This is a genomic window from Plantibacter sp. CFBP 8775, from assembly GCF_014839505.1.
Taxonomy (GTDB): domain Bacteria; phylum Actinomycetota; class Actinomycetes; order Actinomycetales; family Microbacteriaceae; genus Plantibacter; species Plantibacter auratus.
The window spans coordinates 741,163-798,833 of the sequence record NZ_JACYNV010000002.1; the positions used below are offsets into that span (position 1 = coordinate 741,163).

General features: G+C 64.1%; 51 protein-coding genes (1 of these 51 running past the window's edge). 32 read left to right on the top strand and 19 right to left on the bottom strand.

Going from position 1 to position 57,671, the window contains the following annotated elements:
• A protein-coding gene (locus IFR14_RS15975; protein ID WP_161578643.1) for a carbohydrate ABC transporter permease crosses the window boundary here: on the top strand, positions 1-324 show its final stretch. The gene continues 474 nt to the left of window position 1, outside the view; 324 of the gene's 798 nt are visible here — the last part of the coding sequence; the start codon falls outside the window, past its left edge; it ends in the stop codon at positions 322-324.
• A 131-nt stretch (positions 325-455) separates the two neighbouring features.
• Positions 456-1,253, top strand: a complete 798-nt coding sequence (locus IFR14_RS15980; protein ID WP_161578644.1) for a carbohydrate ABC transporter permease — start codon at positions 456-458, stop codon at positions 1,251-1,253.
• Between the two features lie 25 nt (positions 1,254-1,278).
• On the opposite strand, the gene IFR14_RS15985 is transcribed toward IFR14_RS15980, so the two are convergent.
• Positions 1,279-1,746, bottom strand: a complete 468-nt coding sequence (locus IFR14_RS15985) for a winged helix-turn-helix transcriptional regulator (protein ID WP_137243656.1) — start codon at positions 1,744-1,746, stop codon at positions 1,279-1,281.
• Between the two features lie 65 nt (positions 1,747-1,811).
• Here IFR14_RS15985 and IFR14_RS15990 point away from each other — a divergent pair, with 65 nt between their 5' ends.
• The 3 genes from IFR14_RS15990 to IFR14_RS16000 all read left to right on the top strand — a co-directional run bounded on the left by IFR14_RS15990 (position 1,812) and on the right by IFR14_RS16000 (position 6,064).
• A complete protein-coding gene (locus tag IFR14_RS15990) occupies positions 1,812-2,660 on the top strand; it encodes an SDR family oxidoreductase (RefSeq protein WP_137243657.1) in 849 nt (282 codons plus the stop codon).
• A gap of 163 nt (positions 2,661-2,823) precedes the next feature.
• Positions 2,824-3,429, top strand: coding sequence for a TetR/AcrR family transcriptional regulator (locus tag IFR14_RS15995; protein ID WP_137243658.1), 606 nt, complete (start codon positions 2,824-2,826; stop codon positions 3,427-3,429).
• Between the two features lie 22 nt (positions 3,430-3,451).
• Positions 3,452-6,064, top strand: coding sequence for an excinuclease ABC subunit UvrA (locus IFR14_RS16000; RefSeq protein ID WP_342365720.1), 2,613 nt, complete (start codon positions 3,452-3,454; stop codon positions 6,062-6,064).
• A gap of 28 nt (positions 6,065-6,092) precedes the next feature.
• On the opposite strand, the gene IFR14_RS16005 is transcribed toward IFR14_RS16000, so the two are convergent.
• The 6 genes from IFR14_RS16005 to IFR14_RS16025 form a co-directional block, all read right to left on the bottom strand.
• Entirely contained in the window at positions 6,093-6,857 is a 765-nt protein-coding gene (locus IFR14_RS16005; protein ID WP_124769860.1) for an ABC transporter ATP-binding protein, read from the bottom strand.
• On the bottom strand, positions 6,854-7,933 hold the full coding sequence (locus tag IFR14_RS16010) for a FecCD family ABC transporter permease (RefSeq protein ID WP_342365721.1): 1,080 nt from the start codon (positions 7,931-7,933) through the stop codon (positions 6,854-6,856). The genes IFR14_RS16005 and IFR14_RS16010 overlap by 4 nt, the downstream gene beginning before the upstream one ends.
• On the bottom strand, positions 7,908-8,996 hold the full coding sequence (locus IFR14_RS20990; RefSeq protein ID WP_137243660.1) for an ABC transporter substrate-binding protein: 1,089 nt from the start codon (positions 8,994-8,996) through the stop codon (positions 7,908-7,910). The genes IFR14_RS16010 and IFR14_RS20990 overlap by 26 nt, the downstream gene beginning before the upstream one ends.
• Positions 8,997-9,347: 351 nt before the next feature.
• The gene (locus tag IFR14_RS16015; protein ID WP_137243661.1) at positions 9,348-10,229 is read right to left on the bottom strand and encodes an SDR family oxidoreductase; all 882 of its coding nucleotides are present in this window, start codon (positions 10,227-10,229) and stop codon (positions 9,348-9,350) included.
• A 25-nt stretch (positions 10,230-10,254) separates the two neighbouring features.
• Positions 10,255-10,836 carry a DUF5134 domain-containing protein gene (locus IFR14_RS16020; RefSeq protein ID WP_137243662.1) on the bottom strand — a complete coding sequence of 194 codons (582 nt, stop codon included), beginning with the start codon at positions 10,834-10,836 and terminating at the stop codon, positions 10,255-10,257.
• A 104-nt stretch (positions 10,837-10,940) separates the two neighbouring features.
• Positions 10,941-12,425, bottom strand: coding sequence for a PepSY-associated TM helix domain-containing protein (locus tag IFR14_RS16025; RefSeq protein WP_137243663.1), 1,485 nt, complete (start codon positions 12,423-12,425; stop codon positions 10,941-10,943).
• Between the two features lie 174 nt (positions 12,426-12,599).
• Here IFR14_RS16025 and IFR14_RS16030 point away from each other — a divergent pair, with 174 nt between their 5' ends.
• Genes IFR14_RS16030 through IFR14_RS16055 form a run of 6 tightly spaced genes read left to right on the top strand, consistent with a single transcriptional unit; the run spans position 12,600 to position 18,741 of the window.
• Entirely contained in the window at positions 12,600-12,824 is a 225-nt protein-coding gene (locus IFR14_RS16030; protein ID WP_124769866.1) for a heavy-metal-associated domain-containing protein, read from the top strand.
• Between the two features lie 9 nt (positions 12,825-12,833).
• Positions 12,834-14,885, top strand: a complete 2,052-nt coding sequence (locus IFR14_RS21470; RefSeq protein WP_137243664.1) for a cytochrome c oxidase assembly protein — start codon at positions 12,834-12,836, stop codon at positions 14,883-14,885.
• Positions 14,882-17,170, top strand: a complete 2,289-nt coding sequence (locus IFR14_RS16040; protein ID WP_275068422.1) for a heavy metal translocating P-type ATPase — start codon at positions 14,882-14,884, stop codon at positions 17,168-17,170. The genes IFR14_RS21470 and IFR14_RS16040 overlap by 4 nt, the downstream gene beginning before the upstream one ends.
• 48 nt (positions 17,171-17,218) lie before the next feature.
• Positions 17,219-17,638: a BlaI/MecI/CopY family transcriptional regulator gene (locus IFR14_RS16045; RefSeq protein WP_191941604.1), complete on the top strand. Its 420-nt coding sequence runs from the start codon at positions 17,219-17,221 to the stop codon at positions 17,636-17,638.
• A gap of 3 nt (positions 17,639-17,641) precedes the next feature.
• Complete coding sequence (locus IFR14_RS16050) at positions 17,642-18,475, top strand: M56 family metallopeptidase (RefSeq protein WP_137243666.1); 834 nt, start codon at positions 17,642-17,644, stop codon at positions 18,473-18,475.
• A gap of 44 nt (positions 18,476-18,519) precedes the next feature.
• A complete protein-coding gene (locus IFR14_RS16055) occupies positions 18,520-18,741 on the top strand; it encodes a hypothetical protein (RefSeq protein ID WP_137243667.1) in 222 nt (73 codons plus the stop codon).
• Positions 18,742-18,860: 119 nt separating this feature from the next.
• Here the strand turns inward: IFR14_RS16055 and IFR14_RS21475 are convergent, their stop codons facing one another.
• The 3 genes from IFR14_RS21475 to IFR14_RS16070 all read right to left on the bottom strand — a co-directional run bounded on the left by IFR14_RS21475 (position 18,861) and on the right by IFR14_RS16070 (position 23,842).
• Positions 18,861-20,210, bottom strand: coding sequence for an AbfB domain-containing protein (locus IFR14_RS21475; protein ID WP_198425063.1), 1,350 nt, complete (start codon positions 20,208-20,210; stop codon positions 18,861-18,863).
• 196 nt (positions 20,211-20,406) lie between these two features.
• The gene (locus IFR14_RS16065) at positions 20,407-21,894 is read right to left on the bottom strand and encodes a family 43 glycosylhydrolase (RefSeq protein WP_197977583.1); all 1,488 of its coding nucleotides are present in this window, start codon (positions 21,892-21,894) and stop codon (positions 20,407-20,409) included.
• A 43-nt stretch (positions 21,895-21,937) separates the two neighbouring features.
• On the bottom strand, positions 21,938-23,842 hold the full coding sequence (locus IFR14_RS16070) for an RICIN domain-containing protein (RefSeq protein WP_197977584.1): 1,905 nt from the start codon (positions 23,840-23,842) through the stop codon (positions 21,938-21,940).
• Positions 23,843-24,311: 469 nt separating this feature from the next.
• Between IFR14_RS16070 and arfA the strand changes: the two genes are divergently transcribed.
• The 3 genes from arfA to IFR14_RS16085 all read left to right on the top strand — a co-directional run bounded on the left by arfA (position 24,312) and on the right by IFR14_RS16085 (position 27,934).
• Positions 24,312-25,832, top strand: a complete 1,521-nt coding sequence (arfA, locus tag IFR14_RS16075; protein ID WP_137243670.1) for an arabinosylfuranosidase ArfA — start codon at positions 24,312-24,314, stop codon at positions 25,830-25,832.
• Positions 25,833-25,869: 37 nt separating this feature from the next.
• Complete coding sequence (locus IFR14_RS16080; protein ID WP_137243671.1) at positions 25,870-26,793, top strand: sugar-binding transcriptional regulator; 924 nt, start codon at positions 25,870-25,872, stop codon at positions 26,791-26,793.
• Between the two features lie 82 nt (positions 26,794-26,875).
• A complete protein-coding gene (locus IFR14_RS16085) occupies positions 26,876-27,934 on the top strand; it encodes an NAD(P)-dependent alcohol dehydrogenase (protein WP_137243672.1) in 1,059 nt (352 codons plus the stop codon).
• 48 nt (positions 27,935-27,982) lie between these two features.
• Here the strand turns inward: IFR14_RS16085 and IFR14_RS16090 are convergent, their stop codons facing one another.
• Positions 27,983-29,056, bottom strand: coding sequence for a LacI family DNA-binding transcriptional regulator (locus IFR14_RS16090; protein ID WP_161578646.1), 1,074 nt, complete (start codon positions 29,054-29,056; stop codon positions 27,983-27,985).
• Here IFR14_RS16090 and IFR14_RS16095 point away from each other — a divergent pair.
• From IFR14_RS16095 to IFR14_RS16115, 5 genes are all read left to right on the top strand, one after another.
• On the top strand, positions 29,055-30,782 hold the full coding sequence (locus IFR14_RS16095) for an alpha-L-arabinofuranosidase C-terminal domain-containing protein (RefSeq protein WP_197977585.1): 1,728 nt from the start codon (positions 29,055-29,057) through the stop codon (positions 30,780-30,782). The two genes, IFR14_RS16090 and IFR14_RS16095, sit on opposite strands and share 2 nt — an antisense overlap.
• Complete coding sequence (locus IFR14_RS16100) at positions 30,697-32,142, top strand: ABC transporter substrate-binding protein (RefSeq protein WP_197977586.1); 1,446 nt, start codon at positions 30,697-30,699, stop codon at positions 32,140-32,142. Before IFR14_RS16095 ends, IFR14_RS16100 begins: the two co-directional genes overlap by 86 nt.
• A 104-nt stretch (positions 32,143-32,246) precedes the next feature.
• Positions 32,247-33,074, top strand: a complete 828-nt coding sequence (locus IFR14_RS16105; protein WP_137243674.1) for a carbohydrate ABC transporter permease — start codon at positions 32,247-32,249, stop codon at positions 33,072-33,074.
• A gap of 140 nt (positions 33,075-33,214) precedes the next feature.
• Positions 33,215-33,979 carry a carbohydrate ABC transporter permease gene (locus IFR14_RS16110; RefSeq protein ID WP_197977588.1) on the top strand — a complete coding sequence of 255 codons (765 nt, stop codon included), beginning with the start codon at positions 33,215-33,217 and terminating at the stop codon, positions 33,977-33,979.
• Positions 33,976-34,617 (top strand): hypothetical protein, encoded by a 642-nt coding sequence (locus tag IFR14_RS16115; protein ID WP_137243676.1) that lies wholly within the window; start codon positions 33,976-33,978, stop codon positions 34,615-34,617. Before IFR14_RS16110 ends, IFR14_RS16115 begins: the two co-directional genes overlap by 4 nt.
• Here the strand turns inward: IFR14_RS16115 and IFR14_RS16120 are convergent.
• A complete protein-coding gene (locus IFR14_RS16120) occupies positions 34,607-35,533 on the bottom strand; it encodes an AEC family transporter (RefSeq protein ID WP_137243677.1) in 927 nt (308 codons plus the stop codon). The two genes, IFR14_RS16115 and IFR14_RS16120, sit on opposite strands and share 11 nt — an antisense overlap.
• Before the next feature lie 27 nt (positions 35,534-35,560).
• Between IFR14_RS16120 and IFR14_RS16125 the strand changes: the two genes are divergently transcribed.
• Both IFR14_RS16125 and IFR14_RS16130 read left to right on the top strand, forming a co-directional pair.
• Complete coding sequence (locus IFR14_RS16125; RefSeq protein WP_137243678.1) at positions 35,561-36,148, top strand: CGNR zinc finger domain-containing protein; 588 nt, start codon at positions 35,561-35,563, stop codon at positions 36,146-36,148.
• Between the two features lie 256 nt (positions 36,149-36,404).
• The gene (locus IFR14_RS16130; protein WP_137243679.1) at positions 36,405-38,267 is read left to right on the top strand and encodes an RICIN domain-containing protein; all 1,863 of its coding nucleotides are present in this window, start codon (positions 36,405-36,407) and stop codon (positions 38,265-38,267) included.
• Between the two features lie 265 nt (positions 38,268-38,532).
• Here the strand turns inward: IFR14_RS16130 and IFR14_RS16135 are convergent, their stop codons facing one another.
• Together IFR14_RS16135 and IFR14_RS16140 are read right to left on the bottom strand one after the other, a co-directional pair.
• Positions 38,533-41,739, bottom strand: a complete 3,207-nt coding sequence (locus tag IFR14_RS16135) for a right-handed parallel beta-helix repeat-containing protein (RefSeq protein ID WP_191941605.1) — start codon at positions 41,737-41,739, stop codon at positions 38,533-38,535.
• Between the two features lie 553 nt (positions 41,740-42,292).
• Entirely contained in the window at positions 42,293-42,919 is a 627-nt protein-coding gene (locus tag IFR14_RS16140; protein WP_137243680.1) for an isochorismatase family protein, read from the bottom strand.
• A 124-nt stretch (positions 42,920-43,043) separates the two neighbouring features.
• Here IFR14_RS16140 and IFR14_RS21480 point away from each other — a divergent pair, with 124 nt between their 5' ends.
• From IFR14_RS21480 to IFR14_RS16165, 5 genes are all read left to right on the top strand, one after another.
• On the top strand, positions 43,044-44,000 hold the full coding sequence (locus IFR14_RS21480) for a GlxA family transcriptional regulator (protein WP_137243681.1): 957 nt from the start codon (positions 43,044-43,046) through the stop codon (positions 43,998-44,000).
• Positions 44,001-44,300: 300 nt separating this feature from the next.
• A complete protein-coding gene (locus IFR14_RS16150) occupies positions 44,301-45,614 on the top strand; it encodes an MFS transporter (protein ID WP_137243682.1) in 1,314 nt (437 codons plus the stop codon).
• Between the two features lie 60 nt (positions 45,615-45,674).
• On the top strand, positions 45,675-48,101 hold the full coding sequence (locus IFR14_RS16155) for a glycoside hydrolase family 3 protein (protein ID WP_240044064.1): 2,427 nt from the start codon (positions 45,675-45,677) through the stop codon (positions 48,099-48,101).
• 4 nt (positions 48,102-48,105) lie between these two features.
• Positions 48,106-48,744, top strand: a complete 639-nt coding sequence (locus IFR14_RS16160; RefSeq protein ID WP_137243683.1) for a TetR/AcrR family transcriptional regulator — start codon at positions 48,106-48,108, stop codon at positions 48,742-48,744.
• A 95-nt stretch (positions 48,745-48,839) separates the two neighbouring features.
• On the top strand, positions 48,840-49,586 hold the full coding sequence (locus tag IFR14_RS16165) for a sulfite exporter TauE/SafE family protein (RefSeq protein WP_137243684.1): 747 nt from the start codon (positions 48,840-48,842) through the stop codon (positions 49,584-49,586).
• A gap of 187 nt (positions 49,587-49,773) precedes the next feature.
• Here the strand turns inward: IFR14_RS16165 and IFR14_RS16170 are convergent, their stop codons facing one another.
• Positions 49,774-50,847, bottom strand: a complete 1,074-nt coding sequence (locus IFR14_RS16170; RefSeq protein WP_240044065.1) for an LLM class flavin-dependent oxidoreductase — start codon at positions 50,845-50,847, stop codon at positions 49,774-49,776.
• Positions 50,848-50,939: 92 nt separating this feature from the next.
• Between IFR14_RS16170 and IFR14_RS16175 the strand changes: the two genes are divergently transcribed.
• Both IFR14_RS16175 and IFR14_RS16180 read left to right on the top strand, forming a co-directional pair.
• The gene (locus tag IFR14_RS16175) at positions 50,940-51,530 is read left to right on the top strand and encodes a CGNR zinc finger domain-containing protein (RefSeq protein WP_137243685.1); all 591 of its coding nucleotides are present in this window, start codon (positions 50,940-50,942) and stop codon (positions 51,528-51,530) included.
• 324 nt (positions 51,531-51,854) lie between these two features.
• Positions 51,855-52,037 (top strand): putative glycolipid-binding domain-containing protein, encoded by a 183-nt coding sequence (locus IFR14_RS16180; protein ID WP_137243686.1) that lies wholly within the window; start codon positions 51,855-51,857, stop codon positions 52,035-52,037.
• Positions 52,038-52,275: 238 nt separating this feature from the next.
• Here IFR14_RS16180 and IFR14_RS16185 read toward each other — a convergent pair whose 3' ends face one another.
• Both IFR14_RS16185 and IFR14_RS16190 read right to left on the bottom strand, forming a co-directional pair.
• Positions 52,276-52,506 (bottom strand): hypothetical protein, encoded by a 231-nt coding sequence (locus IFR14_RS16185; protein ID WP_137243687.1) that lies wholly within the window; start codon positions 52,504-52,506, stop codon positions 52,276-52,278.
• A 140-nt stretch (positions 52,507-52,646) separates the two neighbouring features.
• On the bottom strand, positions 52,647-52,991 hold the full coding sequence (locus IFR14_RS16190) for a hypothetical protein (RefSeq protein ID WP_137243688.1): 345 nt from the start codon (positions 52,989-52,991) through the stop codon (positions 52,647-52,649).
• A 166-nt stretch (positions 52,992-53,157) separates the two neighbouring features.
• On the opposite strand from IFR14_RS16190, the gene IFR14_RS16195 reads away from it, so the two are divergent.
• Together IFR14_RS16195 and IFR14_RS16200 are read left to right on the top strand one after the other, a co-directional pair.
• A complete protein-coding gene (locus IFR14_RS16195) occupies positions 53,158-53,787 on the top strand; it encodes a response regulator (RefSeq protein WP_205125870.1) in 630 nt (209 codons plus the stop codon).
• Positions 53,787-54,866, top strand: coding sequence for a sensor histidine kinase (locus tag IFR14_RS16200; protein WP_137243690.1), 1,080 nt, complete (start codon positions 53,787-53,789; stop codon positions 54,864-54,866). Before IFR14_RS16195 ends, IFR14_RS16200 begins: the two co-directional genes overlap by 1 nt.
• Positions 54,867-54,931: 65 nt before the next feature.
• On the opposite strand, the gene IFR14_RS16205 is transcribed toward IFR14_RS16200, so the two are convergent.
• Entirely contained in the window at positions 54,932-55,081 is a 150-nt protein-coding gene (locus tag IFR14_RS16205; RefSeq protein ID WP_161578648.1) for a hypothetical protein, read from the bottom strand.
• A gap of 87 nt (positions 55,082-55,168) precedes the next feature.
• Positions 55,169-55,477, bottom strand: coding sequence for a hypothetical protein (locus tag IFR14_RS16210; RefSeq protein ID WP_137243691.1), 309 nt, complete (start codon positions 55,475-55,477; stop codon positions 55,169-55,171).
• Positions 55,478-55,605: 128 nt separating this feature from the next.
• Between IFR14_RS16210 and IFR14_RS16215 the strand changes: the two genes are divergently transcribed.
• Positions 55,606-56,802 carry a hypothetical protein gene (locus tag IFR14_RS16215; RefSeq protein ID WP_137243692.1) on the top strand — a complete coding sequence of 399 codons (1,197 nt, stop codon included), beginning with the start codon at positions 55,606-55,608 and terminating at the stop codon, positions 56,800-56,802.
• 63 nt (positions 56,803-56,865) lie between these two features.
• Positions 56,866-57,264: a hypothetical protein gene (locus tag IFR14_RS16220; protein WP_191941606.1), complete on the top strand. Its 399-nt coding sequence runs from the start codon at positions 56,866-56,868 to the stop codon at positions 57,262-57,264.
• Positions 57,265-57,671 lie beyond the last annotated feature (407 nt).

The window sequence follows — 57,671 nt, forward strand, 5'->3', positions numbered from 1 at the left end:
GAATACGACGAAGCAGCGAGCGTCGATGGCGCCGGATCAGCACGACGGTTCTTCAGCATCACCCTGCCTCTCCTGCGTCCGACCATCCTGGTCGTTCTGGTCATTCGAACCATGGACGCATTACGGGTGTTCGACATCATCTACATCATGACTCGTGGCGGTCCGGGAACGAGTACCGCCACCCTCATGCTGTACGACTACAAATTCGCATTCAATCACTACGACATGGGACGAGCGTCCGCGCTCTCTCTCGTTTTCCTCATCGTCATAGCGTTTGTAACTCTCGGGTTCATTCGGCTGCTACGCCGACAGGAGGCATCATGAGTTCGGTTCCCTCAGAGGCAGAGGCAACGGAAAGTAGGGAGATCGGGCGGGCGGCGGGGCCAGGAGACCAGGCCGTGCGAGGCCGCCGTCACCTGCAGGTAAATCGACGTTTCATGAATTCAGTCGGCGGAGTGCTCGGCACGATCCTGTTGTTGGCATGGACACTCGTTCCGCTGCTGTGGATGCTCAGCTTGGCGTTCAAAACAAAGGGACAGCAACTCGCATCGCCGCCTCAGTACATCCCGAGCCCGGCGACGTGGGAGAACTTCGTCAACGTCTTCGCGGAACGCGGCATCCAGGCCTACATCGTCAACAGCATCATCGTGACGCTCGTGTCGACCCCGCTCTCGGTCGCCATCGCCGCGCTGTCGGCGTTCGCGCTCGCGCGGTTCCGCTTCCGCGGACAGAACGTTCTCCTGTTCTCGATTCTGGCAACGCGGATGTTGCCTCCTTTGATCATCGCGCTTCCAACCTTCGTCATCCTGTCGCGACTTGATGCCACAAACAACCTGCTCGTTCTCGCGTTGGTATACGTCGCATTCAACCTTCCGTTCAACATCTGGTTGTTGTACGGATTCTTCGAGGAAATTCCGAAAGAGATCGAAGAATCGGCTCAGATCGACGGTGCCGGCTCGTGGACATTGTTCTCGCGCATCATGCTTCCCCTCGTAGCTCCCGGTCTCGTCGCAGCGGTCATCTTCTCGTCAATCTTCGCGTGGAATGAGTTCGCATTCGCGCTTCTCCTGACGACCACGCCGGATGCCCAGACACTCCCCATCGCGATCGCCGGGTTAACCTCCGATCGAGGCACAGACTTCGGAGCGATGGGCGCCGTTGGCGTCATCGCCACCCTTCCACTTTTCGCCGTAGCGGTGTATGTGCAAAAGTGGCTTGCGCGCGGGCTCACCGCTGGCGCCGTGAAAGGATGATCCGGCAACGGCGCAAAGCGAGAGTTCAGGTCATGTCAGGAGTGTGAGCGACCTGGGTCACGTTCGCCTGTACTCCAACAGCCGAATACTGCCGACTCGCCACCGCCGATCCGACTTCCGAAGCTCTGCCTTCTCCGACACACGATGCCGGAAGCGGTACGGCGTCGTCGACGGGCGTCGGCACCGTGGCCGCCCAGGCGTTCATCGCGTCGAGGACCGACTGCAGACCGTGGCCGACCCCGGTCAGTTCGTACTCGACGCGAGGCGGGAGCTCGCCGTACGCCGTACGAGTGACGATCCCGTACGTCTCAAAGCGGCGCAGGCGATTCGTCAGGGTATGGGCGCTGATGCCTGGGAGTGCCGCCTTCAGATCACCGAAGCGAAGTGGACCACCGAGCAGTTCACGGACGATGAGCGTCGCCCACGGCCCATCCAGCAGGGTCAGGAACCGCGCGATCCCGCATTCCGGCCAGGCTTCCGCAGAGAATGACATGAGTTTCGATCCATCTCCGTTAGTGAACTTGAGGTAACCAGTGCATCATATGCACTAATGGTCACATGACCTATCTCATCCACGGAGCGACCGGTGCACAGGGTGCCCCCGTCGCCGCCGCACTCAGCCGTTCCGGCCACCACGTCACCGCAGCCGTCCGCAATACCGCCGCCTACACCGCCGGGCCGGCGGTCGCCGTCGACACCGCCGACCTCGACTCCCTTGTGGACGCTTACACCGGCGCGGACGGCGTGTTCGTCCACCTCCCGCTCGGTTCCCCCGCCCAGCAACTCGAGCAGGCGACCACCATAGCCACCGCGGTCGATCGGGCACGCCCCGGTCGGGTCGTCTTCTCCACCAGCGGCTATACTCTCGGCGGTGACAACGACGAGGACGACAGCGCGCACGGTGTGCTCGTGCGTCGTCTAGAGGCAAGCGGCGTTCCGACTGCCGTCATCGCCCCGCGCTTGTATCTCGAGAACTTGCTCCTGCCGCCCGTCATCACCGCTACCCGCGAGGAGGGGATCCTCCCGTACCCGATCCGGGAGGATTTCCTCGTCTCGTGGAGCTCGCACCTCGACATTGCCGAGGTCGCCCTCCGCCTCTTCGAAGACCCCTCCGTGACGGGCGTCGTCACCGTCGGCGCCCTCCCGGGACTCTCCGGACCCGACCTCGCCAAGGCGTTCTCCAACCACTTCGGTCGCGAGGTGCGCTTCCACGCTCAGACACCAGACGAGTTCGGCGAGATGATCATCCCCATCTTCGGCGCAGACGGCATCGCGCCCGTCGTCGACTCCTACCGCTGGCGTGCCACCCTCGACGACGAACTCATCGACGAGACGCGTAGCGCTCAGGCGCTTCTCGGCCTCGCACCACGCTCCGTCGAGCACTGGCTGCGCGACATCGGCGCCTGATCCCAGAGACACTGCGGCGGAGCGGACGACCGTCTCCGCCGCAGCGCTGGAGGTTCGGGGCACGGCTACAGTGAGTGAATGGACCTATGGACGTTGTCCTGCAGTACACGGAAGCACGACAACCGAGACCTCGTGATACGCACGGAATCGGTCCGGTGACATGATGCGCGGAACATACCGGAAAACGGAACATCGTCGACGCGACATCGTTGCGGCGGGGCTGACAGTGTGTCGGGCTGGAGAAGGTTCGACCGGCCTCCTCCGAAAGACGGCCGCCCAGGCAGGTTTGAGCGAGGCCGGAGTGCTCCATCATTTCGCCGGAGTAGGCGATCTGCTGGAAGCCATCCTGGACCGCCATATGGCCGAAATTCTCGAGTGTGCAGCATGCGATCGGGTCTCGGGGAGAGCCAAGCTGCTCTGTCTGTCGGATCTCTTGGACTGCAGCCTGCGAGACCCCCACCTGGCGCATCTCTACCTCACGCGCACCAGCGAACCTGGGTCGTCGGCGAACAACGCTCAGCAGGCGTCGAACGCCTACACCGACGCCCTCCGCGAGTGCTCGCGCCTGGGCTTCAAGCAATGCCACGACGAGGGCCAACTTCGATCAGGGGCCGATATGGACGCAGCGGTCGAGTCGCTGATCTCACTGGTCCACGGGCTCCAGCTCCGGGCGCTGCGAGAACCAGGTCTGAATGTGCGTGCGGTGTTGGAGACGCACATCGGCACCTACCTCCGCGACGGACCTCAGATGGCCTCCGCAGCGGGCTGAGCGATCGTTCGCCCCGAGCCGGGTGCACTGGTGGCCGGGCATGGGTCGATCAGCTGGCATGAGACCGAGAACGACGAACGAGACTTCATATCCACGTAATCAGGAGGCGACTATGTCAAAGACTCGGCCAACGGCGATCTTGGTGCGCGGCGCCCGCGTGCACAATCTGAAGAACGTCGATGTGGACATCCCGTTGAATCAGCTCGTCGCAGTCGCGGGGGTTTCCGGCTCTGGAAAATCCTCCCTGGCGCTCGGCGTGGTCTACGCGGAAGGATCACGCCGATACGTGGAAGCACTCTCCACCTACACCCGCCGACGCATGACGCACGCTGCCCGTGCCACGGTCGACTCGGTCACCTACGTGCCGGCTGCGCTCGCACTGCGTCAACGGCCGGGTGTGCCCAGCGTACGATCGACGTTCGGCACGTCCACAGAGCTGCTGAACGTTTTGAGAGTCGCGTTCTCGCGGCTTGGGTCGCACCTCTGTCCCAATGGACACCGTCTCGCCCCGACGATCGATGTCGCTGCGAACCTGGATCTCCAATGCCCAATCTGTGGAGCGACGTTCTATCCCCCCGGTGCCGAGTCCCTCGCCTTCAATTCAGACGGTGCGTGCTCGGTGTGCACCGGGACGGGATTCGTCCGCGACATCGACGACGCGGCGCTTGTGCCTGATCCGACGAAATCGATCAGCGAAGGCGCCGTCGCACCCTGGGGGATGTTCGGTCTGTCCGTGATGCCGCAGGTCGCTGCTGAACTCGGAGTACGCATCGATGTGCCGTACCACGACCTCACCGACGCGGAACGGAGCATTGTCCTCGATGGGGCCTCGGTCAAGCGCGAGATCCGAGTGCCCTCGAAATCCGGGAAGCTCTTCGACCTGAACTTCACCTACCGCAATGCCCGACTCGCGGTCCGCGAAGCAATGGACAAGGCAACGAGCGAAACGGGGCTGGCACGAGTCAATCGGTTCATCACAGCGCAGGAGTGCTGGTCATGCCACGGGAGCCGACTGTCGAACGACGCTCTCGGTAGCGAGGTCGACGGAATCAACCTGGCCGCCGCGACCAGCAAGGACCTCAGCGCCGTCATGGACTGGATGGCCACGATCCCGAGCCTCGTCTCATCCGAGCTTCGCCCGATGGCGAGGCTGATCGCCGAACAATTCGCCGAGATGGGCACGCGTCTCCTCGAGCTTGGTCTCGGGTATCTCACCCTCGACCGGGCGAGCTCGACCCTTTCCACCGGCGAGCGCCAGCGGGTGCAACTCGCTCGAGCTGTCCGTAACCAGACGACTGGAGTCCTGTATGTCCTGGACGAGCCGTCCATCGGGCTCCACCCGGCGAACATCGACGGTCTGGTCGGGGTGATGCGCGACCTACTGGACGATGGGAACTCGGTCATCCTCGTCGACCATGACGTGCAGGTGCTCCGCGAAGCCGATTGGGTGATCGAGATCGGTCCCGGTTCAGGCGGAAACGGCGGGACGGTGCTCGCTCAGGGAACCGTCGCGCAGATCGGCGCACATCCGAATTCACTGATCGGGGGCTACCTGGTCGGGGATGAGGACGTCATCGGCCGGAAGCGCGCCACAGCCGATGAGATGTTCTCGATGGGCACGATCCAGGTCGCAACGACGCCCGTCCACACGGTCCATGCACTCGAGGTCGCGATCCCGAAGGGGCGACTCATCGCGGTCACCGGCATGTCCGGCTCGGGCAAGACCACGTTGGTGCTCGACAGCCTGGCAGCGGCCATCAATGCAAGCCGGGACGGCACGAAGATACCCGCCCACGTCCAGAGCTTGAGTGCTGCAGGCCTCTCGAGCGCCGAGGTGGTCGACGCGACTCCGATCGGCACCAACGTCCGGTCGACGGTCGCGACCTACAGTGGCATCCTCGACGAGTTACGCAGACTCTTCGCCGCCACCGATGTCGCGCGGGCTCGAGGACTGGGCGCGGGTGACTTCTCGTACAACACCGGGTCCCTCCGGTGTTCCCGATGCGAGGGTACGGGGCAGGTCGTACTCGACGTCCAGTTCCTTCCGGATGTCGAGATCCCCTGTCCGACGTGTGTCGGAACCCGGTACGGGCCGGACGCGGACAGCGTCAGGATCACCACCAGTCGGGGTGACCGAAGTCTGCCGGAGCTTCTCGCCAGCACGGTCGAGGACGCTGGAGACATCTTGGCCGACCGTCCTCGCATCGCTCAGCGGCTCCAGACGCTCAGCTCTCTCGGCCTCGGTTATCTCACGCTGGGCGAGGACACACCGGCACTGTCCGGGGGCGAGGCTCAGCGGCTGAAGCTTGCAACCGAGCTCGGTCGGAAGCATCGAGGCACGCTCTTCATCTTCGACGAACCATCTGTCGGCCTGCATCCTCGCGATATCTCGGTCCTCCTCGGCGTCCTGGATCGATTGCTGGCCACCGGCGCGACGGTGATCGTCATCGAACACGACCTGGACGTGATCTCGAACGCCGACTACGTGATCGACATGGGGCCGGGTGGAGGTGTCGAGGGAGGCAGGGTCGTGGCGACCGGCACTCCTGAGGAGGTCTGCCGCAACCCGGAAAGCGTCACAGGCCGATACCTGGGACCTGCCCTGAAGATCACTGGTGAGCGGACTGTCGGCTGACGGGAAGAACGGATTCGGGCCGGGCAGGTCATGGCGACGCGGTGACGATATGGGGGCGCCCGGTGATGGGGTGGTCGATGATGCGCGAATCGACGTGGAAGACGTCGTTGGTCAGCGACGGGGTCAGCGTCTGAGCCGGCGGACCATCGGCGTGGACACGACCGTCCTTCATGACGATGATGCGGTCGGCGTGGGAGACGGCGTGATCCAGGTCATGCAACACGATGATGCGGGTGAGCTCCACCGCAGCCAGGAGCTCGAGCAGCTCGTGCTGCGCAGTGACATCGAGGTGGTTCGTCGGCTCATCCAGTAGGAGGACAGGCGCGTCCTGTGCAAGGGCACGAGCCAGGAGTACCCGCTGGCGCTCACCGCCCGACAACGTGCTGTAGCGGCGATCCGAGAGGTGAGCGGCTCTGCAGCGCTGCAAAGCAGACTCGATCACATCGCGATCTCGGACCGACTCACCACGAAACCACGGCTGGTGCACATGACGTCCTGTGGCGACGATGTCACTCACGCGGAGACCGTCGTTGTTCGTCTGGTGTTGCGTGACCACGGCCCGCAACTTCGCAGCTTCCCGGGGTGACGCCTCCCACACGTCTGTTGTGCCGATGATGATCTGCCCCGTGTCAGGCTTCAGCGCACGATACAGGGCGCGAAGCAGCGTCGATTTCCCTGAACCATTCGGTCCGACGATCGCGACGAACGCGCCCGGCTCGATATCCAGCGAGAGCTGCTCGATGAACGGCCGTCCTCCCACGCTCACCTGGAGCTCATCGATGGAGAGCTTCATGACCGCCCCTCCGGCGAACGCATCAACCAGAGGAAGAAGGGCCCGCCGACCAAAGCCGTGAAGATCGTGAGTGGATACTCGTTCGGGCTGCCAATGGTCCGCGCGACGAGATCGACGAGGACCAGGAAGACTGCGCCGGACAGCGCGGAGACGGGCAGCAGCCGCCGATGGTCCGCTCCGACCAGCATTCGAACCGCGTGAGGGACGATCAAGCCGACGAACCCGACGCCGCCTGCGACAGCCACCGTGACGGCGGTCAAGAGCGCAGCGACAAGCAGCAGTCCGAGTCGGAATCGACGGAGATCGACTCCCACGGCGACGGCGTCATCGTCTCCGAGAGCAAGCGCATTCAACCCGCGCGCTTGAATGAGCAGCCAAGCACCAGCTCCGAGCAGAGCGACAGTGGGCAAGGCGAGCGTTTCCCAACGAGCCCCTGCTACGCTCCCCATCATCCAGAAGAGGATGCCCCGAACCTGTCCAGGCTCGGCCTGCAACTGCGCAAAGCTGGTTCCGGCCATCGCGACGTATCCCAACGCCACTCCCGACAGCACCAAACGGATGTCCGTGAACGAACCGGACCGCTGAGCGAACGCGAAGACGAGGAGCAGGAGAACCAGCGCACCGATGAAGGCCGCCGCCGGTGTGCTGAGTCCGAACAGCGCGCCGGAGCCGAAGGACATGACCAACACTGCCCCCAACGAGGCCCCGGACGACACACCGACGATAAATGGATCTGCGAGCGGATTTCGGAGCAACCCTTGGAGTGCGGCACCGGCCAGTGCGAGGCTGGCGCCCACGACGGCGGCCATGAGAACCCGGGGGACTCGCAGCTCCCAGACGATCTGCTGGTCGAGCGGATCGAGCCCTGCCGCTCGACGGGTGAGGTTCGCACACAACACGGCGATGACCCGGTCTGCGGAGATGTTGACGCTACCGAAACCGATCGCGAGCAGCGCCACCACAACGGTCACGCAGACCGTCGCCGCCAACCACCATGCGAGTGGCGCATTTCCCCCCGAACGATGCGCGGCACTGGCCGCCGGCACCGTTCTAGAACGCGTCGGGATGTGCGGCACGGGCGATCTTGTCGATGGCTGCGGCGTTCGTAGGGCCGACGTACACCCCGTCGGAGACCTTGACGTAGTTGTTGGTCCGTGAAGCCTCCCACTGGGGGTACGCGGCAAAGATCTTTGCGGCCGCGGCGTCGAGGTCCTCCCCCGGCATGAATCCACCGACGACGAGCAGCTGCACATCGGCTGCCGCCAACTGCTCTTCAGTGATGTTCTCGGTCAGGTCGGTGTCCGCGTTGGCGAAGGTACTCGTGACTCCGGCTCGCTCGAGCACATCGTCGAAAATACCGCCGGCCATGACCGCCGGAAGTCCGTTCGCACTCATCATCGACATCCCTGGGAACACGATGAGCCCGGTCGGTCGGTCCGCTCCGTCCACGGCCAGTGAGACGGCTTCGATCTGTTGACGTTGCTCATCGACGAGTGCCTGTGCCGCGGCCTGCACGTCGAACACGTTGCCGACAAGGTTCAAGAAGTCGAAGGACGACTCGATCGTGGCAGAGGCGAACGTCTCTCGTTCGGCGTCAGTCGCATCATCCTTCCCCATGGCACAGTTGGCAGGATTCACAATGGACTCGATACCGAGACCTGCGAGTTCCTCCCGCGTTGCCTGCCCGGCATCCGCGTCGAAACCTCCAGACCAGGTCGATATCACCAGGTCTGGTTTGAGCGCCAGGAGATGTTCCGACGGGATGTCGAAACTCCCCATGTCGAGATTCGCTGTCGGCAGTGCGTCGATCTGCTCGACGAGTTCGGGACTGTCCGACATGCCGTAGTTCTGCGCATTGGCGAGCACAGCATCGCTCAGCCCCAGCATGACCATCGACTCGACTTCGCTGACCGAAGCGCCGTTGAGGAGCACGACCCGCTCAGGAGCTTTCTCGAACGTCTGCTCGTATCCGCAGTTGTCGATCGTGAAGGGATAGCTGGTCGCTCCCCCGGTCAATTTCGTTCCGTCGGTAAGAGCAGCCTCGGGTGCTGCAGCTTGCGCAGAGCAACCAGCCAGTGCCGCCAGGAGGAATGCCGCTCCGACCGCGAGCGCGGTGCGTCGTTGACGGGGAGAGTTCATGAGCGAGATCGCCTTTCACAGGACACGAGTGCGTGGATGGCCCAACCACTGATCGACGGAAGGACCCAGAGCGTGGAGAACACCCGTATAACGCCAAGGTCGAGCACGAGTGCATGATTCACGACGCTACTCTACATCATGTAGAGCAACGATCCATGGAGCTCGCGGGTTTGTTCTACATGTTGTAGAATCAGCTCGGATGCGATGTCGTCACCTGAGGAGCGTCCCATCCAATCGGAGGCCGGCCCTTCCGCTCGTCACGGAGACACACGGGTCGGCCTCCTCCCTCAAGGTGGTGCGCATCAGGGACGATGACCCCGGCCAGGTTCGAAGACACGTCCACGCCGGCACTCAGATACCGAGGTCCCCGAGCCATTCGTGCACCGCTCGAGGCCGCAGGCCCAACAGGCTCACAGCGGACACTGAACCGTCGGTCGCCCGACTCTGAACCTGAGCACGGTGCAGGCGGTCGACGACAGACTGGCCGGACACCGCGCCCCCGTCGGCGAACGCACTGAGCTCAAGGAACGCGTCCTGCGAGATGGCCTCGTAGGCGATCTCACGTTCGAAGTAGCGACTGAAACCAGCCGCGATGTCGGGACCAGACAGCCCCGGAGAGGCACCGACCAATACGCGCCCGCCGACGTGCTGGTGGAAGAGCTGGGTGACGGTGTCCGCGACATCGAGGTGCGAGCTCCAGCGGAGCCTTACGTCACGGTGCATCGGGAGCCGGAGCACCCCCTCGCGAAGCGCTGCGTCGAAGATCTGCGGCGCCAGCAGGTTCTCAAGCGAGATCTGCGGCTCGACGACGGCGAACGGGACACCGATGGCCTGCAGCTCATGATGCAGGATGGCGATGGCCGAACCGGAGCCGGGGCCAATTGCGTGCCCGCTCGTGGACATGACGACGCGCCTGGGTCGAGCGACGCGAATGGCTCGGCTGACCGCCATCATCTGCGCGCGATGGTCCTCCGGTCGTCCCTCAGGGAGGTGGATGAAGACGCCACCCGAACCGCGATAGGCCCGTATCAGAGCTTCGGTGGACGACAGATCTACGACCATGGCCGGGCCTCCGATGCGAGTGACATCTCGGATAGCCCCGATCGCGTTGAAGCCGGCAGCGGTGAGCGCGGTCACGACGGGTGCTCCTTGCGCCCCTGTTGCACCGTGCACGATGTACCTCGGCGACGGACTACTCATCGGCCTCACCCACTTCCTCTGACACTCGCGCATTGGTCGACAAGCGACGTCGGCAGGTTCACCACACCGGCCAGAAGCCGAGGCACATACCGATCGCCATGAGCGCCATGAGGGAGAGGTTCAGACGAACGACAGAGGGAGCCCGTCGTAGGCGGATGAAACTCGCGAGGTACCAGATCGTCGACACACCGAAGGCGACCATGAACGACACACTGATGACGTTCTCGGCCGTCCACATGAGGCCCTGCGGCGGATCCATGTGCCCCTCGTCGTGGGACATGCCGTTCATCAGGACGCCCATGACGACCATCGCTCCCATCATGAACGCATGGAACCCGACCCTGGCCCAGCCAGCGTGATGATGACTCGAGATGGGCGAATCCGGGTCCGTGTGACGAGCCGGAGCGGGAGTGCCGAAGAGCAGCACCAGATAGAACAGGGTGGCCAACGAGAAGACGATGATCTGGATGACCGGAGGAAAAACGGCCATACCCCAGGACCATGGCATCGCGAGCATGGAGAAGCTCATGACCACGTGGAAGATGTCGCTGAGCCGCCCTACTGGGTCGCGATCTCGCGCGGCACGGATGAGGTAGCCGACGCCGGTGACGAAGAACAGGACGGTCATGATGATCGCCACGGGGGTTGGGTACGGCACGGTGTCCCTTCAGAACGTGGATACGGCGAACGTCGAGCAGATGCTGGGGGAGGTGGCAGCTTGGGGTCGAGGTGTTCCTGAAACCATCACGCTCGCGTCGCACGTCGTTGGAATTCCCCGACCAGCACGTCCGTGACGACGAAGGCGGCGAGACTCAGACCGAGCAGCGGAAGGAACAGCCCGATCACCAGCCCCCCGGCCAGGATCGCCAGCACCCCCCACCAGGGTGCACGTGCAAGCACCTGTGAGGCCGGCGGCTTCCCGACGAGGCGCCCGCCGCCCGTTGGACGGCGCTTCCACCACATCAGGTACCCGAAGATGACCATTGCCATGATCCCGGCCGCGAGCACGAACAACGCCAGTTGATTGGGGAGCCCGAACATCGATCCCATGTGGGTGTCGATGCCCCAGCGCGTGAGCTTCGCCGCCAGTGGGAATTCCGAGAAATCCGTGCGGTCCGTCACTCGCATCGTCGCACCGTCGATGGCGACCGCGTCTACTTCCGTCGGAAAGCTGCGTTGAATCTCCTGGACCACCCACGCCGAGCCTGCCTCTGCGGGGGGCCTGATCTCCACCAACCCCGTGTTGACGTTGACGCCTCGGGCGACAGCCAGTGCTCGCTCGAAATCCCCGGGAGAGGGTGCAGGAGCCGGAGTACCGCCGTCGGACGCACCTCCCCCGCCATGCCCAGCGTGTTCTCCGCTTGGGGATGAACCGCCGGAGAGGTCCGTCTGTACTGACGGAGTCGACCAATCGAACGCTTGACGAAGCGTGCTGAAGTTCCCCCCACCCCATTGCGACCACGAGATACCCGTGGCCGAGAGGAACAGAGCGCCGATGAGTAGCCACACTCCGGTGGATGCATGCCAAGAGAAGATGCGGCGATATCCGCGCGCCGAACGATTGGGGCGGAGGAAGTCTCTTTTGGAGCGACTCCTCCGTATACGCGCTATCCACAGCCCGAGGCCTGCCAGGGCGATGATGCCAAGCCAGGATGCGGCGAGCTCGCTGTACAGTCGTCCCGCATCGCCCAGGTGGAGATTGCGATGCAACTGATCGATCCATGTGCGGATCGGGAGAGCGCCACTCGTCCCATAGGCGGTGAGGTCCCCGCGGATCTCCGCGGTCGAAGGATCGACGAAGATCGCTCTCGTCTCACTCTCCCCGAGACGGCCGTCCGCGTACATCACGCGGGTGGTGTCACCCGGGCGAGGTGCCGGCCGCACTGCGACGATGGTCTCTGACCCACCGACAAACGCCTCCGAGGCAGCAATCTGCTCGGCGAGTGGCACGGTGTGACCACGCACCGGCGCATGCAGCTGCTGGGCGTAGACCATCTGCTCCAACTGAGGCGTCAACGCATACAGAGCCCCACTGCCCGCAGCGACGAGGATGAACGGCCCCACGAAGATGGCGGCGTAGAAATGCAGGCGGAGGAGAAAGGACGGAAACCAGCTGCGCCGGCGGGGCAGCCCCGCCGGAGGGCCCGCATCAGCGCCGCGTGCGTCCTGGCGGTCGTGCAACCTGGTCAATACCTTCTCCTTCGGGCGCGTGGAGTCACCGAGTTCCATGAGGATCTGCGGAAACCGAGAGCGTGCTTTCGCATGTGCTCTACAAATAGTAGAGCACATGCGGCGACCCTCCGTGGCAACGGAACATCGGACAGGCGGGATGACATACGCGCGTACTACTGCTTGTAGAGTAGACGAGGGCAGCTGCCCTCCATCGACTGAGAGAGGTACCTCATGTCCGACATCACGACCACCTACTCGGTATCAGGTATGACGTGCGAGCATTGCGTCGCGTCCGTGACCGAAGAGCTCTCCGAGATCTCCACAGTCCACGCGGTGGACGTCCACCTCGAATCCGGATCCGTGCAGGTGTCATCGACCGCGCCGCTCAGCGAAGCCGCCATCCGGAACGCCATCGAAGGCGTCGGCTACACCTTCAACGGCCTCGCCTCAAGCTGAGGCGCCTCTGTGAACGACATCGCAGCGCGGGAGCGACCGAGCCATGTGCAGGCGCTTCGGCGTCCTTTGACCGCTGCGGTGGCACTGTCGGCGCTCATCGTGATCGGGGTGATCCTGGCGGTCGGTGATTCGAGTTACGTCGACCTCAGCAGAGGCGACCCGGGGCCAACCGTGTCTCTTGGGACCGGTGTCCTTCGGCTGATCGCCGAGTGGGCGGGCATCCTCTGCGTGAGTGCGCTCGTGTACGTGGCGTTCCTGCAGGTCCGAAGCGGGCGAGAACGAACCGTTGTCGAGAACATTGCCGAGCTCTCCGTCGTTCGGGTGAGCGCACTCGTCTGGACGCTCGCCGGAGGTGGGCTGGTCGTCTTCGACGCAGCGGATGCGAACGGGGTGACGCTCGAGCGCGTGCTGTCTCCCGGCGGCCTGCCCTACCTCGTGAGCGCGATGGATCTCCCGAAAGCCTGGATCCTCGTCACCGTCGCGGCTTTCATCATCTTCTGCGGCGCGTGGTGGACGCGATCCTGGACGACCACACTCGTCTTAGCGGCCGTGGCGGTCCTCGCCTTGATCAGTCCAGTCCTGGTTCATCAGGTCCTGGTCGGGCCCGGCCATGACTTCGGCAGTGATCTCGCAACCTTCGGCGTGCCGGCAGCCGGGATCGTGATCGGTGTGCCGATCGTACTCATCCTCGTCACGGCGAGAGGCTTCGGGCTCCCGCCACGGACGCTGCGGCGCGCCCGAGTCCTACTCCGAGGCACCTGGGCCGTCGCGTTCGCGGTGGAGATCGGTTTGCTCCTCTTCAAGACCGTGTTGCTGAGATTCGCCCTCACACCGACAGCAGGACTGATCGCCGTCCGGCTCCTCGTCCTCCTGCTCGTCGCAGCGCTCGCGTCAGCACTCATTGCTCGGCTTCTGGATGCTTCCTCCCCGGATGCGTCGAGGGCGGTCGCCCTCAGGCACCTCTGGCCGCTTGCCCTGACGGCCGCCGTCTACATCGGCGTCACCGTCGCGATGACGAGAATCCCCCCGCCCCAGTACTTCATGCCCGTCAGCGCCATGGAAGTGCTGTTCGGCTTCGAGATGCTGAAGACCCCGACGCTTGCCATCCTCTTCGGCGAATGGAGAGGCAACATCTTGTTCGCCGTCGTCGGTGCTGTGGCGGTCATCCTGTACCTCGGTGCCGTCATCAGGCTCCGCCGCCGCGGGGACGCATGGCCGGTCGGCCGCACCGTGGCCTGGGTCCTCGGTTGGGCCGTCATCGTTTTCGCGACGTCCTCCGGATTCGGATCCTATTCCGGCCCGTCGTTCAGCATCCACATGATGGTGCACATGGGTCTGAACATGTTCGGCCCAGTCCTCCTCGCGATGGGCGGCGTGGTCACCCTCCTCCTTCGGGCTACGCCGCCCGCCAAACGACGAGACGTGGCTGGACCACATGAATGGTTGATCGACATCATCGGCAGCCCGATCGCCCGATTGGTGTTCAATCCGATACTCGTGTTCCTGGTATTCGTCGGGTCGTACTACGCGTTGTATCTGTCGCCGTTGTTCGAGGAGGCTATGCGCTTCCACTGGTCGCATCAACTCATGAACATCCACTTCCTGGTCTCCGGGTACCTCTTCTACTCGCTGATCATCGGCGTGGATCGCCCCCCGCGGCCGTTGCCGCACCTCGGCAAACTCGGGTTCGTCCTCGCAGCGATGCCGTTCCACGCATTCTTCGGAGTGATCGTGATGACGAGCACCACGCTGATCGCCGGAAACTTCTACGCCTACATGAGGGCTCCGTGGCACGACGACTTGCTCGCCGACCAGCACCTCGGCGGGGGCATCGCCTGGGCTGCGGGAGAAATCCCGTTGCTCATCGTGGTGATCGCACTGTGCCTGCAATGGGCGCGTCAAGATGACCGAGAAGCGAAACGCAAGGATCGACACCTCGATTCCGGGGTGGACGAGGACTTCGACGCGTACAACGACATGCTGAAACACCTCGCCGACCGGGGTCGGCTCCAGCCCCAGCAGCCGACGGCATCCGCTCAACGAAAGGACACTGGATCGTGAACTTCAGCGACGACTACCTCGAACTGAACGTCAGCGGAATGACCTGTGCCGCGTGCGCCGGCCGAGTCGAACGAAGCCTCAACAAGTTGGACGGCGTGACCGCCTCGGTGAATTACGCGACCGAACGAGCCGTGGTCGCCGGACTCACGCCAGCGGAGTCCGAACGTGCACTCGAAGCCATCACCAAGGCCGGCTACGGTGCGGTGGTCCGCACTGAGGGCGATGACGACTGGAACCGCCGTGCCACGGCGGACCGGATCGCCTCCCTGAGACGGCGCCTCACACTCTCCGCGATACTCACCATCCCCCTCTGCGACCTGACCATCATCCTGGCCCTCGTCCCCGATCTGAGATTTCCCCTGTGGGAACTCGTCTGCATCTTGCTGGCCTTGCCCATCGTCTTCTGGTGCGCATTGCCGTTCCACCGTGCCACGATCAGAAATCTGCGCCATGGCACCGTGAGCATGGACACCTTGGTATCGCTCGGCATCGTCGCCTCCTTCGGATGGGCGGTGACGACTCTCCTCATCGGCGGATCGGACGAGCCAGGCTATTGGCTCGGATTCGGGATGACCCCGGCCGGGGCGGACTCGATCTACTTGGACGTTGCGGCAGGCATGACGACCTTCCAACTCGCGGGTCGATACTTCGAGACGCGTTCGCGCCGACGGGCGGGCGACGTCCTCTCAGCACTCGGCAACTTGGCCGCCACGGAGGCGAGAGTGCTGAGATCTGGCGTGGAACACGTCATCCCGACCATCGAGCTCCGCAAGGGCGACACAATCATCGTCCTCGCCGGCGAGACGATCGCCGCGGACGGCACCGTCGTCGCCGGTTCCGGTGTCGTCGATGCCAGCATGATGACTGGCGAGCCGGTTCCGATAGAGGTCGTCCAGGGATCCCCCGTCGTCGGCGGCACGATCAACACCTCTGGCCGACTGACAGTGGAAGCGACCTCCGTGGGAACCAACACGCAGCTGGCACAGATGGCGTCGCTGGCTGAACAGGCCCAGGAACGAAAAGCCCGAGTACAGAAACTCGTCGACCGGATCATCACCGTGTTCGTTCCAGCGGTCATCTCACTGTCACTCGTCGTCGGATTCGCGTGGCTTGCGTTCGGAGCAGCACCTCGAGACGCCTTCGGCACGGCCATTGCGGTCCTCATCATCGCTTGTCCGTGCGCTCTCGGCCTCGCAACCCCCACCGCGCTCATGGTCGGCGTCGGTCGAGGGGCCCAGATCGGAATCCTCATCAAGGGACAGGACGCACTGGAAGCAAGTGGGCGAATCGACACCGTCGTCTTCGACAAGACCGGAACGGTGACGACGGGCCAGATGCGTGTTGCCGGCGCCGTGATCGCAGGCTCTCACATGGAACGCGAGGTTCTCGCCATGGCGCGGTCCGTCGAATCCGCATCGGAGCATGCGATCGCGAAAGCGCTGGTGGAGTACGCCGATGGACTCGGCGCTCATCATCTCGACGTCACCGACTATGAGACGCTCGCAGGGCTGGGTGCCCGCGGGAGCGTCAACGACAAGGAGGTCCTTGTCGGGAGCGAGAAGCTCGTACGCGCACACGGAGCGAGTCTCGATGACCTGCCGATCGGAGACCCGGAACACACAGCCGTGTACGTCGTCATCGACGGCACTACTGCTGCACGATTCGTGCTGACGGATGAGATCAAGCGCTCCGCTCGACCGACAATCGATCGACTCCGGAACCTCGGACTCCGAACCATCCTCCTCAGTGGAGACGCGACGACCGCGACGGAGCGGGTCGGCGCGCTGGTAGGTGTCGACGAGGTGATCGCCGAGGTCCTCCCGACTGAGAAGGCGGCGACCATCAGTCGACTCCAAGAAGAGGGACACGTCGTCGCGATGGTGGGTGATGGAATCAACGACGCAGCGGCGCTCGCCACCGCAGATCTCGGCCTCGCCATGGTTGAAGGCACCGACGTGGCGATGAAGTCGGCGGACATCATCCTCGTGCGCGATGATCTCGGTGTCGTCGTCGATGCGGTCCAGCTGTCCCGGAAGACACTGAGCACCATCAAGGGCAACCTCATCTGGGCGTTCGGCTACAACCTGGCGGCTATCCCCATCGCGGCAGCTGGTCTGCTCAACCCACTGATCGCCGCGGCCGCAATGAGCGTCTCGTCGATCCTGGTCATCTCGAACAGTCTGCGGCTGCGGAATTACCAGCCGACTCCCCCGACCAGGCCGGAGCGGGGGGTCGCACCGTCCGCTCATGGTCAGCAGAACGCTGCCGGAGCTGGTGTGATCTGACGGATGTGGCCCGCCCCATACCGGACGGGCCGCTTTGAGAAATATAGAATGACTTGGCGAACGAGCGACGGAGGACTCATGGCGGGAGAACGTCTACGAGGGCGCGGCGAGCTGGAGAACACGGTGCTCAGGATCCTCTGGGAGAGTGACGAGGCGCTGCGCGTGCGCGAGATCCAGGAACGTTTCCCCGAGAAGCAGCCTGCGATCACCACACTGCTGACCGTGCTCGAACGGCTGCGGTTGAAGGGGAGTGTCCTACGAGAGGCGGACGGGCCGAAAGGGAACCGCTTCGCCGCGAGCACCAGTGAATCCGGGTACGCCGCAGACGCCATGCTGAGTGCCTTGACCGGGGTCGGCGATCGATCCGCTGCGCTGGTGCACTTCGCTGGAGACCTCGATGACGACGACGTGGAGCTCCTCCGGTCAGCGCTCGACGCCAAAGCACGCCGCTCACGCCGTCAGACCTGAGCGATGTTCCTCGTTCTCGCCCTGTTGGGCTATGCCGCTCTCACGATCGTCATGGCTCCGCTCGTCCTCACACGGGGAATGTGGCGACTTCGATTTCCACGGACGGCACTGTTGCTCTGGCATGGCGCATTCCTCAACGGCATAGCGGCAGCTCTCATCAGCATGGTCGTCGCGGTCGTTCTTGCTGTCGGAGTCCACACCGCTGTACCCGACGGTCGGACCAATGTCCTGGAGCCGACGGTCATCGTCCTTGCTGCATGGCTGGCGCTAGGGACTGTCGGCGGATTGATCGCGCTGGTCTTCGCGAGAGCGGAGCCGCTCTTCGAGCTTGATCGTGAGGCCGAGGCATCGTTCTCGGAATTGCTTGGATCAGGCTTCGCGCGCGTGGAACACGTCGGCAACCTCACCGTGAGGTACATCGACTCCTCCCTGCCGGTCGCGTGCACGACACCGGGACGTCGGCCGGAGGTGATCGTCTCGTCGCGCCTGGAGTATGCACTCACCCCTTGGGAGCTGCGGGCCGTCATCGAACACGAGCGCGCTCATGTCAGACATCGGCATGCATTCGCCAAGCGCCTCGCGCTACTGAACTCAGCCTGTCTCCCGACCGTCCGCGGCGCGACACAGTTCAAGCGTTCCACCAACCTGCTGATTGAACTCATCGCAGACGACAGCGCGGCTCGCGTCTGCGGGAGCGATCAGGTAGCCGCTGCTCTCGCATGCGTTGCGGAGCTGAGCGGAAGTGCCGGAACGGCCGTGAGATCCGAGCGGCTCCTCCAGTTGCCGGCGAAGCGACTGAGTGCCGCTGGCCGTCGGCTCATGGTTGCGGGCGGTTGAGCGTCCTGATCGCAGTCTCCGCCATCCTCTACAATATGTAGAAGTTGTTCGGCATCCACCGCGCGTCGGACAGGGAGGGAAGCCGTATCTCCATACTCCTGGTTCTCACTCAGCTCATCGCCCTTTCTGGACTCATCATCCTCATCGGGTTGGGATCGCCTCCGAGGAACGATGACGTGCCGGACCCCACGTTCGTCGAGGAGATCTCGGGATACGCCGAATCACTTCGCCGATGTCTGGCGCGGCTCAGGAGGCGGGACCACTGAGGTGCGGATCCCATCCTCGAGTCGTCTCAGAGGTCACCAGACTCCTCGGCGCGACCCGTCGAGCTCCCGAGCGGGCCGCGCTGAGTGGTCGGAGATTACTCCGACGGGGAAACTGGCGATCAGTAGACGACGTCGAATGTGGCATCCGCTCGATCAAGCACCGTCGAGATCCGCGTGAGCTCCAGTTGACCGTTGATGTGACGGATGTAGCGATCCGGGTAGTTCACCGACCTGAAGGAGTCCCATCCAGCGTCGGCAAGCCCCGGGACTCTCGTGAAGGTTGCGTCTGCGCGGTAGGCGGCTGTCCCGTCGTTCGGCGCCAGCACCAGCTTGAATCCGGAGTGACGGAGGAAATGCCCCGGGTAGTTCACGGACTCCAACGAGACCGCCGAGGGGTCCGACAATCCAGCGACGATGCGCCATTGCGAGTCAGCCTGAGGGTCGAACGGAACCGCATCGATACGGGCTCTCAGACCCGCATGCCTGACGTACGAGCCGGGGTAGTTGAACGACTTCAGTCGCTCGCTCTGCGATCCGCCGAAGCGTCCGAGCAAGCGATCATAGTCGGCACGGGTGATCGGCTTGATGCTGTTGTGCTTCGACCCGAGCGGTGCGGTGAAGTCGGCACTGCTGACGGCGTTCCATGTTCCAGTCGTGATGTCGCCCTGCCAGTTGACGAACGTGCTGTTGGGGCAATAGTTGTCACCCCACAACGTCCAGGAACCAGGGTCGGTCAACGACCGCACCAGTGTCGGAGCCTCAGCACATCCGGGGAGGTTCGGGGCCTCCGAATATTGACGGAAACTGCCCGGCTCGAGCGTCGATGACCTCGCTCCCATGAGGCCTGCGTCGGGATTCGGCCCTCGATAGTAGAGGTAGTTCTGGCCCCCAACACCCGTCACGACGTCGGAGTCGATCACACCGCCCCGTCCACCGTTGTCGAAGAAGCGGACAGCCGGTGACGCCGTCCGGAAATCGGTGGTGTAGGAGACCATGATGACGCCTTCTGGCCCACCTGCCGGCGAGGCGGAGTAGGTGATCCCATATTGCTGACGAACGGGGTCCCAATGGACCGCCGGCGCCCAGGTGTATGACCCGGGGTTTGCCGAGTTCACGCTCAGCAGCCGATCGCCCGACCAGGTGACGAGGTCGGGTGATGTCCAGACATGCAGGTTGGGATTCGCTTGGCCGAAGGGCACACCGACCTCGAGATCTGTCGCGAGGAGCACCCAGGTGCCGTCCTGCAGTCGATGGATGAACGGGTCGCGAATTCCGCCCGTACCGGCCGTCGGGTCGAGGATCGGCCGGTTGTCGTTGAGTGCCTGCCACTGCCTGCCATCGAGACTCACGGCCAGATGGACGTTGTTGGAGTTCCCGGTGCCGTCAAGGCTCTCCCGGAAGTAGGTCATGACGTAGGCCGCATCGGCGTCCGCAGCTGCTGCCGGGGATACCGGGGTTCCGGCTGTCACGAGCCCAGCAAGTATCGCGACGCTGCTGGCGAGCGCGAGGAGGGATCCTCGGCGCAGCCTGGTCGGCAGATGTCCGGTGCGCTGACGCTGTCGCCGAACGTCCGGAGTGTGAAGTGGGAGCATGCTGGTTCCTTCCAAGGAGTTGCGTGATCGAGCGGTGTCGGGTCGAGAGCGCGTCGCGTTCCGACGCTCCTGATCAGTCGATGGCGAACGTCGCATCGGCCGCACCGACCGTGCCGCTCACCCGCTCCACGTACAGGCGATAGTCGCGGTGCCGAAGGTAGGTTCCGGGTGTGGCGATGGACTCGAAGGACGTCTTGGCGGCGTCCGCAAGCCCTGCACGAAGCGTGAACGATGCCGCGGCCGCGAACGTCGGTGTGTTGTTGGATCTGGCCAATGTGATGCCGGACGGTCCTGCGAGCAGGTAGTGGCCGGGGAAATTCGCCGACTCGAGCGAGTTTCCTCCGGCGAGGCCCTCGACGACGCGGAACCAGGAGTCGACACTGGGTTTGGGCGCGGCGTCGAGGCGACCGACGTAGTTGGCGTGACGGACGAAACGGTCAGGGAAGTTGTGAGACCGCAGGCGCGAGGGCAGGATTCCGGCGGCGACGGGGATGCCGAAATCCGGGGTGCCGTCGGCGTTCCAGTACAGGCGCTGCACCCTCGCGTGGCGGTTCGGGTCGAACAGCGGATCTCCCGGGATGTCCCGGTACTCACGCGCGTGGTAGACCAGCACGTCGATCTCCCCACCACGCCCGTCCGGCGCGGTCGTGAAGCAGTTGTGACCGGGTCCGTACTGGCTCGTGGCATCGTTCGACACGAACACCGGTCCTGACGACTTGACCCATGAGTTCGCCGAGAGCAGATCGGCTGAGGCGTTGGCCGTCAGCAACCCGAGGCAGTAGTTCGCGTCGGTTGCGCTCGCAGAGAAGCTGATGAAGACACGGTCGTTGCGGATGATGACCGACGGGCCTTCGTTAACTTTGAACCCGCGGGTCTCCCATGATGCCGTCGGAACCGAGATGCGGGTCTGGGGTCCGGTGAGGGTCGACGGGTCGGACATCTCCGAGATGTAGAGGTTGCTCCCGGCATCGATGCCGGGTTCCCCCTGAGCCCACACGAGGTACTGGCGGCCGTTGTGCGAGAAGGTCGTGGCGTCGAGAGAGAACGTGTCGAACTGGGTGACGATCCGTCCCCGTACCGTCCAGTTGGCGGTCATGGGATCGGGGCCATCTGCCTGGAGCACGTACGGGCGGACGCGGAAGGGTTCGCCGGCATCGCCGGCCGCGAAGTAGATGTACCATCGTCCGCCGACCTGATGGATCTCCGGTGCCCAGATGTACCCACCCATCGTCCCGCTCGGCGGCCGGACCCAGAGCGTGCGCTCAGTCGCGGTGGCGAGCCCGGCCAGGGATGGCGCGGCCCGAAGGACGATCCGGTCGTACTCGGGGACCGATGCGGTGAAGAGGTAGCGACCGTCGGGATGCCGGTTGATGTGCGGATCGGCCCGTTGCCGGATCAGCGGGTTCTGTGCACCGAGCGGGAGAAGCGCGGGCGCCGCCAGGGCGGCGCCGGCAACGCCGAGTGCGGGTAGCGCCAGTCCCGCCGTCAGCCCTGCGGCTCCGATCAGCAAGGTTCGACGCGAGAGTGAGGAGGTCGCTTGGGCGAGAGGGGTGATGTTCACGGGGTGACTCCTTCGTCATCGTGAGGTGGGTTGGTGGGAAACGTCACTTGATGGTGAACCGCTGGCACGCGTTGTCGAGGAGGCTGTACTGCTGCAGCCGCGCGCCGTCGCCGGTTGCGCAGTTGGCGAGGTCGATCGACTTCCCGGTGAGTGCCGACACGAACCGCACGGAGCCGTCCGAGAGTGGCGTGAGGCGCCAGGATGATGCGGTCCCGCAGGCCTCCTGCACGAGGCCGGCGCCGTCAGCAGTGGATCCGCCACTCACGGTGAGGCACAAGGCTGGTGCCGAGGCCGGGTGGATGTGCACCGCGCCACCGACGTCGGAACTGAAGGTGTAGGTCTGGCAGGGCGATCCCAGGTACTGATGCTGTTGGAGGATCGCGCCGATCGCCGTGTCGCAGTTCGGCACGTCGAAGGACTTGCCGGTCGGGACGCTGAGGATCTGGGTCGGTCCGACCGGGCGGATCGACCACTGCTGACAGGCGTTGCCGAGCGCTCTCCACTGCCTCACCTCTCCCCCGGCGGCCGTCGTGCAGTTCGCGACGTCCAGCATCTTGCCGTTGGCGCGGTTCGCGATGGTGAGGTAGCCCTCCGATGCCGGGGCGGGGAGCCACTCCTGGCAGGTGTTCGCCAGCCAGGCCCATTGGCGGGCATCAGTTCCGTCCGCGGTTCCACAGTTCGCGGAATCGAGGACTTTGTTGGTCGAGGCGTTCACGAAACGGTACGCGCCGTCCGCGGTCGAATCCATGACCCAACTGGACGCGGCGGTTGCGCTGTTCGCGCAGGCTCCCTGCACCACGTTGCCGCCGTCGACGGTCGAGCCGCCCGCGACCGTCAGGCAGAGGCCGCTGTTACGATTCACGACTTCGAAGGACGCGCCTTCGACACTGGCGGTGACCGGCCCGCGCTCACCGGAGGGCACCGCAATGGGCGTGCCGGTGGCGATGGGCGTCCCGAAGTCCGGCTCGCCACTCGCATTCCACGTCACCTGTTGTGCCCGCGCCGAACGCTGACGAGCGCATCCACCGTCGGCCCTGGCGTTGCCGTGATAGAGGTTCCACGTCTGGGTGCCGTCGGGTGAGGTGAAGAAGTCGTTGTGCCCGGGGCCGAAGACGCCATTCGCCTTCGAGAAGACGGGACCCGCACTTTTGTTCCAGGATGCTGCGAGCACCGGATCACCGCCGGTGTACCTCAGCGTTCCGAGCTGGTAGTCCTCGGTACCGCAGGAACTGGCCGAGAAGACGATCCACGTCTTTCCGTCCTTCTGCAGTGGCACGGGGCCCTCGTTCACCGGCATACCAATGCGCTCCCAGTCGGCCGTCGGCTGGGACAGGATGTTGATCGGGCCGGTGGCCGTCCACGGGTTCGACATCCTCGCGATGTAGTTGCTCTGCAGGCGATTCGGCTCTGGGGAGAACATGGACCAGGTCACGAACAACTCGCCGTTCAGCTCCAGATACGAGCCGTCGATGTTCCAATCGTTCGTCGGTATCGGCTGTCCTTTGTAGGCGTACGGACCGGTCGGGTCGTCGCCGGCGCTCTCGATCACCTGCAGGTGCTGGCGGTCGAACGTTCCGGCTGTGCCCATGGTGTACATCAGGTACCAGCGCGGACCGTTCGGGCCGGTGAGACGCTTGAGTTCGGGCGCCCACATGTTGGCGTTGCGCCCGGCGGTGGTGTCCGAATAGACCGTGACTGGGGCAGCGGTCTTCAGCCCCTCGAGCGTGGGCGCCTTACGCATCACGACCCGGTTGTCCCAGGTGGTGGCGACGAGGTAATAGTTCCCGTCGAAGAACTCGATCGTGGGATCGGCTCCGTCCGGCAGAACGGGGTTCGTGAACGTCGCCTCGCCGATGGCGTCTGCGGGTGACGTCGGCGCAATCAGCGCGCCGGATAGGACGAACAGCAGACATGCCGCTGCGAGGAGGAAACGACGGAAGAGTGACACGGAGAGCTCCTTCGATCTCGAGTCGCGGCCGAGCGCAGCCACAAGGCCGCACTCAGATGCTGCATCTCTTCGCGTGCCGAGCACGCCAGAGCAGCTGACCGTCCGGGTGCGGGGGCACCCTCTTGACGGAAGTCGGACGGCGTCGTCCGTCACCAACGCTCATGAATTGTGAGCGCTATCAACCGGATCACAATGTGCACCATGTGGGGGGTTTAAGTCAACTGATTGCAGCACAGGCGACCTCGGTCAACCGATGAGAGCGTTCACAGCACACTCTTCGTCGTCGACATACCCGCACCTCAGCGACCGCCGGCCGCAAATGCACGGGTGCCGCGGGAACTACGGGCAGGCCCGTCAGCGATACCGACGTCGAGCACGCACCGCCCTGAAACTGAGCGTTGTGTTCTTTTTTGTTCCGAGATATGTTCTCTGCCGTTGCTGCTCAATCGCAGCGGAAAGGACACCCCCGATGACATCCCGTCAGCGCGCGCTCCTCACGACGTCCCAGGCCCATCCCATCGGAGAGGTCGACAGACGTCTCTTCGGATCGTTCATCGAGCACCTCGGTCGCTGCGTTTACGACGGAGTCCTAGAACCCGGACACCCACTCGCCGACGAGAGAGGTTTTCGAAGCGATGTGCTCGACCTGGTCCAGGAACTCGGGGTTACGACCGTCCGTTACCCAGGAGGCAATTTCGTGTCAGGCTTCCGCTGGGAGGATGCGGTCGGCCCGAAAGAGCAACGGCCACGTCGGCTCGACCTCGCCTGGCATTCGACCGAGACGAACCAGTTCGGCCTCGATGAGTTCATCGATTGGGCGGCAGAAGCCGACGTTGAGCCGATGTACGCGGTCAACCTCGGAACGCGCGGCGTGGAAGAGGCGTTGAACGTGCTGGAATACTCGAACCATCGCTCAGGCACCGAACTCGCAGATGCAAGAATCGCCAACGGGCACCGGAAACCGCATGCCATTCGGATGTGGTGCCTCGGAAACGAGATGGACGGCCCCTGGCAGCTCGGCCACCGCAACGCAACGGATTATGGAAAGATCGCGGCCCGAACCGCGCGCGCGATGAGGCAGTTCGACGAGTCGCTCGAGCTCGTCGTGTGCGGCTCGTCCCACGCGCGCATGCCGACGTTCGGCGCCTGGGAACACGCGGTCCTGTCCGAGACGTTCGATGACGTCGACTTCATCTCCGCCCATGCCTACTTCGAGGAGACGGACGGCGACGCGGCGACATTCCTCGCTTCTGCCGTGGAGATGGACCGGTTCATCGAGGCAGTCGTGGCACAAGCGGACGCCGTTGCCGGCGCCCGCAAGAGCACCAAGCAGATCATGATCTCATTCGACGAGTGGAACGTCTGGTATAGCGCCCGATTCAACCAGGAAGAGAAGATCACGGCTCCCGACCAGTGGCCGGAGGCACCCCGCCTCCTGGAGGACCGTTACTCGGTCCTCGATGCGGTGGTCGTCGGTGGCCTACTGATCTCTCTTCTGAATCATGCTGACCGGGTCAAGGCAGCATCGCTCGCACAGTTGGTGAACGTGATCGCTCCCATCATGACCGAGCCCGGAGGGCCAGCCTGGCGCCAAACGATCTTCTACCCGTTCGCGGCGACGTCTGCGCTCGCCACCGGACGCACACTGCGAACCACCTTCGAAACCCCGACCTACGACACCGAGAAGTACGGAACCGTTCGTACGGTGGATGCGGCAGTCACCTTCGACGAGTCCGCAGGCAGCGGGTCGGTGTTTCTGGTCAACCGTTCCCTCACCGATGAGGTCGACGTCGAGCTCACACTGGACGGCTGCGGCTTCAGCCATGTCGAGTCGACTCAGACGGTCTCGGACGAAGATGTCTCGGCGTCCAACACACTTGAACATCAGGACCGGGTGGTCCCGCACCCGAACGTGACCACCCGGATCGAAGACTCGGTCCTCCGCGTCACGCTCCCCCCCGTGTCCTGGACTGCCATCAAGTTGGTGTGAGGCGAGGCCCGGTACCGAGCGAACGCAGACGAACGTCGTGCCACTGTTGCGACAGACCGAGTCGGCCTATGCGGCGAAGCGGTTTCTTGTCGACCGTGCTTCCAAGGTCACCATCGCACGCGAACTGGGGATGTCCCGGTTCCGCGTCGCCAGGCTCATCGACGAGGCCTACGAGAACGGGCTCGTCGACGTGAAGATCAGCACGCCGGGCGACGTTGATTGGGAACTCTCCAGTGCGATTCAGGAACAATTCGGCCTGGCCTCGGCCTCGGTCGTGCAAGTGACGGCTCAGGACGCAAAGACGGTCCGGAGCGCCCTCGGGCCAGTGGCTGCGCAAGTTCTGCGGGACGAACTCCGAGACGGCGACCTTCTCGGCGTGTCCGTGGGGAGATCGATGCTCGACGTCGCTCTGTCCGCCCGCGGCCTTCCTCATTGCGATGTGGTCCAGCTCACGGGCATCGCCGCCCCCAATCTTGCGTCGGGTCAAGCGATACCGGACATTATGGCGCGAGCCTCCGGAGGCTCTGCCCATCTGCTGCACTCACCGCTGACCCTCCCGGACCCGACAATCGCGGCCGCGATGCGCAACCGCCCGATCAACCGCCGGAGCCTCGCGAAGTTGGATCATCTCGATATCGCCATCGTCACCATCGGCAGCTGGGATCCTCCCCAATCCCAGCTGTTCGAGACTCTGGCCGATGAGGAGTTGCGCCGACGCATCCTGCAAACCGGAGTGCTTGGGGAGGTGGGCGCGACGCTTTTTCTCGGCGATGGCCGACTCTCGGAGGACCTGGCGCCGGTCGCGATCGCCGTGTCCGTGGCACAGCTCGCTCGCGCGCGCTCGGTCATCGCGGTCGCGGGCGGGCCGGGGAAGGCGCGCGCCATCAGGGCGGCCTTGCTGTCGGACATGGTGTCCTCGCTTGTGACCGACGGCCCGACGGCCCGCGAACTTCTCCGATAGCCGCTCACATGAGCGGTGACAAACCCCGGTTCGGCGAACCGCCCTACCGTGTGGAACGCACACTCGACGAAATGGAAACCACATGACCGACCAGGCAGGTACGAAGGAGCACGAAGTAAGGCGGATGCGCGCAAGCGTGCTGACTGGACCGCGACAGCTGGAGGTGCAAGAAGTCCGTGTCCCAGACGTCGGCTCCCGGGACGTACTCGTGCGAGTGGAAGCAGTCGGAGTTTGCGGATCCGATACTCACTTCTATCGGGCCGGACGGATCGGTGATCTGGTCGTCGAGGGACCGATCATTCTCGGTCACGAGACTGCGGGGGTGATCGTCGACGTCGGTGTTGAGGTTGATCGAGCCAGGATCGGGGAACGGGTGTCTATCGAGCCACAGCGGCCGTGTCGTCGCTGCGATCATTGCCGGAACGGCGATTACAACCAATGCTCGGACATCGAGTTCTATGGTGCCTACCCAATCCACGGCTCGTTCGCCGAGTTCGCCGTCATTCCCGATGATTTCGCATACCGTCTCCCCGACGCCATGACGCTCGAGGAGGGCGCCTTGCTCGAGCCGCTCTCGGTCGCGATCTACGCATGCCGCACTGGACGAATCACGGCCGGCTCGAGGGTACTCATCGCTGGCGCTGGACCGATCGGGCTGCTCATCGCGCAGGTCGCTTTCGCATTCGGAGCAGCCGAGGTGTCGGTGACAGACCCCCGGCGGAGCCGCCGAGATTTCGCGGAGGAGTACGCCGAGGTCCGCGGCATGGTCCCCGCCGCGCTCGAGGGAGTGCCGCCCTTCGCAGATGTCTTCATTGATGCATCCGGAGCTCCATCGGCGATCGTCAGCGGGGTGCTAGCGGTGCACCCTCGCGGAAGGGTGGTCCTCGTTGGGATGGGGATGGACGATGTCACGCTCCCGGTATCGGTGATCCAGCATCGAGAGCTCATGGTGACCGGGACGTTCCGCTATGCACACACCTGGCCGCTCGCTATAGAACTCGCTTCGACCGGGAAGGTGCGACTTGCGCCGCTCGTGACGAGCAGGCATTCGCTCGACGACGTCGAGAGCGCTCTTCTAGCGGCATCGACAGATCCATCCAGCGTCAAGTCGGTCGTCGTCCCCACTGCGATGAAGGAGTGACTCACGGAACGGGCTCGGGCTCGCCATGTTCACTGCTGAGCCCGACCGTCAGAGCTTTCGGGTCGAAGCCCGCACGATCAGGGAGCCGAGGAGCGCGGTGCGGGCAGGGCTGACGACTTCTCCGGCGCTGTCCTCAGAACGCTCGATGAGGAAGCGCATCGTCCGAGCGGCTGCTCGACCGAGGTCGAACGTCGGGATGTGATAAGTCGTGAGTGGGGGCGACATGAGCTGGCTCTGGTGGACATCATCGGTCGCGACGATCGAGATGTCCTCTGGAATGCGCAGTCCTGCTTCGGCGATCGCCTGATACGCACCAAAGGCGCTCTTGTCGCTCACGGCATAGATGGCAGTCGGCGGTTCAGACAACGCCAAGAGCTGCACGGTCTGGCGATAGCCCTTGAGGACGTCACCCGGTTCTTGACGAGGCATGAGCCCAGGGTCGGGAGTCAAGCCGGCATCTGAAAGCGCCGCCTGATATCCGTACATCCGGTCTCGGAGGCTCACATATCGTCTGGATCCGAGGAGCATTCCGATACGGCGATGGCCGAGATCCAGCAGGTGGGACGTGCTCAGGTGACCCGCCGTGAAGTTGTCGGCCGTCACGGCATGCGTGCTGGCGTCGTCCTCGAGGTAGTTCTCCAGAAGTACGACGGGTATCGAACTCCGAACGACGCGCCTGACCACATCGCCGTCGACATCACCTCCGTTGGCCAGGATGACGCCGTCGAGGCCGCCTCCGGACATCGAAGCGAGGTCGCGGATCGGATCGTCGCCGACGCGACAGAGTTGAAGCAACATCCGCATGCCGTGCTCTCTGAGTCCCTGCTCGACGCCTGAGACGACCTGCGCCATGAAGCCGTCCTTCGCCGCCTCCGGAGAGATAGCTTCCATGACGAGGCCGACCGTGAGCTTCCGCGCCGTCTCACGCGGCCGCTGCACGTGGACGTATCCGATCTCCTCTATGGCTTGCAGGATCGCCGACCGACGTCGATCGGAGACGCCGCCCTTGCCATTGAGGACCAGAGACACCGCTGAAACGCTTGTGCCGGCCCGCGCTGCCACATCACGCATCGTCGCAACGCTCGCGGCGCCAGCAGCTTTGGCTGGATTCAGGTTCGACATGTGGCTCTTCTCGGTCGAAAGGTGTCCCTCATCTAAACATGCCGTCCAAAAAAAACAAACAAGAACAGGACGCTTTGTTGCGGCACGTTCCATCACGCCCATAGAGTGCTGCCATCAGTCCCGTCGATGCGGACGGGCTCACGGAATCAGGAGAACTTCATCGATGACCACTTCAGCGCGAGCCGACATCAGCCTGGCATCAACGCCGACGACGTACTCCCGGGACATCTTCGGGCACTTCATCGAACACTTCCACCGGCAGGTCTACGGAGGGATCTTCGAACCGGGCTCGCAGCTGACCGACGAGCGCGGATTCCGCCTCGATGTCATCGAGGCGATGCGCGAGTTGCGGCCCTCGGTCGTTCGCTGGCCCGGAGGCTGCTTCGTATCCGGATACCACTGGGTCGACGGAGTGGGACCGGACCGCGTGCCCTTCTACGATAAGGCGTGGCGCGTCACCGACCCCAACACCTTCGGAACGAAGGAGTTCATCGCGTGGTGCGAGGCCATCGGTGCTGCACCCTACATCTGCACCAACGCTGGAACCGGCACGGCCGAGCAGATGAGCGACTGGGTCGAATACACGAACCTCCCGGCCGGGTCCGGGAAGTGGTCAGATCTCCGAGCAGCACATGGCGACCAGCGCCCCTTCGATGTGCGCTACTGGAGTATCGGCAACGAAAACTACGGTGACTGGGAGATCGGGGCCAAGGACGCTCACGAGTGGTCGCGGCTGGTTGCGGAGTCAGCAAAGATGATGCGCCACGTGGACGAGGACCTCATTCTCCTCACCGCCGCTCGAGCCGACCTGGACTGGATGCTTCCGCTACTCAACGAAGCGGGTCAGTTCCTCGACACTCTGTCGATCCACGGCTACTGGGACAAGTTGTCCCAGGTCGACGAGCCCTCCGACTACCTGACCTCGATCGCACAGTCTGTCGCTCCGCAGGACGACATTCAGCGCACTCGCGAGATCATCGGGGCCGCCGGCCTCACGGGGAAGATCTCAATCGCGTTCGACGAGTGGAACCTTCGAGGATGGCATCACCCGAACGGCAACTCACCCGAGAAGCTCGCAGCACGAGACCGCAACGACCTGAACTCGACCTACACGGTTGCCGACGCCCTCTTCTCGGCAAGCTTCTTCAACACGTGTCTTCGTAACGCGGACATCGTGTCAATGGCGAACATCGCGCCCAGTGTGAACACTCGAGGTCCCCTGTACGTCCATGCCGATGGCGTCGTGCGCCGCACGACATTCCATGTGATGGCCATGTATGCCACTCTCCTCGGCGATCGCGCTCTGACCAGTAGCGCTCAGTCCCGAGAGCTCCCGGGAACCGACATCCCGGTCTTCGATCACCTTGCAACGATCGACGAAGCGACCGGTCAGCTGTCGATCGTGCTCATCAACCGTGAGCCTGTCGAAGACCTGCAGGTCACCCTTTCGATCGGGGGAGTCCCCGTGGACGGCACCTTCCCATCCACCGTCCTGTCGGGTCCCGACGTCGACGCCTTCAATGATGTCGACCGGCCGGACGCGGTCGTCCCTATCGAGCGCCAGCTTGGCTTCCACCAGGGCGTCGTCACCCTCGAACCCCACTCCGTGACGATCTGCCAGATCGCACTGCCACTCGCCCATGGAGCAGGCGCCGTCGAAACGCCGGCGCCTGGGCTCGCTTGGGAGCTCGACGGTCGACTCTGGCACCGCAACGCAACCGCTTGACCCGTCATTCGAACCACCATCGATCAAAGGAGATTTCATGGACATCATCACTGGCGGCCCGGTTATCAGCCGGGCGACGCTGCTCCGGGGGATGGGCGCCGCGGCGCTCCTCTCCGTCACCGGCGTTTCCTTGGCAGCATGTGCCCCAGGAGCCGGCCCGAGCGGCCCAACCTCGGGCAAGCTGGTCTTCGTCGTCTACGGAGACGCGGAGGCCCAGAAGACGTACAACCGTCTTTTCGCGGCGTTCTCGAAGCAATATCCGGGCATTCAACTTCAAGCGCTGGCGATCGCGGCCGACACGTGGGCGGACTTCCTCAACACCGTCTCGACACGGATTGCCGGCGGGCAGCAGATCGATGTCATCCAGGTCGCAACCGAGGGGCAGCGGCTGTTCGCATCACGAGATGTCCTCGAGCCACTCGACTCGTTCATCCGCAAGGACCAGTCGCTGGTCGACGAGTACTACGCCGACACGCCGCCGCAGCTTCGTGAATGGTTGAACACCTACGGCTCGCCCGACGGTCGCACCTACTACATGCCGACCGGCTACAACACGATGGCGCTGCAGGTGAGTACGAAGGTGCTCGCGCAGGCCGGAATCGAACTTCCGGACGCCGGCTGGACGTGGGACGAGTTCCGCGCCGCCGGGCAGACGCTGAAGAGTAAAAACGGTGCGTTCATCGGCACTGCCGGAAGCGGATACTTCATCGATGTCATGCCCTGGCTCGTCAACAACGGTGCCAGCACCATGGACGCGGACTGGACGAAGCCGACCTTCTACACCCCGCAGGCTGTGGAGGCGCTCGAGTTCGTCCGGTCACTGGTCGTCGACCAACTCGTGCCGAAGCCCGGCGGCACCTTCGACGCCGCATCGCAGATGCAGAAGGGCAAGCTGGCCACGTTTGGTGGCGGACGCTGGCCGACTGCCGCCTTCCAGGACTTGAAGATGTCAGACCAGGTCACCCTGCGTCCCTGGCCTCGGAACCAGGCTGAAGGGACAGTCGTCGGCTGGGAGGGTTGGCCGATCCTGAAGGGGTCGAAGAACAAGGAGGCGGCGTGGACCTTGATCAAGTTCCTCATGTCGAAGGAGTACGGGGAGGCGATCACGACAGGAGGTGCTTCCTTCGTCCCTGCCCGCGTCTCGATCACCACGGGCCCGCTTTTCACGAAGGACGCACCTTCCAACTCCACGCTGCTGTACGAACAGCTGCCCACCGCGGTGCCGCTCCCCGCGCCGGATCGCTCCACCGAGTTTGCTCGCATCGTCGAGGAGGCTTGGTCACAGGGGGTGACCGGCGCGAAGTCGGCTGACACAGCTCTCCGTGACGCTCAGAAGAAGCTGGAGGGGCTGGTGTCGTGAGCGCTTCTCCAGCTGCCGTACGGGTGGGGACTCCCTCATCTCCACCCGTACGGCGTCACCGCCGACGCAACGGCTGGACCGCGGCCGCCTTCATCGGGCCCGCGATGCTGCTGTTCCTGGTGTTCATCCTCGGGCCACTCATCGCGGCGTTCATCCTGAGCTTCTTCCACTACGACCTCCTGACTCCGCCCGAATACGCGGGTCTGGAGAACTTTCAGGCCCTCGCCACAGATCCGCTCCTCCTCCGCGCGTTAGGGAACACCTTCCTCTTCAGCCTCGGTTCGATGGTGACCCACCTCGTCGGCGGCCTGCTCCTCGCACTCGCCGTGAACTCCGGCATCAACAAAGTGCTCGGATACCTTGTGCGCTCTGCAGTCTTCTTCCCGTTCCTCATCTCCTGGGCAGCAGTCGCGCTCATCTGGCAGTTCGTCCTGGACCCGGCCTTCGGACTCCTCAACCACTACCTCGGAACGATCGGGATCTCAGCACCGAACTGGTTCGCGGATCCTGCCTGGGCGTTGCCCGCGATCATCGGAATCGACTTCTGGCATACCATCGGATACACGTTCCTGATCATGCTCGCTGGCCTTCAGACCATCCCTCGTGAGATCAATGAAGCCGCAACCGTCGATGGGGCCTCTGCCGTCCAGCGGTTCTTCCACATCACGCTGCCACTCATGTCACCGACGCTGTTCTTCGCGACCATCGTGACGTTCATCGGCGCTTTCCAAATCTTCGATCCCATTCAGATCATCACCAAGGGCGGCCCGGACGATGCGACATTGTCCGCCGTCATGTATCTCTACCGAACCGGCTTCCAAGCGTTCGAAATTGGCTACGCCTCGTCAGTCGCGTTGGTGATCTTCGTGGTCATCATGCTCGTCACACTGGTGCAGTTCATCGGACTTCGCAGATGGGTTGACCAGACATGACATCCTCCACAGATCAGACCGGTATCCCGCGGGGCGCCGACGCCCGTGCGACCCGCACCTCTCGGACACGTCGGCGAACGCCCGGTCAACGCGCAGTACGGTGGCTACTCAACCTGGGTCTCTGCCTCATCATCGTGCTCATGGCAGCACCTCTCGTCTGGCTTGTGTCGTCGAGCCTGACCGCTCCTGAAGCAGCCTTCCAGCTGCCGCCCAACTGGATTCCGATCCCGTTCACCCTGGACAACTTCGTGGCGGTCTTCACCGTCGTTCCTCTCGGACGCATGGCGCTGAACAGCCTCATCGTCGCGGTCATCAGTGTCGGCGGATCGCTGATCATCGCGTCTCTAGCAGCGTATGCGTTCTCACGCCTGCAATTCCGTGGCAAGGAAGCGGTCTTCGTCGTCCTCCTCTCGGCTCTGATGATCCCCGGCCAGCTCACGCTCATTCCCGTGTTCATCCTGATGCGCAACATCGGCCTCATCGACTCGCTGGCCGCCCTCTGGCTCCCTGCCCTCATCAACGTCTTCGCGATCTTCTTCCTCCGTCAGTACTTCAATTCCATTCCCCGCGACCTGGACGAAGCCGCTCGGATCGATGGTGCCGGACACGTGCGTATCCTGTTCCAGATCATGCTGCCGTTGGCCACGCCGGCGCTCTCTGCGCTCGCCATCCTCGGCTTCGAAGCATCGTGGAACAGCTACTTCGGACCACTGGTCTTCTTGAACACGCCTGAGAACATGACGCTCCCGATCGGCCTGGTGTCCCTCTCCTCGGGGCTGGGCTCGGCACAACCGACGGTCGTCTTCGCCGGAATCACCCTGGTGGTCCTGCCGATGCTCGTGCTCTTCCTTCTGCTGCAACGGACTTTTGTAGAAAGCGTGGCGGCGGTGGGGGTGCGCGGGTGACGTACAACGCCCTCGCTTCGGTGCCCCGCAACCCCCTCACGAGAGCGGCGGCGGCGATCTGGACGGACCTCCCTGTCCAACTGCTCCTCGGCACCGCTGCCGCCGCTGCGTGGTCCCTTGCGCGCTACTCTGTTCTGTTCACCTTCATTGCACTGCTCATCGTGGTTCCCATTCTCGGACTGCAACTCGCCGTATTCACCGCGTCCTACGACGGTCGGGCAGTCCGGCTGTCTGCGACGTTGGCGCTACTCCCCCGCGCAGCCCTGTCTGCCTGGCTGTTGAGCGGTCCGGGAGTCGCTGCGTTCGCGCTCACCGTCGCGGCGTTCCAGATCTTCGCCGTGAGCGGCCAGTCCTGGATGCTCCTGAGCGGGGGTGCCGGCCTCGCCGTCACGGTCGTCCTGACTGCCATCGGTCTCATGGCGGTACCACCGACGTTGGCCGGAAAGCAACCGCGTAGGTCGGCTTGGGCCGATGCATTCATCCAGTTCGTTTCGAGGCCAGCGTCAGGACTTGCTACCGTCTCGGTGTTCGGTCTCGCCGGTTGGGCCAGTTCCGTGTTGGCTTTCCCTCTCCTCATTCTGTTGTCCCTGCCGCTCGTCGCCCTGTGGCACGCCACCACTCGGCCACTCACGAACTGACGTTCAGGAGCGAGAGGAGAAGTGGGATGGTCACACAAGCGAGGACCGTCTGGACACCGGTGATGGACGCCATCAGCCGCGCGTCTCCGCCCATGCGGGACGCGAGTACATAGGCCGACGGTGCCGTAGGGACGGCCGTGATGAGCAGGATGCTCGTCAGGGTCGGTCCGGTGATCCCGAACGTTATGGCGATGGCGACTGCGCCGAGCGGGAGCGCGATGAGCTTCACGATGGCCGTGATACCGATATCGAGGATGTCTCGTCGGGAAAATGACCAGCGAAGCGCCGCACCGGAGATGAGCGTGCCGCAGACGAGGGCCGGAGCTGCGAGAAGCATGATCGTCGAGGAGACCGGGCCAGGCAGTGAAACCCCGGAGAGATTGACGATGAGGCCGAGGGCGACGCCCTGGATGAGTGGGTTCACGAGCATCTCTTTCCACAGTGGCGGTTTGCGGCTGTCTCCTAGGCGGTCACCGAACCTGGACAGCGCACTGACGGAGATCACGTTGACGAGGGGCACGACGACCGCGCTGGCCAGAGCAAAGGTCGCCGTCCCCTCTGCCCCGTGGAGCGACGAGGCGAAGACGAGCCCGATATAGGTATTGATCCGGATCGAGCCTTGCACGAGTGACGTCAGCTGTGGACCGCCCGCGCGCAGCGGCCGCCGGAGAACGACGATCACTCCTGTTGCGACGAGGATGGGCGCAGCGACGCTCACAGCAAGCGGTCCGAGGGGGACCGATCCGAGGTCCGTCGACGCCACAGAGGTGACGAAGAGGGCAGGGGTGAAGACTCGGTAACTCATCCACTCGAGGCCGCGCCAGAAGCTCGGGTCGCTGACGAACCAACGTCGGATGGCCGCCCCACCTCCCAAGAGCAGGAGTATCGGGACGATCGCCGTTGCCACACCAGTCATGAGAACCGACTGTGGTGCAATGGGTCAGTGCAGTTCAACCATGACAATATGACCGGCGCCTTCCTCGCCGCGGACCTCGTGAACTTGGCCCATCGACACTGGTCGCGATCAGCCCTCCTCGACGTGCTCACCACGCACGAGATACGTCGTCGCGAGGTTACCGAATCAGGTTCGACGTCCCTTCGGGACTGGACGGGTCGCCTGCGACGAGTGTTCGACAGCGGCGAGGCCGACGCACGATGCACGGCAATCAATGATGTTCTCGATGCGGCGGTCTCCCGTGTCTACGTCACCACCCACAACGAGTTGCGCCCGCACCTGCACTTCGTCTCGGACGAGCTGGATGTCGTCGCGCGTGTCAGAGCCGTCACCGCCGGCGGCCTCGCCATGTTCCTGGTCGAAGCGGGAGGCGAACGCCTCGGTCGCTGCGGCCGTGACGGCTGCGGTCTGGTTTTTGTGGACACCAGCAGAAACGGCCGGAGAGCCTACTGCTCGGCGCGCTGCGGGAATGCAGTCGCAGTCGCTCGTCATCGTGGCCGGGTCGTGCCGAAGGCTGAGACCGAGTCGGAACGACAAACACGCGCGAATCCGGGTTGGCCCTCGAGTCCGGCGTGAGGGATGGCTGCACGCGACGGTAGGCAATGTGGACGGAGCTCTTGACGTGCGAACCCACACTCGGGCACTCTCCAACTGCGCGTTGTTAACGCTCACATTTTCTCAATGACGAGGAGTGCCCCATATGGCGATACACAGAATCAAGCGCAGGACGAGCCCCGTGGATGGAAGTCATGCGGACAGCGGAGCCGACGTCCGGTCCGATCGAACACGGTCTTCGACGCGTGCGCGGCGTCGCGTCTACAGCATCCTGTGCATGATCGTCGCTCTCGTGGCGTCGCTGGTCGGACCACTCGCCGTCTCGTCCTCTCCGGCCGAGGCCGTCGGAGAGCCGACGTTCAGGAACCCGCTGGTGAGTGGCGCGGATCCCACGATCGAATACGCCGACGGCAACTATTACATGGCCACCACGACCTACGTCAACCGCGTCACCATCCGCAAGGCTCCTACGCTCGCAGCGCTTGCAACGGCCGTGCCTGCGACGGTCTACTCGGACACCGTGCCGGGACGGAACGGGACCATGTGGGCGCCGGAACTCATGCGGCTGCAGGGCCCGAACGGTTGGCGCTGGTACATCATGTACACGATCGGGGCGACGAACACGTTCGCCCAGCAGCACCTCCACGTGTTGGAGAGCGCTGGCGACGACCCGATGGGGCCGTACACCTACCGAGGCCGGCCGGTCCCCACCGACGAGTTCAACATCGACGGTTCGTACCTGGAGCTGGGCGGGCAGCTGTACATGATGTGGTCGGAGGTCAAGCCCGGCTCGCAGAACAACTACATCGCACGCATGTCGAATCCTTGGACCCTGTCGACGGCGCCGGCGATCTTGTCCCAGCCGACCGAGGATTGGGAGCGCGTCGGCTCGCCCGTCAACGAGGGTCCGGTGGCTCTCCAACGGAACGGGCAGACCTACGTGGTCTACTCCGCGAGCTTCTGCGGGACAGAGGACTACAAGTTGGGCATGCTGACCTACGGCGGCGGAGATCCTCTGGTCGCCGCGTCCTGGACCAAGAGTGGACCGGTCTTCTCGAAGGCGAATGGCGTGTTCGGGCCAGGCCACAACGACTTCTTCACCTCTCCCGACGGGACCGAGGTGTGGAACATGTACCACGGGAACGCGGGGCCGAACGACGGCTGCGGCACCGGTCGCACGAGTCGCGCCCAGCCCGTGTCATTCGCCGCCTCCGGCGTACCGGCGTTCGGACAGCCCGTGTCCACAACCACCGATGTGGCCGTCCCGAGCGGTGAGCGCAGTGGCCGCACGCAGGCCGTCAGAGGTGCGTCGATGGAGCTCGTGAATCGCAACAGTGGACTCTGCGCAGTCATCACCGGTGGGAGTCCCGCTGATGGGGCACTCCTCCAACAGGGTCCGTGCACCGGAGAAGCATCCACGCGGTGGACATGGGATTCGACCGGCGACGGCTTCTTCCGACTGGTGAACGCCTCCTCCGGAAAGTCACTCGACTCTGCCAACTGCGGAACCGCCAACGGCACCGCCGCCCGACAGTGGTCATGGCTCGCCAATGCCTGCCAGCAATGGAGCGCCTCGCCCTCCAACGGAGGCTATTCGGTCATCACGAACCGCGCCAACGGTCGCGTCCTCGACGCCGCGAACTGCAGCACGGCGCCCGGATCGGCAGTCCGTCAGTGGGCGGCGCTCGGAAACGCCTGCCAGGACTGGACGCTCCGACCCGTCGGAGACGTCGCGGTGACCTCGACGGCGAGCGGCAAGTCGGTCGATCTCCCGAACTGCTCGACGGCGGTCGGTGCGGTTCTGCAGCAGTTCGACTGGCAGGCGAGCCCGTGTCAGCGCTGGTCGTTCACTGCGGCGCCGGGTGGCGGTGTGCAGATCCACGCCGCTTCAGCGCCCGAGCTCTGCCTCGCAGTCGCAGGAGGAAGCACGTCCGACGGAGCGGATGTCGCCCAAACCACTTGTGGATCGCCGGGGAGCTCCTGGAGGGTGGATCCTGCATCGGATGGCGCGGTTCGCTTCGTCGCGCTCCACAGCGGGAAAGCCCTCGACCTCGGGAACTGCCGGCTGGACAATGGCGCTCGCATCGGCCAGTGGACAGATCTCGGGAATCAGTGCCAGCGATTCCGTCTGGCTAGCTGACCACCGGTGTGCGGACGGCGGGGTCGTCCGATCGCACTCGGACGGCCTCGCCTTGCGCCATTCCCCGCAGGCGGTGACAGACGGCTTGAGCGGCGAGCACACGTCCAGACTCCCTACCGGGAGGATCTCAATGGGCAGCGCGGAACTACCTCAGGTGCATGGCATCGCGTGAAACCATGCGATTGGGTCGATTCCGTGCCGACGGCGGCACAACGCAGCCCTGGGTGCGGTCCGCAAGACCGCACCCAAGGCCGCGTGCAAGGCCCTACTGGACCGTCGGAACGGTGAACTCATTCACCCCGAAGCGCGAAGGATCGTGGGAGGTCGAGAAGACCCCCGCATCTGGCGCGGTCGCCAGCCCAGGCAGCGTGACGGCACCGCCCACAGCCGCGAAGTTGGATCCATCCGTCGAGTAGTAGCCGGTGACCTGGTTTCCCGACCGAGTCAGCTTCAGCCAGATGGGTCGACTGGTCGTCAAAGCGACTTTGGACTCGGAGTCGATGTATCCGTCTCCGTCTGAGTCCCACTCGAGGACGACGCCGTTCGATGGGGTGACCGCCAGGACCGCGTACCCGGGAGAATACCCAGGACTGGAGATCGAATTCTTCACCATGAGGCCCGACTTGGCCCACGCGCTGCTGTCGGCTTGTGAGACTACCTTGGTCGTCACAGACTTCCCGGTCGTCAGCCCGCCAGGAACGTAGACCGCGCCGTAGCCATCGTCGAACTGGGCGCCTCCCTTGAACACATCGTTTCCGTTCGCGCCCAGCAGGAGCTGGGTTCCGTTCTGTGCGGCTTCACCTCCGCCGGTCATGAACGAAGACAATGGAGCGGCAACACCGGTACTGACCTGCAGGTCGCTGATGAAGTTGGTGGAAGCCCGTGTCGCATCGTGGGATGTGCTGAAGATGCCGCCGTCTGCCGCTCCCGCGATACCCGTCAACGTGACCGCGGAACCGATCTGGCGGTACGAGCTCCCGTCGATGGAGTAGAAGGCTGTGACCTGAGTACCTGACCGCACCAGACGGAGCGAGATCGGACGCTGTGTCTCCACAGCAACCTTGGACTCCTTGTCCAGGTAGCCGTCTGCGTTCGAATCCCATTCCAGTACGACACCGTTGGCTGGGGTGACCGCGAGGATCGCGTAACCGGGCGAGGAGCCGGCCTTTGTCATGTCGTTGCGGATCATGAGCCCGGTCTTCGCCCAGGGGTTCGTGTCGTTCTGCGCATCGACCCGAGCCGACAGCGTGGTGCCCGATCGGACGACCCCGTCCTGATAGACAGCGCCGAAGGCATCATCGGTCTGCGCCCCACCGCGCCATACATCAGCACCCGCCGCGGAGATCGAGAACTGATCGCCGCCCTCCTGCGCGAAGTAGGACGACGTCGCCGAGGTGCCAGTCGTTTGGTAGGGGGCGGCTACATGCGACCCTCCGGCACCGCAGGAGGGGTAGCTGGTAGCCGAGTAGTTGGCGTTCGCGGGTGTCCGCAGACCGGGTGCGACGCCCGCTTCGCACATGATGACCCGAGCGGTCGTCGGCCACGGCCCGGAAACAGCCTGGTCGTTGGTCACCGTGTTGTTTGTGGTGGAGTTGAAGAGGCCCCAGACATCACCCCTGTTGTGATAGTTGTTATCGGCGTTGTTGTCTTTCGTTTCGTTCGGTCCTTGATTGCCATTGGTGTTGGCGAAGATCCACTGGCCGGCGTCCTGGATGACGTTGTACCGCGCCGACATGTAGCGCGAGCCCTCGTCGAGATACAGGCCGATTGTTGACTGCAGGTCATAGATGTAGTTGTTGCGGTAGACCGTGCCCGGACTCGCGGAGAGGTTGTAGATCGAGCCCCCGTCGCTGAAGCCCTTCTTGGTCCCGTGCACCAGGTTGTATGCCACGACGTTGTTGGCCAGGGTCGTCTTGGTCGAGTACTGCGGGTTGAACGCGTAGTAGCCGCGGTTGCGGTAGTCCGGCGATCCTCCTGGGTCGTTCACTCCCCAGCCCCAGCCAGTGTCGATCCCGTCGTAGGGCACGTCTGCGACCTCGTTCTGCATGATGCGGGCATTGGTCACGTAGGTGGTGAGTATCCCGGAGTTGTCCTTATAGTCCTGGCCGATCTTCGTGACGGTGTTGTTCTGGATCAGAATGTCGCGAACGATCATCCTCGGATCCGACGGGTGGTGGGCGTCTTCACGAATGCCTCCGACAACGACGCCACTTCCGGCGAGCTGGGTGAAGGTGTTGGCCGACACTGTGATGTTGGAGGTGCCGAGGCCGACGCCGGTCGCGTGGGCGTTGGCGTCCATGCCGATTCCGAGGCCCGTCTGACCAAGAGCCGTGAACGTGTTCTTCACGAACGCGACCTGGCTCGCCGCCGAAACTTGCACTGCTGCGGGCTCCTGGAACCAGGTGTTGCGAGATCGCTCGAAAGCAGCACAACCCCGATTGCAGGCGGTGAACGCATCGGCCGGTCGGTAGTCGTAGGCGCCCTTGGAGAAGGTGCCGTTCTGCTGGTTCGTGTAGCCGTCAGCGCTGGAGGGGCCGAGCCACGATGTTCCCGAGAACTGGATGCCTTGGAAGGTCAGGTTCGACACAGGTGCGTCATAGGTGCCGCCGATGTGCACGAGAGACTGCAGCCGCGGGAGCTCTACGGCGAGTGATCCCGGGTCGACTCCGTCAGCCGGCTTGTAGTAGAGCTTTCCTGCCACAGGGTCGATGTACCACTGGCCTGCGGTCCGCAGAAAGTTGAGTGAGTTGTTCAGTGTGAGGGTCGGTCCGTGGAAACCGTTCTGGAGCGTGTCCCAGCCCCAGGTGTTGTTGTCCCACCCTGGCTGAGCCATAGCCACCGATGTGCCGGAGATCGAGGCGACTCGGCTGTAACGATCGGTCCATGCTCCGGTACCGTTCAGCTCGATGCGATCCTGCTGCGGAAGGGAACTCAGGTAGTTGAGGGCCGCGTTGTTGATCGTGAGTCCCGTGGCCGTGAGGGTGACGTCGGTCTTGCTGATCGGGATCGAGGCACGCGGAGCGCGCACGCCGTCGACGTACAGCTGTCGTGTATCAAGCCCGATCGGTGTATCGGCAACGTAGATGTTGTTCGCACCGTCGAACTTCGTCCAGCCGCTCACAGGCGTCGCGCCGGTGATGATAGGTGTGCTGCTCGTCTGGTTCTGCCAGACCACATGGCGACCCGGTGAACCGCCGTCCGATGCGCCGAAGTTCAGCGGCGCGGAGACACGGTATGTGCCGCCCCCCAACAGCACGGTGACGTCTTCCGAAGATGACGCCAGCGCCGATCTGGCCGCGACCTGGGCGTCCGTGATCGAACACGGTGCAGCGGCAGAACACGCCGTGCCAGTTCCAGTAGGCGACGTATAGATCGTCGTGGATGCAGCGCTGGCCGACGGAGCGGGTCCGGCGACGACGGCAAGCGCGACGAGGACTGTGGCCGATAGCGCGGCTAGAGGTCCCAGCTTCATTGTTGGTCCTTTGTTCGTGCGATCCCCGCGAGGATCTGCCCTCCCATGGCGACAACGCCGTCGCACGGATCGAGCTTCCGACAAAGATTATACATATGATGAAATGCTGTCAACGCGGTCGATGCGCGCTTCGCACGGTCAAACTCATCCGACCTGGCCCGTCGGGATACCGCGCCAGCCCGATAGCAGGAACGGTGAGCACGAGCCAGTCGGTACCTGGGTTTCGAGAGTTGGGCGCCGAACGCCTCAGCTTGCGACAAGGATCGAAGCTGGTCAGCCCCAGCGCCCCCGTCGATTCTGGACCGGACCGCCCATGCCTGTTGAGAAGCTCATACTCACTGCCGAAGAGGCTGCAGCGTCCCTCGGGGTGGGCCGTTCCACGGGCTACGACCTCAAGAGGCTCGCTGCGCCGTCCGCTGACGGCACTGAGACTCTGGGCGGAGCGACATATCGACGAGGACCTGGAAGCCAGAGACGCCTTCGACGAGCGAGGGCTCGAGGAGGCGACTTCGGCGCTCTGACTCGAGGCGGCTTCGTGCCGCCCCAGGGAGTCTCAGCTATTCGCGCCGCGCGTCGCCGAGCTCGGGAGGTTGTCCTTCGGAAGGCTCGCACCCGCTGCCAAGGCCTCGGTCCAGGCTTCCGTGGTCGAGACCGCCGCGAAGTTGGAGTTGAGCAACGCCATGAGCGTGCCGTGCACGGTCCGGGCGTCCGCAGATCCGGCGTCGTTGGTGATGTTGATGGCCCCGGTCGCGTCGGAGAGGACTTCGGCCTCAAGGCCGAGTGTCTCGGACTGGGCCGCCGACGCGAGGATGCAGTTGTTCGTCATGTAGCCGACGAGTGTGACGGTATTCACATCGTGCTCCTGGAGCCAGTCGAGCAGATCCGTTCCCGCGAAGACCGACCCGTACTGCTTGGTGATCGACTTCCATTCGGGCCGCTGCCGGCGCGCGATCTCGGGGTGCACGTCGAACCCGGTGGTGGCGGGGTTGAAGACCGGGGCGCCCTCGCCCGCCGTGTGCTGGACGACCGCGACGGGCACGCCGGCCGCGACGGCAGCGTCGATCGCCGCGGTGATCCGAGGGAGGGACTCGGCGTGAGGCGGGAATTGGATCTCCAGTGGACCGGAGAAGTACTCCTGCTGGACGTCAACGAGGATCAGCGCGCGTCGTGCGGTACTCATGGTTCATTCCTTACGGTCAGATGGCGCCTTTCTGGCGACCTTCCTAGCCTTCGTTGTCGTCGCATGATCAACAAGTGGCCCAGATACGCAATACTGATGAGATCAGGCCAAGATTGGAGCGCTCGTGAACATCGCTGTCTACGCTTTCGACGGCATCACGCTGTTCCACCTCTCGGTGCCGCAGATGGTCTTCGACGAGGTACGACGACTGGGACTCGGAGACTGGCGGCCAGTCCTGTTCGGCGAGTCCCTTGGCCCGATTCGCACGGCAGAGGGCTACACGATCGAGGGGACTCAGGGGCTGGACGCTGTTGACGCCGCCGACATCGTCGTCATTCCGTCCTGGACGGACGACGCCCGACCCGTTCCGCCGAGCGTGCACGACTCCGTCGTCGGCGCACACCGAAGCGGTGCGATGGTCGTGGGTCTCTGCCTCGGAGCCATCGCTGTCTCCGATATGGGCCTCCTCTCCGGTCGCAGCGCTGCTACCCATTGGCACGCCGTGGAGAGCCTCCGAGCCCGCCACCCCGAGATCTCAGTCGATGCCGACAAGCTCTACGTGGATCACGGCGATGTCCTGACCTCGGCCGGAACGGCGTCGGGTATCGATGCCTGTCTCCACATCGTGCGGACCAGACTCGGCGCGGAGGCTGCCAACCGCGTCGCCCGCAGCCTGGTCGTCGCCCCGCACCGCGAAGGTGGGCAGGCCCAGTACATCGAGCGGCCGATCCCGAGTGACACCGGCGAGGACCCCATCGCCCGGGCGTCCGGATGGGCTCTCGACCATCTCGACGAGGATCTGTCTATCGATCGTCTCGCTGCGGCTGCTCGGATGAGTCGTCGATCATTCGTGCGACTCTTTCGGATGGCGACCGGCGCGACGCCCGCCGCCTGGATCCGCGCGCGACGCCTGGACGAGGCCCGCCGGCTCCTCGAGATGACCGATCTCCCCATCGATCGCATCGCCGCGTCCTGCGGATTCACACCGGTCACCTTCCGGCAGAACTTCGCAGCGACCTTCGGCAGCACACCGTCCCGGTACCGTACCCGGTTCGACGCGCGGCAGGCGGCGGCAGGATAGCCGGCCGGACCCGAACGCCGCGCATCCGGTGACCGTTCACCCACCTCCACCCCAAGCCGCCGAAGTGCTCAGCCGGACCGATCCTCATCGCCTACCGATGAGGATCGGCGAGCCCGTCCGGCTGCCGTAGGCCGTCGCTGAACTCGACTCATCTGATGTCGATCTCGTTTCCACTCTTGACGCGCAATCGGCGCAGGCTTAGTCTCATCTCAAGTACAGACCGTGCGCTCGGTCGGTTCACATTTTGTTCGATAGAGTCATCCATCCGCCCCGCGGAGGGAACTTCAATGAGGAGGTTTCATGTCCATGTCCAACCCGGGCGGTCCGCCGCTCACGGCGGTTGATGCCGTCACCCCAGCACACGAGCGCGTTCCACTGATCGCGCCACCGACCGAGAAGGCGGCGCCGCGCGTGATCGCGGCGATGGTCGGAGCACGCCTAGGACTGATGGTCGCGTTGTCGACGCCGCTGACCGCGGGCCTCGTCCTCAAGCTCCAGACCCTGGTCGACCCGGATGCCATCGTCGGCACCCTCGGCCTCGTCACGTCACTCGGGGCGCTGTCCGCCCTCCTGTTCGATCCCATCTTCGGCCGACTGAGCGACCGGACGACCAGCCGGTTCGGTCGACGCCGCCCGTGGATGCTGATCGGCGCGGCGGGTCTCATCGTCGCTCTCGCGATCATCGCGCTCGCGCCGAACGCCGGAGTGGTCGCACTCGGATGGGTGCTCGGCCAGATGCTCGCTAATGCAGCGGTCAGCGCACACACCGCCACACTCGCCGATCAACTCCCTTCTCGCCAGCGCGGCAAGGTCAGCGGCATGATCGGCATCGCGCAGCAGGCGGCAGCGCTCGGCGCCGCCTACGCCGCCCAGTTCCTGGGGACCCAGCTCCTTCTGCTGTTCCTGGTGCCCGGCGTGATCGGCTTCATCCTTGTGGCCGTGTACGCCTTGGTGCTGCCCGATCAGCAGCTGCCGAAGCGGCCGCGCAGCGAGGGCGGGTTCCTCACGGTCCTGAAGACGTTCTGGGTCAACCCGCTCAAACACCCCGACTTCGCTCTCGCGTGGGGCTCGCGGTTCCTGCTCGTCCTCGCGAACTTCATGTTCATCACCTTCCGCCTGCTCTGGATCCAGAACGAATTCGGCCTGACACCCGCCAAGGCTGCCGAGGTGATGGCCACCGGTGTGCTCTGCTACACGATCTCGCTCATCGTGGCCGGCCAGATCGCCGGCTGGTTGTCAGACAAGATCGGCCGTCGCAAGCCGTTCATCGTGGGTTCCGCGCTGATCTTCGCCGTCGGGACGTACATGCTCACCCATGTCGAGAGCAACCAAGGGTTCTTCCTTGCCGAGGTCGTCCTCGGCATCGGTTTCGGCATCTACGTGGCCGTGGATCTGGCTCTCGTGCTCGACGTGCTGCCGAGCGCGAACGACGCCGCGAAAGACCTCGGCGTGTTCAACATCGCGATGGCGGGGCCGCAGGTGCTCGCCCCTGGCGCGTCGGCGATCCTGATCGGTCTTGGCGCCGGGCAGAACTTCGACCTGATGCTCGTCGTCGCCGCCGTCATCGCGATCCTCGGGGCCGTGATGATCCTGCCCGTCAAAACCGTCAAGTAGATCGAAAGAGCTCACAACATGTCACGAACAGCTGAGGACCTCCGCTCGATGGTCTCAACGATGACCCTTGACGAGAAGGTGCGCCTCCTTTCCGGAGACGGGATGTTCATCCTCGCCGCGGACGAGCGCCTCGGCCTCGAAGCGATCGTCCTGTCGGACGGCCCGACGGGTGTTCGTGGCGAGATCGTCGTCGGGGGCAGGCAGGCGTGCCTGCTCCCCAACGCAAGCTCGATCGCGCAGAGCTGGAATCGGGAAATCCTGGAGGAGGTCGGCGGCATCCTCGCCGAGGAAGCACTGCTGCAGCGGATTCACGTCGTCCTCGGCCCGACGATCAACTTGCACCGCTCCCCCCTCGGCGGACGCCTCTTCGAGGCGTTCAGTGAGGACCCGCTCCTGACCGGCCACCTCGCGTCGGCCTACATCCGCGGCCTGCAGCGCCACGGCGTCGGGGCGAGCGTGAAGCACTTCCTCGCCAATGAATCGGAGACGGAACGCACGACCGTCGACTCCGTCATCGACGAGGCAACCCTCCGCGAGGTGTACCTCGCTCCCTTCGAGATCGCCGTTCAGGATGCCCAGCCATGGACACTCATGGCCGCCTACAACCGGGTGAACGGTGTGCCCTCCACGGAGCAGCAGGAGCTGCTGGCCGACATTCTGAAGGACGAGTGGGGCTACGACGGTGTGGTCATGTCCGACTGGTACGCGACCTCGCGGACCGCAGAGAGCGTGACCGCGGGCCTCGACCTCGTGATGCCGGGGCCGAGCACACCCTGGGCGGATTCCCTGGTCACCGAGGTGCGCGCCGGCAACGTTCCCGAATCCGTCGTCGACGACCATGTTGCGCGCATCCTCCGTCTCGGAGACCGGGTGGGCGCGCTCGGCGAGCAGCGCAGCTGGCCCGCGCACCTCCCCTCCCCGGACGCGCCCGAGCGGCGGGAACAGCTCCGCCGGATCGCCGCATCGGGAATGGTGATCCTGAAGAACAACGATCACATCCTCCCTCTGTCCAGTGACGCTGCGGAGACGCTGTTCGTGACTGGCCGTCACGCCCATGACACGGTCGCTCAAGGCGGCGGGTCCGCTCAGGTGCGTCCTCCGCACGTCGTGTCCATTGAGGCCGGGCTCCGAACCATGTTCGGGTCGCAGCGGGTAACGGTCCTCGACGGCGTGGAGACGCGCGCTACGCTCCCTGCCATTGACGGGAGGTTGATCAGCGATCCTGTCACCGGAGCCCAGGGCATGCGGATCCGTGTCTTCGACGATGCCGGGGCCGTGCTCCACGACCGAGTGGTCGATGTCGCAGAGGTCGAGGACAACAAGACCGGGTGGCTCGAGCACGCTGCGGCCATCGAGCTCAGCGCAAGACTGAACGTGCCGTCCGGCGACTACCAGATCGGGGTGCGAGGACCAGGCGTCTGGGAGGTCCACGCGCCAGGCCACCGGGAGGAGTTCGAGATCCCGTTCCACCCGGGCCCGGGAGGCGGCTTCTTCCGACCCCGCAGTCACTCGTCGGCCATCCGGTTGGAGACCGGCTCGATCGTCACCGCCACCGTGCAGCGAGCAGGCATGGCGAGGATCCTCGGGCTCGTCCTGAGCGATGCCGCTCGTCCGGCTGCCCAAGCGATCGCCGCGGCCGCGGCAGGCGCTCAGCGCGCCGATGTGGCGATCGTCGTCGTCGGCCTGACCCCGGACGAAGAGACAGAGGGACAGGACAAGCGCACCTTGGCGCTCCCCGGCCACCAGGATGCGCTGGTGACCGCGGTGGCTGCAGCGGCCCACCGAACGATCGTCGTCGTCAACGCTGCGACTCCGGTGCTCATGCCATGGATCAATGACGTCGACGCCGTCCTCGTCGCCGGACTTCCCGGACAGGAGGCGGGCGACGCTGTCGCGGCCGCGATCTCGGGCCTGGTCCCGCCGGAAGGCCGACTCGTGACGACGTACCCGGCGGCGAACGGCCAGGGTCCTGCCTGGAGCACCACGCCGCAGCACGGCCGTCTCGAATACCGGGAAGGTGCGTTCGTCGGGTACCGCGGGTGGTTGAGGACGGAGGACGAACCGGCTTTCTGGTTCGGAGCCGGCCTGGGATATACCGAATGGGCCTATGGCTCGATCGAGGTGTCGAGCGCCGGCCCGGCCGGAGTCCAGGAGGTGTCGGTCTCTGTCACGAATGTCGGCGAACACGTCGGCCGCGAGACCGTCCAGGTGTATCTCGAACCCGCTTCGGCCGAGCTCCCCACACGTCTGATCGGTTGGTCCTCGGTCGAGCTGGTCCCCGGTGAGAGTGCATCCGTGTCGGTCGAGTGCGACGTGCGCTTCCAGCGCCGGTGGCAACCGTCGCACCAGGCATGGACGCCACTCGTGGACGGCCGGCTCATCGTCGCCCGGGGTCTCGGAGACGTTCGCGCTAGTCTTCCAATCGGACCCGCCGCAGCAGGCGGTTCACTGAACATGTCGAGAACCAGCGTCACAGCAGAGGTGTGAATCCATGTCGTTTCCCGCGAACTACCTGATCGAAGCCCAGACCGACAAGCTCAAGCGCGACGGTGATCTGACCCGGATCACAGCGCTCCAGGCGGCGGCCGCTCAGATCTCGGAAGTCGGATTCCACAAGACGACCATTTCAAACGTCGCGGCACGGGCGGGCATCTCCCAGTCCGGACTGTTGCACCACTTCCCCTCCAAATCGGCACTCCTGGCAGCGGTCCTCGACCAGCGAGAACAGGACGACAGCGACTTCCTCTTCGGCGAGGGTGTCACACCCATGGGCTGGGCAGCGTTCGACTCGCTCGTCGCGCTCACCGCTCGGAACGCCACGCGACCTGAGTGGGTGAGGCTGTTCGTCCTCGTCGCCGCCGAGGGCACAGCGCCGAGCCATCCCGCGCACGATTGGGTGACCAGGCACTATCGCAGCATGCGGTCCTGGCTCACCGACGCCATCCGTGACGGTGTCGCGAACGGCGAGATCAGTGAAGCGGCGCCCATCGACGCCCTCGCTGCGGGAACCATTGCTTTGCTCGACGGCGTGCAACAGCAATGGGTGCTCGACCCGCAGTCGGTGCCACTCGTGCAGACCGTCCGCGTGCACGTCGAGGGGCTCAAACGCCTCTGGACCCCGGGCAGCTAGGACACCGTTCGCCTGCACGGGAGCCGCATGGCTTCAGAACAGACCGAGCGCTCGGCCTGCCTCCAAGACTCGATCCATAACTCAGAGGACCCCGCATGATCTTCGGCTTGATCGCCTTTGGCCTCCTCGTTGGAGGTCTGACCGGGATACTCGGCGCCGGCGGCGGCATCATCGCCGTCCCCGCGCTGGTCTACATCGTCGGGATCCCCCTGGAGACGGCTATCTCGACATCACTCCTGATGGGCGCGGTCGGACCGATCGCCGCCCTGATCCCACGTATCCGGACTGCCGTCGACTGGCGCATGGTCGGCGCCGTGGCCATCGCGGGAATCCCGATGGCGTTCATTGGAACCGCGGTCGGTTCCCTGCTTCCCGAGCAGGTGATCTTGGTGGTGTTCGCGGCGCTCATGTTCGCGTCGGCCGTCCAGATGCTCCGACGCCGACCCACCGAAGCCGTCGACGACTCCCGGCCGCCGCTCTGGATGCTCCGTGGCTTCGCGGTCGGAGTACTAGTCGGATTCCTGACCGGCCTGCTCGGTGTCGGAGGAGGCTTCATCACGGTGCCGGCCCTCGTGCTCGCGCTGCGCCTCCCCATCAAGAAAGCCATCGGAACGTCACTCGCAATCGCCGTCCTGAACTCCGTCGCGGGGATCGTGGCACACGTCGGGATCACCCGCCCGGACTGGGGGGTCGCCCTGGCCTTCGGACTACCCGCGATCGCCGCATCCTTCGTCACGGCGCGATTTGCCCACCGGATCAGTGGTCGAGTACTGCAGATGGGGTTCGCGGTCCTCTTGTTCGTCGTCGCAGGCCTGACGATCCTCCAAGTCCTGACGCGATAGAACCGCATCGGTAGTCGCCCCGGGGCGACCCGTCCGGCCCCGGGGCACCAGGTCAGACGCCGAGCGCGCGGAGCCACGAGTTCGAGCGCCGCGAGCACTCCTGGCACGTAAGAGCACTCCGGACGCGCACGCCCTCCACACCGCTCGGCGGCCGACCTGGATGCCGCAGCCCACCCATGACGCCGCCTCAGGCGCCGACCGGGAGGGCGAAGCGATCGGCGACGAGTTCCACCGTCCTGGTCTGGATTTCACGGGAGTGGCCGCCAGTAACAAGCATGATCTCGTCGGCGGACGTCTGCTCGTGCAGGCGTTCCAGCGCCAGTCCGACCTCGGAACCGGTTCCGTGCAGGGTGTTCGTCATGTACATGTCGAGCACTTGACGCTCATCGAGTGTGGCCGGATACGCTGCGACCTCGTCCGGGGAGAGCAGAGCGTAGGGCTTGCGCTGGAACATCCGCAGCATTGCCATCGCCGTCGAACTCGTCTGTCGACGCGCCTCTTCCGGATCATCGTGAGCCGCAACCGAGACACTGACCATGACGCGTGGTTCGGCTAGCGCCGGAGAGGGCCGGAAGGCGTCACGGTAGATCCGCAGGGCGCTGGTGACATCAGCCCGACCGAACTGCAGGGCGAACGCGTAGGGGCGCCCGAGCCGGGCAGCCAGATGAGCGGAATACGTGGAGGACCCCAAAGTCCAGAGTTCAGGCAGCCCCTCGGTGTGCGGAACCCTGTTCTGTTCAGCCTGCCAAGGCCCTGGCACGGCATGCACAGCCCGGTACGGGTGCCCCTCCGGGAAATCATCCTCGAGGAAGCCGACGAGTTCCCCGATTTGCTCCGGAAAGCGGTCGTCATGATCGTGCCGTCGGCGCAGCGCGGCAGCCGTTGCTTGATCGGTACCGGGAGCGCGCCCCACGCCGAGATCGATACGACCGGGCGCGAGCGCACTCAGCATGCCGAACTGCTCCGCGATCAGGAGAGGCGAGTGATTGGGGAGCATGATTCCACCGGCTCCTAGCCGGATGCGTTGCGTCTCGCCCGTCAGCCGAGCAAGCATCATCTGGGGAGAGGAGGTGGAGGCGCCAGGCATCGCGTGATGCTCCGACATCCAGTAGCGCTGAAAACCGCGTCGATCAGCCAGCTGCGCCAGGGCGATCACCTCACGGTACGCCTCACTGGCCGAGGTACCGATACCGGTCAGCGCGTTGTCCAACACGGACAGGCCGAACGGTGCGGTTCCAGAAGAGCTAGCAGCAGTCATCATTTGATCTCACTTCTCATGGCAAAAAACCGTGAATAACGTGATCATGAGCCTAACATGTTCTCACGGCATCACTTCTTTGCTACCGTGAGAACATGACGAGGATCACCCTTCCGCCTGCCCCGGGCGAATCTGAGCACCTCAGCCTCGTTCTTGCGAACAGCAGGGTGATGCTCCCCGGCGGTCGCCGAGTCGATGGGCTCGAGAGTCCTGATACAGCCACCGCCTGGCTCATCGAACATGGCCTTGTGCCCTCGGACACCACGCTCCTCCCGTACTGCCAGAACCAGCTAGCTGGATTTCGAGAGGCGCTCCGCGACCTGTTCCGAGCACAGGTGGAAGGGCAGGCTCCTCCAGCTGTCGCGCTAGAACACCTGAACTCGGGGTTGATTGCAGCACCGGCGGTCCCGATCCTCAAGTATGCGCCGAACACGGGCTTCTCCCGCGTGGCGGAGCACCCGACGACGTTGCTGGTTGAGCACGCAATCGCCCAGCTCGCGGAGGATGCAGCGGCGATGTTGAGCGACCAGCAAGTGTCGCGGTTGGCGCAATGCGCCGCAGCGCCATGCGACCGGTTCCTCCTCCGCACGCACGCTCGGCGCCATTGGTGCTCGACCCGGTGCGGCGACAGGGTTCGCGCAGCGCGCGCCTACGAGCGTCGGCAGCGCGCAACCGCGCCGGCGTGAACGGATCGACGCCGCGACTGCGAGCGCGCCATGGCTCGAGAGCGTGGACTAGCCGCGTTGACGACGCCCCTCCCAATCGTCGAAGTTTCGAATCCAACCTGCGGTGCGCGCCACGTGTTCGAGCTCGCCTGCTCGGATGACGTCGCGTGGCGCGTCCATGCAGACCACCGCGATGCCACCGAGATGGCAACCGCCTGGTCTGCCGGAAGCCGACAGTCCGCAATGCGCGGTCGACTCCGGCCTTGGATTGTGCCCGGTCAGCAACACCTTGCCGATTCGAGGCCGAGGTTGCTCGAATAGGAGGTCGACGAAACGCCACTCATCATGGCCTGGGTGCAGATGCCATCTCTGCGCGTCATCCGCAGCGACCAGATCGATGCCTCCAATCCCGAGGGCACCCATGGCCGCGTTCGGCACACGAGCTTCAGCAGGGGCTTCAGCGCCCACCTCACCGTCGATAGTGACGGCCTCGCGATCGACTACCCCACCCTCGCCCGCCGCATCTAGTACGGACTGGGGCCGTTCTGCAGAGCTACGGTGAGGGCTGCACAACGATCTCAATGTCAACATCAGCGTCGGTGAGCTCGGCCTCGGAGGTGCCGTCGAGGCCATCCGGGTCGAGTCCGGAGCAACGCGCCTCGATGTTGTAGGTGCCGGGGGGGGACGCTGGGTCCAAGAAATCGACCTGTGCGATCGGTCGTGATGCCGATCTCAGTCGCGGACCATCCCCACTTCGTCGGAATGATCACACAGCCAGACATTCGATGGTCGAACCGACGTACTTCGTCGGGGTAGTGCTGCCGAGCATGCCGAAGTAGCCGTAGGTCGATCCGGCGGTGCAGCTGAGCTTCAGCATCGCTCGGTCTGCGTTCGAATTGCCACTGGTAATCCAGTCGCTGCCGACCCATTTCTTCTGCGCTGAGCATCGGACACCGCCGGACGGGATGCCTTGGTTATACGCGGGATAGACGTCCACGAATGGGGCCCACCAATTCCACTTGTTTTGTACACGCAGTGGGCTGCCATCACCAGGAACCTGGCCCCGACCAGGGCGCCGGTGCACTGGTCCACCGGCAGCCAGATGGTGTTCGTCGGTTCCAGGTAGGCGATCCGGCGTTACTGAGCCGTGGCGACATGGACCTGCACCCGGTCGTCTGCATCGATCGGGGATCGGTTGCCGGCGTCCGGATTGTTCTCGGTCTCGTCTTCGAGGCCCTTCGGCACCGCGAAGTCGTAGTCGACGCCTTCGAATCCCAAGTCAGCGAGATCTCCCGCACCCTCACTGGATGAACTCTCGATGACATCACCGATACCCCTGAGTGTTGCCGGGTCGAATTTGACGACTTCGCCCGTGTCGCTGATAGCGGTGGCCGCGGTGCGCTCGAGATCCTGGGAGGCGGGCACTTCCTCGGCGGATGTCGACGTTGCGGCACTCGTTGCCACCAAGATCACGACAGCCAATGCCGCAAGCGGATATCGAATACGGCCACCTAACTAACGTCGCACCGGCAACGCTTTGCCGCTATCGGGCAGGGGACGGGTTCACCCCCGCCGTGTGGGGGGTATGTGTGCCATTGCCGTCCTTCGAACCGTTGCGCACCCTAGTGTGGAAAAACGGAGGAGCAGTGTGCTGAAGGTCGCGATTATCGATGACGAAGCGCTGTTTCGCGCGGGCTTCGAGCTCATCCTCAATGCCTCGCCGGACATTCAAGTCGTAGCATCCGCCGACGGTATGTCCGCTCTCGCGGAGATCGCTCGCTCCACGCCCGACGTCGTGCTTCTCGACATCAGAATGCCCGGTCGCAGCGGCCTCGATGTCCTCCGCGATCTACAAGACTGGCCGCGTCCTCCCGCGACCGCGGTGCTGACGACCTTTGACACTGACGAGTACGTTGCAACGGCACTGCATCTGGGAGCTGCGGGATTCTTAGTGAAGGATACCGATCCGGAACAGTTACCCGCGCTCATTCGGTCGCTGGCAGCAGGCGGCATCGTCCTCTCGCCTGAAGTCTCCCGATCCCTGTTGGTAGCCACACGGTCCACCACGGAGTGGGATAACCGTGTCGATGCTCTCTCTCCACGAGAACGGGAAGTTCTTGCGCTCCTGCACACGGGCGCCTCCAACGCGGCAATCGGCGAAGCCATGCACCTCAGCAGCGCCACCATCAAGGATCATGTCAGTGGCATCCTCACCAAACTTGGCGTCACGACCAGGCTCCAGGCGGCACTCATCGCCGAGCGCCACTCGCCCCTCTGATGCGACACCCGAAGAAGCTCGCGATCGTCGTCGACCTGGCGCTCCTGACGGCAGCGTTCGTGGAGGGACTGACAACATTCGAGTGGGCATCACCGGTCGAGTCGTGGATCGCGGTCGCTGCAGCAGCCGGACTGCTTGTCAGACGCCGATGGCCTTGGGTTTCATTACTCCTCGCATCGCCCGCTTTTGCGCTCGGTCTGGGAGCCTTTGCCGGCCTCATCGCCTTGTATTCCGTTGCTTGCCGCGAACGACGATCATGGGCGCTGACACTCGCTGGCCTCATCGTCTTCACCGTAACGTCGGCGCCATGGCGAGGACTGCCTCCACCGCAGTACGCCATCATCGTCCTTGCCTATGCGCTCCTCTACGCGGGAGGGCCGATCGCACTCGGTCTCCTCACGCGCACACGAGTTGAACTGACCGCCAGACTCGCCGACCTGAACGCCTCACGCGAGATCGAACAACGGCGGCTGACCACGGAGATCCTTCGCGAAGAACGTGTGCACATTGCGCGCGAGATGCACGACGTCGTCTCCCACCAAGTGAGCCTCATCGCAGTCCAAGCCGGCGCGCTACAAGTCAGCACACCCGACGAAGCCACCCGGCACGCGCTGAAAAACATCAGACTGCTCGCTGTCCGAACCCTCGACGAGCTCCGCGCCATGGTCAGCTTGCTCCGAGCCGAGGACTCCTCACAGCCCGTAACACCCCAACCCACCACCGCGGACCTGTACGATCTCATCGCGAACAGCGGGACGCCAGTAGAGATGGTGATGGACCTGCAAGACGACCTCCCACAACCGATTCAACGAGCCGTCTACCGCACCATCCAGGAAGGTCTCACAAACGTCCGCAAACACGCCCCGGGCGCCATTGCACACATCCGCGCAGACGCCACCAAAAACGTGGTTTCAGTAAGCATTCAAAACCAACTCACGCTTCCCGTTCATACCGATGCAAGCCTTCCTGGAGGGCACGGGCTCATGGGTCTTCAAGAACGAGCTGAGCTTCTGGGAGGCACACTGGCGGTGGTTACGGACACCGAAACGTTCACACTCGCCCTCCGTTTGCCCCGCTGATTCAAGGACGGCGACAGCGGCCACAACTGCCTGATATTGACCTGTTCTCAGTGGCACGCATGGAGCTACTGGCGGTTCTGGGCCCCTGGATCGAAATTTCTACGAGCCCGCTGGCGGCGCATGTACTGCACCAAGAACGTGATTCCGACCATGACCGCCACTGCGACCGCCGCGTACATGATGAGGATGCCGATCGCGACTTCGTTACCAAACATGCTTCGAGGGCACCTTCCGTGATGTGATCGAAACAGTCCACGGGACCGACCGGGCAAGATCCGAGCCGGGCCCGTGCGCTGATGGAATCAGTAGGCAGACACTGACGTTCCTGTGACGCGGATGCCGATTGAGCCATATGCATCGGTCAAGGCCCTCGCGTCGGCACTAGCCGCGGAGACTCCGACCAATGAGGACCCGACCACAACTGCCGCGAATGTGACTGTCGCGACTTTGCCTGCAATGAACTTCTGCACAGAACCCCCGGAGTGGCCCGTCAGTAAGCCATCCGCGCGCATCGTCGCCAGGAGCTCGTTGCCGTCGGTGTCGGCGTCGGCGAGCAGCAGAAGGTCGGCGTCCAACACGGTTCGGGCGGTAACGGCAGCTGCTACCAGCATTGCCCTGAATTCGCGTCTCGCTTCTGTTTCCGGGGCGGTACAGCAGTCGCGGATCGCATTGACACCCGCCAGTTAGGGGGCCAGATGCAACCGACCGGCGGATGCGGGGCTGTCCCATGTGCGCCACTGTGGCCGAGGAGGACGTTGTTCTCTCCGATGGCAGCGCTCGCAAAGATCTGAATATCTTCAGCCAGGTTGTTGAACAACGACGGCATGGGGGCATCCGAGCAACGCGGGCGGCGATCGGAGTACCGCATTGGAACAGAACGAACACGGGGGATCAATTGAAGAAACGCACGGCATACATTTTGTCCACAACGCTACTCATCGCGCTGTCGACTGCAGGGTCAGGAGTCGCGCATGCTGATGAGTCCGCATCGGCGGTACTGGACGCTCTTGCGGACGTCACGAGCTCGACAGAATCGACAGTGCTCGAGTCAACCGATGTTCTCGAGAACGTCGCAGCAGTGGAGACCGTTAACTCAGATCCTCTTGCCATCGACGCGGTGGTGAATGACACCTCCGTACAGATTCCTGCGCGTGCTGATCAAGGTATCTCACTGTCTGTCGAATCGCTCGGGATCGATATCGGGGTGGGTCTGCCATTCGCAGACGTAGCGGCTCCAGCCGTCGCCGAAACCAGCGGTGTCGTCTCCTACGACAACGGCAATGGGTCCTCGACCGTTCCAGTGGTCAAGGAGGACGGCTCGGTCCAGATCACGACGGTCATCGAGAGCGCCAATGCGCCTACCGCGTACTCCTACGCGATCAAACTCCCGGAAGGCGGATATCTGGAGGAGCTCGAAGCAGGGATGGTCATCATCCGAGACGCCGCTGGACAATACCGCGGCGGCATCCTCCCAGCTTGGGCCAAGGACGCGAACGGCCAGGACGTCCCGACGAGCTACAGCATTGACGGGTCGACGCTCACGCAGACCGTCGATCACACGGCCTCGACAGCCTTCCCGGTGGTTGCGGACCCCGCAGTCAGCGGCAAACTGCTAGCGGGCTACTGGAAGAACCGGCCCGGCGGCTACGCCTACAAGAATGGCAGCCAGTGGTCTACGCATCTGTCGCCTCAGGGTGCTGCGGTCTACACTCAGGGCGTCATTGGAATCGAAATCATCAAAAACCAGGGTTGGGCTGAGTGGCGGAGCTTCCCGACCACGCCTGAATCCGCAACTATCGAACAGCAGTACAAGTGCCACGCCCAGTTTGGGTACGCCATTTGGAAGGCTGGCATCTGGTGGGACTTCGAGACCGCGCGCGGCTCAAATCCCAACTGGCTGCCAGGCATTCTCCAGCACCAGTGCAACTGGGCATAGAAGCGTGTGCTGAGCGGGGGTCCCCCCAAGGACCCCCGCTCGATCCGCTCGAAAGGACACAACGTGACGAATAAATTGTCGCTCACAGCAGGGACGGTCCTGCTCGTGCTCGCCATGTGTGGCTGCTCCAACTTGTTCGACAGCCGCCGATCAATGGATATCTCGGAAGTGCTCGGCCCCGATGTGTACCTCGCCGAGTCGAAGCAGGACCTCGCTGACTCAACGAAGCCGGTTTGCGATGGGGTGGATCACTGCGTCCAGGCGGTCGAGTCAAAGCGGGTGCGAATCGTGCGCTTTGACGAGCAGTCGGCAGCGGCCGAGTACGTGAGCGCCAGTGGTGGAGACGCGTATCAGTCGGACTGGTTCGCTATTGTCTTCCTCGCGCCCGAATCCACCTCAAAGACCGAGCGATCCTACGTGACGAGCGCAGTCGACGGCACCTGGTCAGATTCGCCCGACTGAACGTCGCCAGAGCAACTTGGCTGTCCTGCCCTGCACAGAAGGTACTTAGTTCCTCAGAGAGAGTTGAGGCTGTCAGACCACAACGCACCTCGTTACTGGCTCGCCTGCCCAGCGAGCTGAAGCGGTTCGTTGGATCAGCGCGTTCAGTATCGACAGGCATCAGCAGTACGTCGCCTTATCGACCTCCTGCAACGTGGCGTGCCGATCGAACAATCGCTACGGCGTCGCCATCGTGAAAACAGCGGATTACGATGAGCCGGCTGCAGTTGCGCGAGTGCCAGCGCATCGCGTCTTGCGCCGATGATCAAGGCCGATCCAGCGGAGAGCTTGGACGAACACCACCCGACCACCGACCAGAACCTGATGAGATGCCGCCGCGGGAGGGCGCTCATCCTGCCCCCCCCCCG

What these genes read in the sequence shown, in the direction of transcription:
- IFR14_RS16150 (WP_137243682.1), top strand. Translation starts at nt 44,301, where the DNA reads ATGTCCATGTCCAACCCGGGCGGTCCGCCGCTCACGGCGGTTGATGCC.
- IFR14_RS16095 (WP_197977585.1), top strand. Translation starts at nt 29,055, where the DNA reads ATGTGGCTCTTCTCGGTCGAAAGGTGTCCCTCATCTAAACATGCCGTC.
- IFR14_RS16165 (WP_137243684.1), top strand. Translation starts at nt 48,840, where the DNA reads ATGATCTTCGGCTTGATCGCCTTTGGCCTCCTCGTTGGAGGTCTGACC.
- IFR14_RS20990 (WP_137243660.1), bottom strand. Translation starts at nt 8,996, where the DNA reads ATGAACTCTCCCCGTCAACGACGCACCGCGCTCGCGGTCGGAGCGGCA.
- arfA (WP_137243670.1), top strand. Translation starts at nt 24,312, where the DNA reads ATGACATCCCGTCAGCGCGCGCTCCTCACGACGTCCCAGGCCCATCCC.
- IFR14_RS16015 (WP_137243661.1), bottom strand. Translation starts at nt 10,229, where the DNA reads ATGCGCGAGTGTCAGAGGAAGTGGGTGAGGCCGATGAGTAGTCCGTCG.
- IFR14_RS16005 (WP_124769860.1), bottom strand. Translation starts at nt 6,857, where the DNA reads ATGAAGCTCTCCATCGATGAGCTCCAGGTGAGCGTGGGAGGACGGCCG.
- IFR14_RS15990 (WP_137243657.1), top strand. Translation starts at nt 1,812, where the DNA reads ATGACCTATCTCATCCACGGAGCGACCGGTGCACAGGGTGCCCCCGTC.
- IFR14_RS16090 (WP_161578646.1), bottom strand. Translation starts at nt 29,056, where the DNA reads ATGTCGAACCTGAATCCAGCCAAAGCTGCTGGCGCCGCGAGCGTTGCG.
- IFR14_RS16050 (WP_137243666.1), top strand. Translation starts at nt 17,642, where the DNA reads ATGTTCCTCGTTCTCGCCCTGTTGGGCTATGCCGCTCTCACGATCGTC.
- IFR14_RS16155 (WP_240044064.1), top strand. Translation starts at nt 45,675, where the DNA reads ATGACCCTTGACGAGAAGGTGCGCCTCCTTTCCGGAGACGGGATGTTC.
- IFR14_RS16205 (WP_161578648.1), bottom strand. Translation starts at nt 55,081, where the DNA reads ATGTTTGGTAACGAAGTCGCGATCGGCATCCTCATCATGTACGCGGCG.
- IFR14_RS16160 (WP_137243683.1), top strand. Translation starts at nt 48,106, where the DNA reads ATGTCGTTTCCCGCGAACTACCTGATCGAAGCCCAGACCGACAAGCTC.
- IFR14_RS16180 (WP_137243686.1), top strand. Translation starts at nt 51,855, where the DNA reads ATGGCCTGGGTGCAGATGCCATCTCTGCGCGTCATCCGCAGCGACCAG.
- IFR14_RS16170 (WP_240044065.1), bottom strand. Translation starts at nt 50,847, where the DNA reads ATGATGACTGCTGCTAGCTCTTCTGGAACCGCACCGTTCGGCCTGTCC.
- IFR14_RS16045 (WP_191941604.1), top strand. Translation starts at nt 17,219, where the DNA reads ATGACTTGGCGAACGAGCGACGGAGGACTCATGGCGGGAGAACGTCTA.
- IFR14_RS16110 (WP_197977588.1), top strand. Translation starts at nt 33,215, where the DNA reads ATGGCAGCACCTCTCGTCTGGCTTGTGTCGTCGAGCCTGACCGCTCCT.
- IFR14_RS16140 (WP_137243680.1), bottom strand. Translation starts at nt 42,919, where the DNA reads ATGAGTACCGCACGACGCGCGCTGATCCTCGTTGACGTCCAGCAGGAG.
- IFR14_RS16025 (WP_137243663.1), bottom strand. Translation starts at nt 12,425, where the DNA reads ATGGAACTCGGTGACTCCACGCGCCCGAAGGAGAAGGTATTGACCAGG.
- IFR14_RS16210 (WP_137243691.1), bottom strand. Translation starts at nt 55,477, where the DNA reads ATGCTGGTAGCAGCTGCCGTTACCGCCCGAACCGTGTTGGACGCCGAC.
- IFR14_RS16120 (WP_137243677.1), bottom strand. Translation starts at nt 35,533, where the DNA reads ATGACTGGTGTGGCAACGGCGATCGTCCCGATACTCCTGCTCTTGGGA.
- IFR14_RS15985 (WP_137243656.1), bottom strand. Translation starts at nt 1,746, where the DNA reads ATGTCATTCTCTGCGGAAGCCTGGCCGGAATGCGGGATCGCGCGGTTC.
- IFR14_RS15995 (WP_137243658.1), top strand. Translation starts at nt 2,824, where the DNA reads ATGCGCGGAACATACCGGAAAACGGAACATCGTCGACGCGACATCGTT.
- IFR14_RS16175 (WP_137243685.1), top strand. Translation starts at nt 50,940, where the DNA reads ATGACGAGGATCACCCTTCCGCCTGCCCCGGGCGAATCTGAGCACCTC.
- IFR14_RS16100 (WP_197977586.1), top strand. Translation starts at nt 30,697, where the DNA reads ATGGAGCAGGCGCCGTCGAAACGCCGGCGCCTGGGCTCGCTTGGGAGC.
- IFR14_RS16085 (WP_137243672.1), top strand. Translation starts at nt 26,876, where the DNA reads ATGACCGACCAGGCAGGTACGAAGGAGCACGAAGTAAGGCGGATGCGC.
- IFR14_RS16105 (WP_137243674.1), top strand. Translation starts at nt 32,247, where the DNA reads ATGCTGCTGTTCCTGGTGTTCATCCTCGGGCCACTCATCGCGGCGTTC.
- IFR14_RS16030 (WP_124769866.1), top strand. Translation starts at nt 12,600, where the DNA reads ATGTCCGACATCACGACCACCTACTCGGTATCAGGTATGACGTGCGAG.
- IFR14_RS16200 (WP_137243690.1), top strand. Translation starts at nt 53,787, where the DNA reads ATGCGACACCCGAAGAAGCTCGCGATCGTCGTCGACCTGGCGCTCCTG.
- IFR14_RS16135 (WP_191941605.1), bottom strand. Translation starts at nt 41,739, where the DNA reads ATGAAGCTGGGACCTCTAGCCGCGCTATCGGCCACAGTCCTCGTCGCG.
- IFR14_RS16130 (WP_137243679.1), top strand. Translation starts at nt 36,405, where the DNA reads ATGATCGTCGCTCTCGTGGCGTCGCTGGTCGGACCACTCGCCGTCTCG.